Annotated in this window: 60 protein-coding genes, 2 pseudogenes and 1 riboswitch (2 of these 63 cut by a window edge); of the genes and pseudogenes, 23 read left to right on the top strand and 39 right to left on the bottom strand. The window is 62.7% G+C overall.

Features of this window, described 5'->3' with window-relative positions:
• The 4 genes from ACIUM1_RS15285 to ACIUM1_RS15270 all read left to right on the top strand — a co-directional run.
• Positions 1-28 carry the end of a fumarylacetoacetate hydrolase family protein gene (locus ACIUM1_RS15285; RefSeq protein ID WP_406813512.1) on the top strand. 911 nt of this gene lie to the left of the window's left edge, so 28 of the gene's 939 nt are visible here — the last part of the coding sequence; its start codon lies off the left edge, out of view; it ends in the stop codon at positions 26-28.
• Between the two features lie 70 nt (positions 29-98).
• Positions 99-1682, top strand: a complete 1584-nt coding sequence (locus ACIUM1_RS15280; RefSeq protein WP_406813511.1) for a bifunctional 3-(3-hydroxy-phenyl)propionate/3-hydroxycinnamic acid hydroxylase — start codon at positions 99-101, stop codon at positions 1680-1682.
• Between the two features lie 11 nt (positions 1683-1693).
• A complete protein-coding gene (locus ACIUM1_RS15275; RefSeq protein WP_406813510.1) occupies positions 1694-2884 on the top strand; it encodes a cytochrome P450 in 1191 nt (396 codons plus the stop codon).
• A 460-nt stretch (positions 2885-3344) separates the two neighbouring features.
• A complete protein-coding gene (locus ACIUM1_RS15270; protein ID WP_406813509.1) occupies positions 3345-3530 on the top strand; it encodes a hypothetical protein in 186 nt (61 codons plus the stop codon).
• 185 nt (positions 3531-3715) lie between these two features.
• On the opposite strand, the gene ACIUM1_RS15265 is transcribed toward ACIUM1_RS15270, so the two are convergent.
• The 3 genes from ACIUM1_RS15265 to ACIUM1_RS15255 form a co-directional block, all read right to left on the bottom strand.
• Complete coding sequence (locus ACIUM1_RS15265) at positions 3716-4303, bottom strand: TetR/AcrR family transcriptional regulator (RefSeq protein WP_406813508.1); 588 nt, start codon at positions 4301-4303, stop codon at positions 3716-3718.
• Positions 4304-4345: 42 nt separating this feature from the next.
• Complete coding sequence (locus ACIUM1_RS15260; RefSeq protein WP_406813507.1) at positions 4346-5239, bottom strand: SDR family NAD(P)-dependent oxidoreductase; 894 nt, start codon at positions 5237-5239, stop codon at positions 4346-4348.
• Between the two features lie 218 nt (positions 5240-5457).
• On the bottom strand, positions 5458-7023 hold the full coding sequence (locus ACIUM1_RS15255) for an MFS transporter (protein ID WP_406813506.1): 1566 nt from the start codon (positions 7021-7023) through the stop codon (positions 5458-5460).
• A gap of 300 nt (positions 7024-7323) precedes the next feature.
• On the opposite strand from ACIUM1_RS15255, the gene ACIUM1_RS15250 reads away from it, so the two are divergent.
• Both ACIUM1_RS15250 and ACIUM1_RS15245 read left to right on the top strand, forming a co-directional pair.
• A complete protein-coding gene (locus ACIUM1_RS15250; protein ID WP_406813505.1) occupies positions 7324-7968 on the top strand; it encodes a winged helix-turn-helix transcriptional regulator in 645 nt (214 codons plus the stop codon).
• 50 nt (positions 7969-8018) lie between these two features.
• A pseudogene (locus ACIUM1_RS15245) lies at positions 8019-8366 on the top strand (LysR substrate-binding domain-containing protein); the annotation flags it as partial.
• 26 nt (positions 8367-8392) lie between these two features.
• Here ACIUM1_RS15245 and ACIUM1_RS15240 read toward each other — a convergent pair.
• The gene (locus tag ACIUM1_RS15240) at positions 8393-8998 is read right to left on the bottom strand and encodes a TetR/AcrR family transcriptional regulator (RefSeq protein ID WP_406813504.1); all 606 of its coding nucleotides are present in this window, start codon (positions 8996-8998) and stop codon (positions 8393-8395) included.
• Between the two features lie 102 nt (positions 8999-9100).
• Between ACIUM1_RS15240 and ACIUM1_RS15235 the strand changes: the two are divergent.
• The 5 genes and pseudogenes from ACIUM1_RS15235 (at position 9101) to ACIUM1_RS15215 (ending at position 10580) form a co-directional block, all read left to right on the top strand.
• Positions 9101-9579, top strand: a pseudogene (locus ACIUM1_RS15235) (DUF1772 domain-containing protein).
• A gap of 56 nt (positions 9580-9635) precedes the next feature.
• The gene (locus ACIUM1_RS15230) at positions 9636-9758 is read left to right on the top strand and encodes a hypothetical protein (protein WP_406813503.1); all 123 of its coding nucleotides are present in this window, start codon (positions 9636-9638) and stop codon (positions 9756-9758) included.
• 36 nt (positions 9759-9794) lie between these two features.
• Positions 9795-9953 carry a hypothetical protein gene (locus tag ACIUM1_RS15225; RefSeq protein WP_406813502.1) on the top strand — a complete coding sequence of 53 codons (159 nt, stop codon included), beginning with the start codon at positions 9795-9797 and terminating at the stop codon, positions 9951-9953.
• 26 nt (positions 9954-9979) lie between these two features.
• Complete coding sequence (locus ACIUM1_RS15220) at positions 9980-10363, top strand: DUF4267 domain-containing protein (protein WP_406813501.1); 384 nt, start codon at positions 9980-9982, stop codon at positions 10361-10363.
• A gap of 19 nt (positions 10364-10382) precedes the next feature.
• Positions 10383-10580, top strand: a complete 198-nt coding sequence (locus tag ACIUM1_RS15215; RefSeq protein ID WP_406813500.1) for a hypothetical protein — start codon at positions 10383-10385, stop codon at positions 10578-10580.
• Positions 10581-11121: 541 nt separating this feature from the next.
• On the opposite strand, the gene ACIUM1_RS15210 is transcribed toward ACIUM1_RS15215, so the two are convergent.
• From ACIUM1_RS15210 to ACIUM1_RS15175, 8 genes are all read right to left on the bottom strand, one after another.
• Positions 11122-12552: a lipase family protein gene (locus tag ACIUM1_RS15210; protein WP_406813499.1), complete on the bottom strand. Its 1431-nt coding sequence runs from the start codon at positions 12550-12552 to the stop codon at positions 11122-11124.
• 428 nt (positions 12553-12980) lie between these two features.
• A complete protein-coding gene (locus tag ACIUM1_RS15205) occupies positions 12981-13502 on the bottom strand; it encodes a flavin reductase family protein (protein WP_406813498.1) in 522 nt (173 codons plus the stop codon).
• Between the two features lie 8 nt (positions 13503-13510).
• The gene (locus ACIUM1_RS15200; protein WP_406813497.1) at positions 13511-13858 is read right to left on the bottom strand and encodes a cupin domain-containing protein; all 348 of its coding nucleotides are present in this window, start codon (positions 13856-13858) and stop codon (positions 13511-13513) included.
• Positions 13859-13882: 24 nt separating this feature from the next.
• Complete coding sequence (locus ACIUM1_RS15195; protein ID WP_406813496.1) at positions 13883-15337, bottom strand: 4-hydroxyphenylacetate 3-hydroxylase family protein; 1455 nt, start codon at positions 15335-15337, stop codon at positions 13883-13885.
• Between the two features lies 1 nt (position 15338).
• On the bottom strand, positions 15339-16022 hold the full coding sequence (locus ACIUM1_RS15190) for a DUF2848 family protein (protein ID WP_406813495.1): 684 nt from the start codon (positions 16020-16022) through the stop codon (positions 15339-15341).
• The gene (locus tag ACIUM1_RS15185) at positions 16019-16828 is read right to left on the bottom strand and encodes a carbon-nitrogen family hydrolase (RefSeq protein WP_406813494.1); all 810 of its coding nucleotides are present in this window, start codon (positions 16826-16828) and stop codon (positions 16019-16021) included. The genes ACIUM1_RS15190 and ACIUM1_RS15185 overlap by 4 nt, the downstream gene beginning before the upstream one ends.
• A gap of 205 nt (positions 16829-17033) precedes the next feature.
• On the bottom strand, positions 17034-17789 hold the full coding sequence (locus tag ACIUM1_RS15180; RefSeq protein WP_406813493.1) for an alpha/beta fold hydrolase: 756 nt from the start codon (positions 17787-17789) through the stop codon (positions 17034-17036).
• Complete coding sequence (locus tag ACIUM1_RS15175) at positions 17786-18226, bottom strand: nuclear transport factor 2 family protein (RefSeq protein WP_406813492.1); 441 nt, start codon at positions 18224-18226, stop codon at positions 17786-17788. Before ACIUM1_RS15175 ends, ACIUM1_RS15180 begins: the two co-directional genes overlap by 4 nt.
• 137 nt (positions 18227-18363) lie before the next feature.
• Between ACIUM1_RS15175 and ACIUM1_RS15170 the strand changes: the two genes are divergently transcribed.
• Entirely contained in the window at positions 18364-18987 is a 624-nt protein-coding gene (locus tag ACIUM1_RS15170) for a GntR family transcriptional regulator (protein ID WP_406813491.1), read from the top strand.
• 872 nt (positions 18988-19859) lie between these two features.
• Here ACIUM1_RS15170 and istB read toward each other — a convergent pair.
• The 19 genes from istB to ACIUM1_RS15075 form a co-directional block, all read right to left on the bottom strand.
• Positions 19860-20657: an IS21-like element helper ATPase IstB gene (gene istB / locus ACIUM1_RS15165; protein WP_406813490.1), complete on the bottom strand. Its 798-nt coding sequence runs from the start codon at positions 20655-20657 to the stop codon at positions 19860-19862.
• Positions 20654-22171: an IS21 family transposase gene (gene istA, locus ACIUM1_RS15160; RefSeq protein WP_406813489.1), complete on the bottom strand. Its 1518-nt coding sequence runs from the start codon at positions 22169-22171 to the stop codon at positions 20654-20656. The genes istB and istA overlap by 4 nt, the downstream gene beginning before the upstream one ends.
• 547 nt (positions 22172-22718) lie before the next feature.
• Complete coding sequence (locus tag ACIUM1_RS15155; RefSeq protein WP_406817685.1) at positions 22719-22967, bottom strand: DUF732 domain-containing protein; 249 nt, start codon at positions 22965-22967, stop codon at positions 22719-22721.
• Positions 22968-23072: 105 nt separating this feature from the next.
• On the bottom strand, positions 23073-23375 hold the full coding sequence (locus ACIUM1_RS15150; RefSeq protein ID WP_406813488.1) for a hypothetical protein: 303 nt from the start codon (positions 23373-23375) through the stop codon (positions 23073-23075).
• 55 nt (positions 23376-23430) lie between these two features.
• On the bottom strand, positions 23431-23787 hold the full coding sequence (locus ACIUM1_RS15145) for a hypothetical protein (RefSeq protein WP_406813487.1): 357 nt from the start codon (positions 23785-23787) through the stop codon (positions 23431-23433).
• A gap of 170 nt (positions 23788-23957) precedes the next feature.
• The gene (locus tag ACIUM1_RS15140) at positions 23958-24398 is read right to left on the bottom strand and encodes a hypothetical protein (protein ID WP_406813486.1); all 441 of its coding nucleotides are present in this window, start codon (positions 24396-24398) and stop codon (positions 23958-23960) included.
• A 58-nt stretch (positions 24399-24456) separates the two neighbouring features.
• Positions 24457-24846 carry a hypothetical protein gene (locus tag ACIUM1_RS15135; RefSeq protein ID WP_406813485.1) on the bottom strand — a complete coding sequence of 130 codons (390 nt, stop codon included), beginning with the start codon at positions 24844-24846 and terminating at the stop codon, positions 24457-24459.
• 146 nt (positions 24847-24992) lie between these two features.
• Positions 24993-25592 (bottom strand): hypothetical protein, encoded by a 600-nt coding sequence (locus ACIUM1_RS15130; RefSeq protein WP_085293057.1) that lies wholly within the window; start codon positions 25590-25592, stop codon positions 24993-24995.
• 85 nt (positions 25593-25677) lie between these two features.
• Positions 25678-26352 (bottom strand): hypothetical protein, encoded by a 675-nt coding sequence (locus tag ACIUM1_RS15125; RefSeq protein ID WP_406813484.1) that lies wholly within the window; start codon positions 26350-26352, stop codon positions 25678-25680.
• A 55-nt stretch (positions 26353-26407) separates the two neighbouring features.
• A complete protein-coding gene (locus tag ACIUM1_RS15120; RefSeq protein ID WP_406813483.1) occupies positions 26408-27361 on the bottom strand; it encodes an MlaD family protein in 954 nt (317 codons plus the stop codon).
• Positions 27358-28389, bottom strand: coding sequence for an MlaD family protein (locus ACIUM1_RS15115; RefSeq protein ID WP_406813482.1), 1032 nt, complete (start codon positions 28387-28389; stop codon positions 27358-27360). The genes ACIUM1_RS15120 and ACIUM1_RS15115 overlap by 4 nt, the downstream gene beginning before the upstream one ends.
• Positions 28386-29480, bottom strand: coding sequence for an MlaD family protein (locus tag ACIUM1_RS15110; RefSeq protein ID WP_406813481.1), 1095 nt, complete (start codon positions 29478-29480; stop codon positions 28386-28388). The genes ACIUM1_RS15115 and ACIUM1_RS15110 overlap by 4 nt, the downstream gene beginning before the upstream one ends.
• Entirely contained in the window at positions 29480-30460 is a 981-nt protein-coding gene (locus ACIUM1_RS15105) for an MlaD family protein (protein ID WP_406813480.1), read from the bottom strand. The genes ACIUM1_RS15110 and ACIUM1_RS15105 overlap by 1 nt, the downstream gene beginning before the upstream one ends.
• Positions 30448-31452 (bottom strand): MlaD family protein, encoded by a 1005-nt coding sequence (locus tag ACIUM1_RS15100; protein WP_406813479.1) that lies wholly within the window; start codon positions 31450-31452, stop codon positions 30448-30450. The genes ACIUM1_RS15105 and ACIUM1_RS15100 overlap by 13 nt, the downstream gene beginning before the upstream one ends.
• A complete protein-coding gene (locus tag ACIUM1_RS15095) occupies positions 31449-32528 on the bottom strand; it encodes an MlaD family protein (RefSeq protein WP_245843410.1) in 1080 nt (359 codons plus the stop codon). The genes ACIUM1_RS15100 and ACIUM1_RS15095 overlap by 4 nt, the downstream gene beginning before the upstream one ends.
• A gap of 43 nt (positions 32529-32571) precedes the next feature.
• The gene (locus tag ACIUM1_RS15090) at positions 32572-33420 is read right to left on the bottom strand and encodes an ABC transporter permease (protein WP_085293047.1); all 849 of its coding nucleotides are present in this window, start codon (positions 33418-33420) and stop codon (positions 32572-32574) included.
• Complete coding sequence (locus tag ACIUM1_RS15085; RefSeq protein WP_406813478.1) at positions 33420-34238, bottom strand: ABC transporter permease; 819 nt, start codon at positions 34236-34238, stop codon at positions 33420-33422. The genes ACIUM1_RS15090 and ACIUM1_RS15085 overlap by 1 nt, the downstream gene beginning before the upstream one ends.
• Positions 34239-34665: 427 nt before the next feature.
• A complete protein-coding gene (locus tag ACIUM1_RS15080; RefSeq protein ID WP_406813477.1) occupies positions 34666-36189 on the bottom strand; it encodes a flavin-containing monooxygenase in 1524 nt (507 codons plus the stop codon).
• Positions 36190-36442: 253 nt separating this feature from the next.
• Positions 36443-37105, bottom strand: a complete 663-nt coding sequence (locus ACIUM1_RS15075) for a TetR/AcrR family transcriptional regulator (RefSeq protein ID WP_085293049.1) — start codon at positions 37103-37105, stop codon at positions 36443-36445.
• Between the two features lie 393 nt (positions 37106-37498).
• On the opposite strand from ACIUM1_RS15075, the gene ACIUM1_RS15070 reads away from it, so the two are divergent.
• From ACIUM1_RS15070 to ACIUM1_RS15060, 3 genes are all read left to right on the top strand, one after another.
• Positions 37499-38233 (top strand): glucose 1-dehydrogenase, encoded by a 735-nt coding sequence (locus ACIUM1_RS15070; protein WP_406813476.1) that lies wholly within the window; start codon positions 37499-37501, stop codon positions 38231-38233.
• A 64-nt stretch (positions 38234-38297) separates the two neighbouring features.
• Complete coding sequence (locus ACIUM1_RS15065; protein ID WP_085293051.1) at positions 38298-39116, top strand: SDR family oxidoreductase; 819 nt, start codon at positions 38298-38300, stop codon at positions 39114-39116.
• The gene (locus ACIUM1_RS15060; protein ID WP_406813475.1) at positions 39113-39895 is read left to right on the top strand and encodes an enoyl-CoA hydratase/isomerase family protein; all 783 of its coding nucleotides are present in this window, start codon (positions 39113-39115) and stop codon (positions 39893-39895) included. Before ACIUM1_RS15065 ends, ACIUM1_RS15060 begins: the two co-directional genes overlap by 4 nt.
• A gap of 236 nt (positions 39896-40131) precedes the next feature.
• Here ACIUM1_RS15060 and ACIUM1_RS15055 read toward each other — a convergent pair whose 3' ends face one another.
• A complete protein-coding gene (locus ACIUM1_RS15055) occupies positions 40132-40302 on the bottom strand; it encodes a hypothetical protein (RefSeq protein WP_406813474.1) in 171 nt (56 codons plus the stop codon).
• A 58-nt stretch (positions 40303-40360) separates the two neighbouring features.
• Positions 40361-40489 (bottom strand): hypothetical protein, encoded by a 129-nt coding sequence (locus tag ACIUM1_RS15050; RefSeq protein WP_406813473.1) that lies wholly within the window; start codon positions 40487-40489, stop codon positions 40361-40363.
• A gap of 268 nt (positions 40490-40757) precedes the next feature.
• Between ACIUM1_RS15050 and ACIUM1_RS15045 the strand changes: the two genes are divergently transcribed.
• Positions 40758-41735 carry an LLM class flavin-dependent oxidoreductase gene (locus tag ACIUM1_RS15045; protein ID WP_406813472.1) on the top strand — a complete coding sequence of 326 codons (978 nt, stop codon included), beginning with the start codon at positions 40758-40760 and terminating at the stop codon, positions 41733-41735.
• Between the two features lie 783 nt (positions 41736-42518).
• Here the strand turns inward: ACIUM1_RS15045 and ACIUM1_RS15040 are convergent.
• On the bottom strand, positions 42519-43085 hold the full coding sequence (locus ACIUM1_RS15040; RefSeq protein WP_406813471.1) for a TetR/AcrR family transcriptional regulator: 567 nt from the start codon (positions 43083-43085) through the stop codon (positions 42519-42521).
• 251 nt (positions 43086-43336) lie between these two features.
• On the opposite strand from ACIUM1_RS15040, the gene ACIUM1_RS15035 reads away from it, so the two are divergent.
• Genes ACIUM1_RS15035 through ACIUM1_RS15020 form a run of 4 tightly spaced genes read left to right on the top strand, consistent with a single transcriptional unit; the run spans position 43337 to position 48346 of the window.
• On the top strand, positions 43337-45568 hold the full coding sequence (locus ACIUM1_RS15035; RefSeq protein WP_406813470.1) for an acyl-CoA dehydrogenase: 2232 nt from the start codon (positions 43337-43339) through the stop codon (positions 45566-45568).
• Positions 45568-46440, top strand: coding sequence for an SMP-30/gluconolactonase/LRE family protein (locus ACIUM1_RS15030; RefSeq protein ID WP_406813469.1), 873 nt, complete (start codon positions 45568-45570; stop codon positions 46438-46440). The genes ACIUM1_RS15035 and ACIUM1_RS15030 overlap by 1 nt, the downstream gene beginning before the upstream one ends.
• Positions 46437-47528, top strand: coding sequence for a CaiB/BaiF CoA transferase family protein (locus ACIUM1_RS15025; RefSeq protein ID WP_406813468.1), 1092 nt, complete (start codon positions 46437-46439; stop codon positions 47526-47528). Before ACIUM1_RS15030 ends, ACIUM1_RS15025 begins: the two co-directional genes overlap by 4 nt.
• Entirely contained in the window at positions 47525-48346 is an 822-nt protein-coding gene (locus ACIUM1_RS15020) for an SDR family oxidoreductase (RefSeq protein WP_406813467.1), read from the top strand. Before ACIUM1_RS15025 ends, ACIUM1_RS15020 begins: the two co-directional genes overlap by 4 nt.
• 193 nt (positions 48347-48539) lie before the next feature.
• Here the strand turns inward: ACIUM1_RS15020 and ACIUM1_RS15015 are convergent, their stop codons facing one another.
• Positions 48540-49118, bottom strand: a complete 579-nt coding sequence (locus tag ACIUM1_RS15015) for a TetR family transcriptional regulator (protein WP_406813466.1) — start codon at positions 49116-49118, stop codon at positions 48540-48542.
• Positions 49119-49202: 84 nt separating this feature from the next.
• Here ACIUM1_RS15015 and ACIUM1_RS15010 point away from each other — a divergent pair, with 84 nt between their 5' ends.
• Together ACIUM1_RS15010 and ACIUM1_RS15005 are read left to right on the top strand one after the other, a co-directional pair.
• Positions 49203-50096, top strand: a complete 894-nt coding sequence (locus ACIUM1_RS15010) for a lysophospholipid acyltransferase family protein (RefSeq protein WP_065504054.1) — start codon at positions 49203-49205, stop codon at positions 50094-50096.
• 9 nt (positions 50097-50105) lie between these two features.
• A complete protein-coding gene (locus ACIUM1_RS15005; protein ID WP_406813465.1) occupies positions 50106-51002 on the top strand; it encodes a DedA family protein in 897 nt (298 codons plus the stop codon).
• Here ACIUM1_RS15005 and ACIUM1_RS15000 read toward each other — a convergent pair.
• The 4 genes from ACIUM1_RS15000 to ettA all read right to left on the bottom strand — a co-directional run bounded on the left by ACIUM1_RS15000 (position 50919) and on the right by ettA (position 54488).
• Positions 50919-51377 (bottom strand): alpha/beta hydrolase fold domain-containing protein, encoded by a 459-nt coding sequence (locus tag ACIUM1_RS15000; protein ID WP_406817684.1) that lies wholly within the window; start codon positions 51375-51377, stop codon positions 50919-50921. The genes ACIUM1_RS15005 and ACIUM1_RS15000 overlap by 84 nt on opposite strands.
• Before the next feature lie 43 nt (positions 51378-51420).
• Complete coding sequence (locus ACIUM1_RS14995) at positions 51421-51858, bottom strand: alpha/beta hydrolase (RefSeq protein WP_406813464.1); 438 nt, start codon at positions 51856-51858, stop codon at positions 51421-51423.
• A gap of 620 nt (positions 51859-52478) precedes the next feature.
• Entirely contained in the window at positions 52479-52805 is a 327-nt protein-coding gene (locus tag ACIUM1_RS14990; RefSeq protein ID WP_406813463.1) for a hypothetical protein, read from the bottom strand.
• Between the two features lie 9 nt (positions 52806-52814).
• A complete protein-coding gene (gene ettA / locus ACIUM1_RS14985; RefSeq protein WP_406813462.1) occupies positions 52815-54488 on the bottom strand; it encodes an energy-dependent translational throttle protein EttA in 1674 nt (557 codons plus the stop codon).
• 238 nt (positions 54489-54726) lie between these two features.
• Positions 54727-54786: riboswitch (Fluoride riboswitch) on the top strand.
• Between the two features lie 21 nt (positions 54787-54807).
• Between ettA and ACIUM1_RS14980 the strand changes: the two genes are divergently transcribed.
• Positions 54808-55871 carry the 5' portion of a MutS-related protein gene (locus tag ACIUM1_RS14980; protein WP_406813461.1) on the top strand. Its footprint extends 487 nt past the window's final position, so the window shows 1064 of its 1551 coding nt (coding positions 1-1064); it begins with the start codon at positions 54808-54810; its stop codon lies off the right edge, out of view.

The raw sequence follows: 55871 nt of genomic DNA, 5'->3' as shown, positions 1-55871 counted from the left end.
ACAGCGCCTGGCGGTGCGCCACGCATGAGTAACGACCCGCTCTGGCCTGCCTGCCAGTCACCGGCCGAGTTCGCCATCGAGTGCACCATCGAGGCGCGATGACCGAGCCCGTGGCGGACACCGCCAGCGAGCACGTGTCGGTCGCCATGGTGGGCGGTGGTCCGACCGGCATCACCGCGGCCACCCTGCTCGCCCAATACGGCGTCGACACCCTGGTCCTGGACCGTTGGCCGCAGGTGTATCCGCAGCCCCGCGCGGTGCACCTCGACGACGAGGTCCACCGCATCCTGGCTCGGCTTGGCGTCGCCGCCGACTTCGCCGCGATTTCCCGACCGGCCCGCGGGCTGCGCCTGGTCGACCGTGACCTGTCGGTGCTGGCCGAATTCCAGCGCGACACCGCCCTGACCCGCAACGGGTTTCCGGCGGCGAACATGTTCGACCAACCCGAATTTGAAGAGCTGCTGCGCCGCAATCTCGGCCACTACCCGCGTGCCCGATTCCGTGGTGACACCGAAGTCCTCGAGCTCGCCACCGATCCAGCCGGCAGGCTGCGCCTCACCACTTCGGACCGCATTACCGGCCGCAGGTCGCTGATCACCGCCGACTACCTACTGGGCTGCGACGGCGCCAACAGCATGGTGCGCAGCGCGATCGGCGCCACCATGCGCAACCTCAAGTTCGATCAACGCTGGCTGGTCGTGGACATCGCCACCACCGCCGACCTGCGCCAGTGGGATGGGGTGCACCAGGTCTGCGACGGCCAGCGCGCCGGCACATACATGCGGATCGGTGACGCCCGCTACCGCTGGGAATTCCCGCTGCGAGACGACGAGTCCGTCGACGACTACGCCACCCTGGCGGCGCTACGGCCACTGATCGCGCCCTGGACGAGAGATGTCGGCGACGCCGACCTGCAGCTCATGCGGGTTACCGGGTACACCTTCCGCGCCGAGATCGCCGACCGTTGGCGGTCCGGGACGGTGTTCCTGCTCGGCGACGCCGCACATCTGACCCCTCCGTTCATCGGCCAAGGGATGGGCGCGGGGCTGCGTGACGCGGCGAACCTGGCGTGGAAGATCGCCGGGGTACACCACGGAGATCTGCCGCCGAGCGTGCTGGACAGCTACCAGACCGAACGCGCACCCCACGCCCGCTACATGATCTCCCTGGCGCTCAACATGGGGCGCGCCATGACCGCCGGCGGCCGGTTGGGCACCGCGGTTCGGCGCGTCGTGCTGCCCCGGCTACGGCTCGCGCCCGGCCTGCGCGCCAAGATCGTCGACTCCGAAACCCCGCCGCTGCGCTCCTCGAGCATGGTGCAGCGCACGCTGGCCACCCGCCGCATCACCGGAAGCCTGTGCCCCAACCCGATGATCGACAACCAGCATCGTCTCGACGACGAGTTGGGCTGGGGTTTCGGCGTAATCACCACGACGGCGCTGACGCCAGCGCAACAACGCATCGTCGACACACGCGGCGCGCGCACGGTGCACGCCGCCCCGGGCACCGACCTCGCTCGCTGGTTGAGCCGCCACCACGTCACGGCCGCCGTCATCCGGCCCGACCGCACCGTCATGACCGCCGGCCGCGACCTGACCGCACTATGCCTCGCCCTGCCGGTGTTCCTGCTGGACCACCCGCCACAGCCCTCGGCGCCCACTCACACCGCCCACCACCAATAGGAAGCAGACTGTTGTTCCACCATCGGACGGATGTGCCGGTCTACCGGCCCGACATCTACAGCAGATCCGCGATCCTCGACCCATACCCGCATTACCGCGCCCTGCGTCACCTCGGGCCCGTGGTGTGGCTACCGCGCCACCGCCTCTATGCCTTGCCTCGCTACGCCGAATGCAAGGCCACCCTGCGCGACGACAGCCTCTACCTCTCCGGGCACGGGGTCGGCGCCAACCCCTTGACCAACCGAATGTCGCGCGGCACCACCCTCAACAGCGACGGCGACGACCACGACCGCCGCCGCAAACTCGTCGCTCACCGCCTGCTGCCACGCGCGCTGCGCACCCTCACCGACAACGTCGAGTCACAGGCCCGCACCATCGTCGAGACCGCAGTGCGCCGCGACGCTGTGGACGCGGTCACCGACCTGGCCGCCGCGCTACCGCTGGCGGTCGTCCCCGATCTGGTCGGCTGGCCCCACGACCAGCGCGAGAACCTCCTGCCCTGGGGCGCGGCAACCTTCGACATCCTCGGCCCCGCCAACTGGCAGGCCATCAAGGCCCTACCGCGCAGCCTGCAGATGCTGCGCTTCGCGCGCCGTATCGTGCGCCACCGCAACGTGATACCTGGCAGCCTGGACGATGAACTGCTTACCGCCACCGACCAGGGCAAGCTACCCGTCGATGAGGTGCCACCCCTGCTCATCGACTACATCGCACCCTCGCTGGACACCACGATCAGCGCCATCTCCAACGCCATCTACCTGTTCGCCACTCACCCCGACCAATGGGCAGCGCTCAAGGATGACCCCACGCTGGTCCCCAACGCGGTCAACGAAGTCATGCGTTACGAATCCCCGCTGCGCGCCTTCACCCGCAAAGCCCTGCGCGAGAGCACCATCGCCGGGACGCACATTCCCGCCGGCGCCCGCGTGCTGGTGATGTACGCCTCGGCCAACCGCGACGAACACGAATGGGACGCCCCCGACGTCTTCGACATCACCCGCGACGCCGGCCGCCACATCGGATTCGGCAACGGCGCCCACGCCTGCGCCGGCCAAGGGCTGGCGCGGTTGGAGACCGCCGCCATGCTCAAAGCCCTGCTCGACCATGTTGAGTGCATCGAAGCGACCGCGGAGCCCACCTGGGCGGTCAACAACATCATCCACCGCCACCAACACCTACCCATACGGCTCATCGCCGCCTGAGCCGCCGTTCGGACCCACTGATTCGGTTAGCTCCTCGTAACGAAGAACCCAAGGGACAAGGTGTCTCAGACCGCGCGGCGTGATCTCCCGCAACGCAAAGCAACCCGTCGAGGTGGTTGACATCGTCATCCCAGACCCCGGTCCCGGTGAGGTGGTCGAGTCGAGTGTCCGGATGGTCGGTGAGCACGCGCACGCAGCTCCATGGCGTGGCCCGCGCAGGCGAGCGAGGGAAGGAAGTTCACACGAATGACACTCAGCAGGATCAGCCGATTTACACTGATAGGCAAGGATATATCGCATCCGGCAGAACAGCCGACGGATTTGAGAGTGGCGTCGGTACGATCGGCGCAGGCGTTTATTCCGGCAGGACGATGGAGCCCAACCCGAGAGCAGGAATTGATACTCCTGCGCCTCGCCGTCGGAATAGTCACTCCTACTTCATCTTTCGTGAGGATAAGCGATGCGGGATCAACTATTTTCCGGCTTCAGTGATGCCGGGTGGGATGCGGCGCCCTGGAACGTCGAACCGACCTTCACCGATGAAGAGTTGCAGATCCTGTTGAACCCGGCGTTATCGGCCGCTGAGGCCGCCGATCGCGTAGGTTGTGTGGTCCGCGACGTTCTACGGTTGCGTCGAACGGCCTGAAAACCCCGAGCGTTCTGTACAAGCCGTCGGCGGGGCGCGACGACCGCAGCCGAACAGCAACGGATATCGGACTGGTCTCACCCGATAGACGCGAGTTGTCGGGCTGACGATCGGATTCCAGCGCCCGAATCGGCGATCCAAGTCATGAAGCAAAATTCGGGACCCGGCCCTTGCCCGCTAGTCGATCAAGGTTGCCCCAGGCCGGCGATGAGCAGATCGATCACGCCATGAACGTCATACTCGGGATCGGCCTCGACGCCGATGCACAGGTTGCCCACTGCGTGCAAGAGGTCTAGCGGCCGGACGTCGCCGCGCGGAAGACCGCTCGCCGCAGCGGCTTTCAGCAGTCGATCGCATACGGGTAACAGTCGTTCCAGAAATTCGGCATGCAGAGCCTCGAAGCCGGCCTGGTCCGAGCGCAGTGCCCGGGCCAACCCGTGCTTGGTGACCAGGAAGTCGGCGAACCGATGAACCCACGACCGCAACGCTGCGTACGGGTCTTCGTCGAGGGCCGGGACGATCGCGTCCAGCGATGACAGCGCATCGAGTTGATGCCGAAACACCGCCACGACGAGATCGGCGCGGCTGGGAAAGTGCCGGTAGATAGTGCCCATTCCAACACCGGCCTCAGCCGCGATCTCACGCACGGGAGCGTCGACCCCGGCGCGCACGAACACCGCCGCTGCGGCGTCGAGGAGGGCTTGTTCGTTGCGGCGCGCGTCAGCGCGCTTGGCGGGGCGCGCCCGAGCGGCCGGGACCTGAATCCCGGTCACTAGCGGTCGTTTTAAAAAAGGTCGGCCGCAGTCTGGGCGAAGTCAGGCGATGTGGATATGACGTTTCCCTAGGGTGGTGCTGCTGGTGGAGATGCTCTGGTGGTAGGTCTTTCCGCGGCTCAGGCCTATCGCTCGGCCGAACCAGCGGTAGCGGGCCAACCCGTTGATGACGAGGTCGCCGAGGTGAGACGAGATCGCTTCGGTGACGAGCAGCACGGTGACGATCTTCGGTATCACGACGCGGCGCTTGCCGCGGCGCACGGCGCCGACAACGGTACGGGCGACGTCGTCGACCGACAGCGGAGTGAGGTAACGGAAGGCCGGGGGCATTTCGGCCTCGTCGACTTCTGCAAGCAGGGCCGTGGCTGTCAACGCCGGATAAATCACCGAAACCTTGATGTTGGTGCCGGCCAGTTCCTGACGTAACGCGTCGGAGTATCCCGACATCGCGTGCATGACCAATCCGTAGGAGCCGAAGCGAGCGATGGCTTTTCGACCCATGACCGAGGACATGTTGACCACCGTGCCCGAGCCCTGTCGACGCATGATTGGCAGCACCAGCTGAGTGAGGTTGATTGCTCCGAAGAGGCTGGCCTGCATGGTCTTTCGGACGTCATCGGCAAACGTCGGTGATTCGGCCGCACCGACTTTGGCGATGCCGGCGTTGTTGATCAGCACGTCGATCCTGCCGAATCGGTCCATGGTCTTGGTGACCAGCGCGCTGACGGCCTCCGGGGATGACACGTCGGTCGGCACCGCAAGCGCGACCGCGCCGAGCTGGCGGAGCTGTTGTGCGACGTCGTCGAGTGGGCCGGCTGACCGCGCAGCCAGGACCACCGAAGCCCCCTGCCGGCCGAAGGCTAAGGCCATGGCCTTGCCGATTCCCTGGGAAGCGCCGGTGATCACCACCACCTTCTTCGCGAAGGATTGTTTCATGACATTCTCCTTTTGGTGTAGATACAACTTATGGCGGTGGGTGAGTCACCCTGCGGGGTCGTCGATTTAGGGCGCAGCCCTAGACGCCGTTACCGGCTCGCGGGCCGTAGTAGGTGTCGCCGACCTGGCATCGGTGATCGTTGGTACATCGCAGTTCCACGTGTACAAGCTCGTCACAGCCGCGGTGCCGGAAAACGACTGGACCGCCGTCTGGCGGCTCACGACAGGACGTCCGCCGGGTCGGCGGTCGGCTGGGTGGCTGTTGGTTTCTCGGCCCGAGCGGGCAGCAGCCACGCGACGACGAGGGCGGCCCCCACCGCGATCGCGGCGCACACCAGGGTGGCGACTTGGTAACCGTCGAGGAAAGCGCCGTTGACGGCGGACCGTACCTCGACGATGCGTGTGGGCGGCATATGACCAACGACGTTGTGCGCCGCGGCCATTGAGCGGCCGATCGTTGAATGCAGGTCGGCGGGAAGTCCGGCCAGGCTTGTCGCCGAGGCGATGCGGGCGCTGTAGATCGAGGCGAAGACGCTGCCGGCGATGGCCACGCCGAGTGTGCCGCCGAATTCGCGGGTGGTGTCGTTGACCGCGGAGCCGATGCTGGCCTTCTCGGTGGACAGTGAACCCATGATGGCCTCGGTGGCCGGCGCGATAGTCAGGCCCAGGCCACCGCCCAGGAGCAACATTTGCATCACCATTTCGGGATAGTTGGTTGCGGCATTGACCGTCGAGGACCACCCCAGCCCGGCGGCGAATATTGCGAGTCCGCCGGCGGCTAAGGCGGTGGTGCCGATTTTCTCGACGAGCCGGGGTCCCACGATGCTGGTCAGTGCGATCGAGATGGCCACCGGCAACAGGCGGGCGCCGCTTTGAAATGCGGTGTAGTCCTTGACGAATTGGAAATATTGGGTGATCACGAAGATGAAGCCGAACAGCGTGAGGAAACTTGCCGTCACAGCCAGGCTGCCCCCGGAGAAGCGGCGGTTGTAGAACACCGAGACATCCAGCATGGGATGGGTGCTGCGCCGCTCCCAAAAAGCAAAGCCAACGAGGACGACGGCGGCGAGCGTGAATCCGATGACAGTGCGGGTGTTGGTCCAGCCCCAGGTGGGGGCCTGAATGACGCTGTAGACCAGCGTAGTGATGCCGGTCGCGGACAGCAGCAGGCCGGGCACGTCGACGCGGGGCGCGTTCGGGTCGCGCGAGGCGGGCACGAACAGGATGCCGCCGAGAATGGCCAGCAGCGCGATTGGAATGTTCACGATGAAGATCGAGCCGCGCCAAAAGTGTTCGAGCAGCCAGCCGCCGCTGATCGGCCCCACCGCGACCCCGACGCCCACCATGGCCGCCCACAGCCCGATGGCCTTGGCCCGCGGCACCGGTTCGGTGAAGATGTTGGTGATCAGACCCAGTGTGGTCGGAAAGATCACCGCGGCACCGACGCCCATCGCGGCGCGTGCGACGATGAGCTGGTCTGCCGAATGCGCTTGTGCAGCCACAGCTGACGTCAGCGCGAACAACGCGAGCCCGGCGTTGAGCCAACCCAACCGGCCATAGCGGTCACTGAGGCTGCCGACCGAGAGCAGCAGTCCGGCCATCACCAGGGTGTAGGCGTCGACGATCCACTGTAGCTGCGCGGTATCGGCGTGCAATCGGCTCGACAATGTCGGCAGGGCGACGTTGACGATGGTGGCGTCGACGTTAATCACAAAGACGCTCAAACAAATTACGGCCAGGGCGGCGACGGGGTGATCACGGAAAACCGGGCGGCGTGTGCTCATAGAACATGATATTAAAGTGTATAGACAACTAACTCAAGTTTCTGCCCGGGATGGCTCAATGCGTGCGGGGACGACACCCCGGTGGGACAGGGGCGGAAGGTCGACAACGTGACATGTGATCGGTACCCGAGGCCTGACTATCGCGCTGGTCAGCGGCTGGCGATGTCGTTAAAAGGTGGCGCATTCAAACCGATCTAGACTGCCGGCACAACACGAAGCCTAGGCATAACATTAAACTCATCGAACAAACAACTCAACCTACTGATGTATTAACAGTTCGGAGCTTGTTAAAGTGGTGTCGTGAAGACCAGGGTCTACAACCAGAACTGCCCCATTGCGCGTGGTCTGGACATCATCGGCGAACGCTGGACACTGCTCATCGTGCGCGAACTCATCGGCGGCCCCCGCCGCTACAGCGACCTGCGGGCCGAACTGCCCGGCATCGCCACCAACCTGCTCGCACAACGCCTCAAAGAGCTCCAAGACGCCGGGCTGATCGACCGTACCGACCTGCCAGCGCCGATCGGGCGTACCGTGTACACGCTCACCGACACCGCCTGGCAGCGCGTGCTTCCCATCGTGCAGGCCGTCGCCCTCTTCGGCCTGGACAAGCTCGATCCCATGGACAGCAGCGCCGTCACACCGCTCAACGGATTCCTCGCGGGCCTGCTGCTGGCCTTCAATCCGGCCGCCGCAGCCAACATGAACACCACCTACCGCGTCGACATCGACGGCCGCCGCTTCGAATTTGCGGTCACCGACGGACATCTCGCCAGCCCTCGCGGCGAACCCGGCGTTATTGTCACCGCAGCCGCCGCAGACCTCGTCACCATCCGCCTCGGCGACGACGCCGCCACCCGCAAGTCCGCGCTGCGTCGAGTCCGCTTCGACGGCGACAAAGAAGCCGTCGACGCGATGCGTGATGCCTTTTCCCTACGCGGATAACACGCCTCACGCCACCAATCGGCACGGGCCGGCGGTGGTGCCGGAGTCACCGCGAGTCCGTCAGCCTCACCGACCTACGCCACGAGCAGATCATTTTATGGGCGCCACCGAGCACCTCGTTCTACACCGACTTCATCATCAGCACATGCCGGCGGGCCGGCTTCGAACCGCGCTACGTCATCAATCGCATCCAAGGAACGTCACCGGTAACGGCGGTCCTGGACAATGACGGCGTCGCGTTCGTCACCGAGCCAGCCGGCCCAGCACTCGGTGGTGAAGTCAACGTCATCGATCTCAACGAAGCCCTCCAAACTCCGATCCAGGCCCTCTGGCCGCCCCACACCGTCTCACCCTTTCGAGACCTGCTGACCACCACCGCATCCCAGCCGACTTCGTAGCACGCGCTCGCCAGACATGCCGCCCCTCAGCGGTCGTCGTCCTGATGCGCCGACTGCGGCCGCCCGGTGAACTGCTCGACCAACAGGCGCACCCGGTCACCCACCCGATCTCCGGGGAGCCGGCCCGTGGCGCCGAGGGTGACCATGCCGTGCAAGGCCGCCCAGAACACCTCGGTGAGCGCGTCGACGTCGCGACCGCTGGCGACGCGGCCGATCGCCTGACGCAGCGCCGCGAACGCCGCCGACAACTGCGGGGGTGTGCCCTCCTGAGCGAACCGCAGCGCGGTCGCCCTGGTGAACATCGCGTCGTAGACCGCCGGGTTCTCCCGCGCGAAACCCAAATAGGCCCAGGCGATCCCAGTCAGGACCGTCTCGGCGGGCCCGTCAGCGGCGCCGGCGGCAGCGATGGCTTCGGTGATCTCGGCGTAGCCGTCCAGGGCGACCGCGTCGGCGATCTGCTGCAAGCCCGAGAAGTGCTTGTAAAGCACGGGCTGGCTGTATTCGATCTCGGTGGACAGTCGCCGTGTGGTCACCGCTTCCCACCCGTCGGCCTCGGCCAGCGCGCGGGCGGTCGCGACGATCAACTGGCGACGCGCGGTGCGCTCCCGCTCGCGCCGTTCCTCGATACTCATAGCTCCGATGATAGCGCTGCTATCACGAATAGCGGTGCTATTGACGTCGCTGCGACGCGGGGTTAGCGTTGCTAGCACCTCGAACCGAAAGGATTCTGCGTCATGGATCTCGATCTGCTTATCCGGGTCGCCGCGCTGGTCACGGTGCTCGGCGCAGGCGTGGTGTACGGCACCGACGTGTTCTGCGCGATGGTGCTGCGCCCCGCCCTGGCCCGCGTCGATGACCAGACCCTGGTCACCGTGACCGGTCACGTGCATCGCTACGGCGACCGGCGCATGCCGATCCCCGGCGTACTCGGCATCCTGGCCGCCGCGGTGAGCGTGATCGCCGCGGTCGTGGCCGGGCGCGGGGTGCAGGCGGCCGCCGCCGGCACCGCACCGGCTGCGCTGCTGATCTGGCTGCTGATCTACATCACGGTCAGCGCGCCCATCAATCGGCAGCTGACCGCCGCCGTCGAGACCGGCCGAACCTTGCCGAACGCCCGCGCACTGCAGTCCAAATGGGATGCGGTCATTAACGGCCGCGCGCCGCACTGCAAGGCCTGGCCGTGACCGCCTCCTGCGTGGTCCTGCTGACCTGACCCAAGGCACCACTGCTGACCCGCCCCGCTGTCGAACGCGAAGGAGCACACCACCGATGTTTCAACTGCGGATCTACACCCTGCGTTCACCCGAGGCGCTGCGACGCTACGCCGACGTGCACTGGGCCCGCCACGTGCCCACCTGCGCCGCGTTCGGCATCGCCGCCCACGGAGTCTGAACCGAACACGGCGAAGACACTCACCGGCTGATCGCCTTGATCGAATACCCGCCCGACACCGACCCCGACGAGGTCACCCGCCGCATCATGGGCAGCCCCGAATCCGCCGCCGATATGGCCGGCTTCGACGTTGCCGACATCCTCGACGTGCAGACCACACTGCTGGACCCCACCACCTTCTCGCCCACCCGATAGCCCACCACTCACAGCGAGCACCTGACATGACCATCACCACGACCGTCGGCTACATCCTGGCCGGCACCCTCGCCGCCGCGATCATCGTCATCGGCGCCCGATTCCTGCTCGCGCCGCGCACCGCCGCCATCGGCTACGGTGTGCTGCCCGACCTCGACCAACGTGGCGTCCGGGAGTACTTGAGCGTCAAGGGCATCCGCGACATCACCACCGGACTGTTCGTGATCATCCTGATGCTCGCCCACGCCACCCCCCTCGTCGGCTGGGTCGTGCTGGCCGCCACCCTCATCCCGATCGCCGACGCCACCATCGTCTTACGCAGCGGCGGAGCCAGATCCATCGCCTACGGCGTGCACGGCGGTACCGCCGCGGTCATGCTCCTCACCACCGCGCTGCTCCTTGCCTCCTGACCCAGACGCCAGGCGGGGTATGGCCGAACGCATCAGCGCCCCGGCTTGGTCATGGAGCCTGACGATGCCCATATTTTCCGCGTTCAGCCAGAGCACGTACCAAGCTTTGAGGGCACCCAAGACCTTCGCGCGCTTTATTGTCGAGGATGGGCCGAAAACCAATGCCGTCACTGAGGCGTTGCGGCGCAAGGCTTTTGTGAGTGCGGACTGTCGGTGAGGGTGACCGCGAAGCGCGCCGATCGTTTGGGTGCGCCAACCTCTTGACCAGACTTTGCCGTTCCATTCTGTCGATCAGAGTTCGATGAGAACCTACCCCAGGCCAGAGTGTAAGTTCTCAAACTTCGTGGCGGACGCGGGCGTCTGGGACTGCGGCGTTGCAGAATTCTCACCAAATGGCGGATGCCTTTTTCTCATCTTCGTGGCGGATCGGACGACGGCGACCGGGCATGGAACCAGCTTGGACTAAAGACGGGACGACCCGCGCCCTCGCTCACGAGCCCGCCAGCCATGAACTCCCCGGACTGTCAGATAGCGTCGCTTGGGAAGACAGGCGACCGCAGCGTGTCACCGCCCCGAGTGCTGCGATGTCAACCATGCCGGGCTTGGTTGACGCGCCGTCGAGGTTGCGGTGTACATCGCTTTGTCTGCGGCGCAGACAAAGCGCTATCAAGCTGGCCGCACAGGCCGAATCGTGCACCAGCGGGGTTTGCTCGCCACGGGACTGCGTCGCGCCGCAGCCTTACTGTGGCCGGTCCTAGTTAGATTGCTCCACAGTTCGGGGCCGTCGGGGCACCGTTGAATCGATCCGCGATCCACTGCATGCCACGCTCTCCGTCCACGTAGTTGGTCAGGAAGTAGTTGATCGCGAGCTTGTTGAGGAAAGGCGGCTGTTCGTTGGTCCAGAACTCGACGTCAGCGCCCTTGGCGCACCAGTCAAGCGCCAGCTGGTGAGCTCCACCCCATGGGATGAACGGATCGTAACGGTTCGAATCAATGAATACCGGCGCATTGGGCCGTAATTCGCCGATCCGCTGATCTGCCAGTACGGTTTTCAGCGGCTCTGAGTTTATCAGTTCGTTGTAGTCGCTGGTGAAATATGGCTGAACGTGGCGAAAGGCGAATCTCATCACAAGCGCGCCTACGCAATCGTTCTGGGTTTTCTCTAGAAGTTTCATGCCCCTGTCATTGAGCGCGCCGGCAAGGCCGGGCGCGAGTTCGGGGTAGGCGGCGCCGATGCCGTTAAGCAGTAGTCCCAGCCCGCCGGCGAGAAGGCTGCCATCGATAAATGGCGGGATGAGTGCGAGGTCGGCTGGCGGCGCACCCGCGTAGGCTCCGACAACGTGCATCGTGGGGGCATAGCTGGGAGCCAGCTCGACAGCTGCAGCAGAGGCTCCCCCGCCTTGGCCGTATCCCCAAAATGCGACCGGTCCATGGGGATCTAAGGATGTTTGGGGCAGTTGCATCGCCGCTCGAGCGGCGTCGATCAGCGCTTGCGCTTGGGGTAGCCGGATGAAGGGTGTCGCGGGTGCTGGTGTGCCCACTCCTTCGTAATCGGTTACCACGACGGCGAATCCACGCGCCACCATGGTCGCGATGAATCCTTCTTCGTACCCCATAGTTATGTCGATGCCGCTGCTGTAGTGGATGCCTTGGTTAAATAGCCGCGACGGTGCGCATTGATCGCCAATCCCGTACACGTTGGTTGCGAACGCGATGAGCGGCCGAGGGCCGGCCCCCGGCCACGGGTTGTCGGGCTCGAAGTACGTGCCGGTCACCGCGATTGGTCTGCCACGCATATCGTTGCTCCGGTACATGATGCGTGTTCCCGTGGCAACGTATGCACCAAGTTGTCCGGAGGGCTCCAACACCAACCGCGACGGCTCGGAGCGGATAAGATCACCAGCGGCCAAGTCCGGCAGGGGATCCGGCGGTGTGTAGAAGGTCTCGTATTGACTCTCGTCAGCGCTGGCCACAGCGGGCGTGGTTACCGCCGGCCAAACGAGCAATGCGGCCGCGGCTAATAAGGCAACCGCTCTGCGGTGGGCGCGAGTTGCCTTTTCGGCACTGACTACCCCAATGCAACCCGGGCGCACTGAACGTCCATCGTCTGCCGGAATGTCCGAAACACGGGTATTGGGTTCGGTAATCGAAATATTCACCGAGGGTCGGGTCGAGTTGAGGTTATCCATGAGATCGACCGTTGGACAGATGACGAAGCGGTCCGGCTATGGGAGCCGCCTTCCATGGCCGTGTGATGCCAGGGCGCTCGCTACCCCAGCGTTCAGCATCGTGTAAGATGCAAAAGGGTAGTGAGCGTATCGATTTCCGTACTAAGCCGTTGAAGTGGGGCGCGGTCGGCCGTGGTGTTGACGTGCTAATAATGTCCTCCTTGGACCCTTAAGGCGCCCGATAGCCCCCTCGAATCACTCAGGGCCACTGAGGCGTTGGTAATGCCCCCCAGCTCGGCGCAGCGCATCGCACTGAGGACTCGTTATACGAGAGCCTCAGTGATTTCGCATGCTTGATGCAGGGGTGAGAAGAAGTTTGGTCAGGGATTCCTGTTGTTTGTGCTCCTTAAGGGCAGATCCATTGGTTCTTCGAAAATCAACAGTCGTCCTCAATACCACCAGGGCAGTTCGTTGTGCCCGAAGTCGTGGAAGTCGCCGAACCGGCCGCAATTGAAGGTCAATCCTGTGCCGTCGCGGTACCGCAGGTTTTCCACCGCTCCGAAGAACACTCGGTGATCTCCGATGTCATAAGAGCTGTGCATCGAGCATTCGCCCTGAACCAGTGCGCCTTTGATCATCGGCAGGCCATACGAGCCGTACTCGCAATCGATGTTCTCGAAGCGGGCGCCGCCGCGGGTGGCGAAGTGCCGTGCAACAGCTTCCTGCCGGGAGCCGAGAATTGAGATGGCGAAGCGTCCGGTGTTCGTGACGGCGTCGGTTGTTCGGGACCCGTGCGTGAGAGAGATCATCAGAATGGGCGGCTCGAGGCTGATCGACGTCAGCGAGCCGATCGTCATTCCACATATATTGTTCTCGGTGCCGGCGCTGACAACGGCGACACCGGTAGTCAACCGGCCCATTGCGCGCCGCATGTCGGATCCGTGCACGGGGCGGGTTACGGGAACGAGCATTGCACGACCTACTTGCTGTGGTAGCGGACTTCGAAGGTGAGCACGCCCTCGTCGGTGCGCCAGGGTCCGTGTGGCATACCGACTGGGCGGCAAGCGTATTCACCGGCAGTGAACGTTCTGCCCAGCGTGAGGTCGGTGAAGGAGCCTTCTAGGATGTAGACCTCTTCCCAGAAGTCGTGAATCTGCACGCCCATCGACGAGGAATCGGCGCCGGGTGCATAGCGCAAAATTCGGGTCGCGACGCCGGTTTCGGGGTCTTTGGCGAGTATCCGCTCGGTGATCAGCGGATTGCCTCCTGCACAAACGGTGAATCCGGTGTCGGTGACGGGGAAGAACTCGCGTTCGGGTTTTGCCATGGTGGATTCCTTGGTCTTTTATGGTTAGTTGGGTTCGGCTTTGTAGGAGTCCAAGAACTGTTGGACCTTGCTTACCGCGGTGTCGTAGTCATACGCACGGAACGTGTAGGCACTCTTCACCACGAATGGCGCTCCCGCGTAGAACATTTCATATTGCTGATGCCGGCCGCCGAATTCAGAGCCGACGATGTCCCATGCGAGCTTGAACAGCTTCACACGTTCCTCGGCCGCAACCCCGGGAGACTGGATGTAGCGCTCGATGTCGTCCTTGGAGACCGGACTAACGAGATCGACAACGCTGGAGGGTAGTTGCAGGACGCCGCCCCCAACAAGGTCGCGCAGGATAGCGAGTACGCGCGGATAGATCTCGGCCTGCAGCCCCATGTTGCCGTAGAGGGCGGACCGACCGGGTAACCACATGCCGGCCGAATCGGGCTCGGCGGTGTACTCGGCGGCGAGGACTGCCGATTGAACGCCGGACACCAATGCTGCTAGTTCGCCCAGCTTCTCTTGCACGCCAGGGATTTTGTCGATGCCGTTAACTTGGGTTACGCGACGGGCAACCCCTGCGATGAACTCGAGCTTGGTCGCAAACCGGATGTGCGCCTGCCAGTTGCCCAGGACGTGGGCGCCGGTGTCGAAGAACTGGCGACGGACTCCGCCGGTATCGCGGTCGACGAAGACCCGATGCCATGGCACGAGCACATCGTCGAACACCACGAGCGCATCTGGCTCGTCAAAGCGGCTGGTAAGTGGATAGTCGAAGGAGCTGGTCGCGGCCGGACTGTAGGGGCGACGACAGTAGAGCTTCAGGCCTTCGGCGTTCGTCGGCACGACGAAGCCGACGGCGAAATCTTTGTCGTCTGGTCCGAGGGGCTTGATGCACGAGACGAACACCTCGTCGGCAATCGACGCCCCAGTTGCCAGCATCTGCGAACCGCGAATGACCAGGCCTTCAGCGGTCTCTTCGACCACGCCGGCTTGAAGGTACTCGCCCTCCCAACCCGACGCTGTGGTGGCGCGGGAGACTTGCGGTGGGATGATCGCGTACGAGACGTACAGATTCTCGCTGACCAGACGCTGATAGTAGGCGCTTACATTGGCCCCCAACTGGCGCGCGTCGGTGTTGAACAGCTCGGGGTGTGCGGAGAATGCAGCCAAGAATGTGCCCACGTGGTCTGGGCTGCGGCCGACCCAGCCGTGTGTGTGCTCGGACCAGGTCTGGATTGCCTTGCGCCGCTGGACGAGATCGTCACGCGAGCGAGGGACCGAGAACACTCGATTGATCACCTCACCCGTCTCGGGCATGGCGCACTGCATGCCGCTGTTCGGATCAGCGGCCAGGTCGAACAGTTCTGCAATAGTCCGAGCGACGGGGGCGAACGCCGGGTGCTCGGCGACGTTACCGGCGATCTCGCCATTGACGATCACCGTCCGGCCGTCGTCGAGGGATGCCAAATATTCCGCTCCGGTACGCATGTCAGTTGTCCTTCTCGATGAGGTAGATGTGACGGAGCTCGCGCCCGTCGGCCAAAACCAGCTCGAGCTCCCATTGACGTCCGGCGACGAATTCGCCGTCCTTCAGCGGCACCGTGCCGGCAAGGCAGACGAAGTCGCCGACAGCGAAATCAGGGTGCTGCTTATACAGGATGCCGAGCAGCGCCGCGGGTCGGCGCAGCGCCGCGAGCGTTCCGTCCTGATAAAGGTTACCGTCGACCCAGCATCGGGCCCGGCAGTTGTCCCAGTCGAAGCTTGACCAGTCAGCGATCTCGACGACGTCGATACCAATGGGCTTGGGGCATGCGCGTTTCGAATCGCCGACGTCGACCGTCTCGAGCGTGCGGTCGGTGTGGTCGGAGCCGACGCCGAGGTAATTGCGGCCGTCGTGACGGATCAACACCGGCTCGATCTCGCCAGAAGTGTTGTCGCCGTCAACTCGCAGCGAGGAGGCGGTGGTCACCGCCGTGCCGGGGATGCGGTAGAACATCGGCACCTGCGGCGGCGGTGAGACGCCGATTGCGGCGAGTTCCTCGATGTGGTGTCGCACCTGCTGCTCGTCACGCCCGGTATACCCGGCAACTATCGACCGATAGTCGGACAGCACCAGCGGGACGTTCGTGCCGACCGGGTGCAGCACGATTCGGCCGGTTTCGGTTGTAGTCATGCGTTGACTGTCCTTTTGACCAACGGGGCGTAATCCGCGAGACGATCGGCGAGCACCGGAAAAGCGGTGCGAGTTCGACCGACCAGGCCCGGGTCGATGTCGGCGATCAGCACGGCCTCGGTATCGCCGGCCTCGGCCACCACACCGCCCCACGGGTCGACTATTCGGCTGCGACCGGCCAATGTCACGCCGCCGTGAGTGCCGGTGGCGTTGCACGCGATGACGTAGACCTGATTGTCGAGCGCGCGAGCCTCGGTCAGCAGCGTCCAGTGGTCCAGTCGCGCGGCCGGCCAAGCGGCCGGCACCACAACGAGCTGTGCTCCTGCCGCGACCAATTCGGTCCACAGCCCGGGAAACCGTAGGTCATAGCACGTTGTCGCGGCGATGTGACCGAATGCGGTGGCGGTGGCTCCCAGATGCCGACCTGCGGTAAGCAGCTCCGCCTCGCGCGACTGGTACCCGAACACGTGAACTTTGTTGTAGTGGTGCGCGACCTGCCCGGTTTGGTCCAGCAGGATCGCGGTGTTACTCAACTCCTCGTGAGCGCGCCGCACGATGCTGCCGACATGGATGTAGCACCGCCGTTCGGCGGCGATCGTGGCGAAGGTCTGCACGGTCGGGCCATGCATGGACTCCGAGCTGGCTGCGTAGGCGTCGAAGTGGTTATATCCGACCCCCCAAAGCTCGGGCAGCACGACCAAATCGACGTCGGATGCGATGCCGGCGACGAGCTCGCGGACGCGCTCGCGGCGGTGGGCAAGGGGTTCGTCGTCCGGACTGGCGACTTGAACCAGCGCAATTCTCAAAAGGATTCACCTACATAGTTGTGTGTTGTGCATCGGCGACACTCGATGATCAGGGTCTGGAGCTTGTAGGGCGGCTCGGCGGCGCCTGGCTGCGGTACGTGCCGGGCCAGGTCGGGCCGATCGGCGATCTTCGCCGATCCCCAAGGTGGTTGGCGACGACCAGCCGATTCGGTACAGCAGGACAGTCGCCGCACGAGCCGCGTGTTCATCTCGCGAAATCAACAGCCGAGGCGAGAAAGTTCACCAACTCGGCGTTGAACTTCTCTCCGATCCGCTGCACCGCGTGCGGACTGCCCTCGAAGAGGACTCTTTTCGCCTGCAAGCGCTCTGCCAGCACGTCCGCCACGGCCTCGAAACCCGGTGTTCCGCCGCCAGTTACGACGAGCTTGGGAAACTGCGTCGCGGCTAGTTCGTCAAGCGGGGCTCCGGTTTCCCATGGCCGTTCGGTTTTGAGGTTGGCCACCGCTTCGGCGAATGGGGGCGGCAATGGCGATGGCAGGTCCATTGCATAGTTGAGGATTTTCAGGAATCCGTGCACGAACGTGGCGGGGTCTGCGTCGATGTCGCTCGCCCAGTACTTCCGCAGGTCCTCGGCGAGTCTGTCGGCCGCCGGCCGGCCGACGGCGTTGGGTAGCGCAGGCGGTTCGATGACGGTGAGCGACCACACCTTTTGCGGCGCCAAGGCCGCCGCGCGCATCGCCACCACCCCGCCCATCGACGTGCCGACCAAATGTGCGCCGTCGCCAAGCAATTCGACGATGTCCTCTGCGTCACGGCTAGGGTCGACCTTGTCGGTCGGAGGGCTGGGGCTGTAGCCCCGTCGGTACGGCGCGACCAACTGATACCGGTCCGCCAGCACCTTCTGTTCTGCGAATGCGGCGGCAGCAGAGCTAAGGCTGCCGTGCACGAGCACCACCAGGGGGCCGGATTCACCCCAGCGCTCTGCGCTAAGGGTTGTCATCGCGCGGCCGCCTGGGCCTGCTCGGCAGCGGCGAAGGCACCGGGGTCGACGTCGAGCCGACGGGACTCAAACTTCCACCCAGCGGGCGTTCGGACCACGACGTCGTTGTAGACACCCGAAGCGATGATGAACGGCGGCTTCACTACCTGGACCTTGAGGACCAGGCTGGACACCCGGGCACGGTCGTCGCCGTCGCTCTCAATCACATAGTTGGTTAACAGATGGCGCGCACCGTCTTCTTTACCCGCGGCGATGTGGCCACGAATGAATTCTTTGATCGCCTCATGGCCCTCGAAATCGCCGTAGGTGGCGATGAACTTGCCATCGGGGATCCAACAGTCGGCCCAGCTGTCGACGTCGTGCGTGTCGAGGTAGTTGAGCTGGCGGTGAGCAAGCTCCTGTATGGCGATCTTGTCATCTGTGGAGAGGGACACCATGCGGCTCCTTTGCTAGCAGTGTACTGGGAAAACCTGCAGTCGGTACACTAGTATACTAGTGGGTGGGCCACAAGTAGTTGCTATCATTAGCCGTGCGAAAGCCGACGGCACTTCCTCCTGCCCTGCGCCCCCCCACGTTGGCCAAGACGGCATACCTGCTGATACAGCAGGCGATTCGGGATGGATCGTTAAGCCAGGGATCCCTGTACTCCGAAAACGAGGTCGCGGAATCCCTTGGTATGTCACGTACTCCGGTCCGCGAAGCGTTAATTACGCTCGCTCGGGAGGGGATAGTCGAGATCGCGTCACAGCGAGGCTTTCAGATACGTCGGCTCACCGATGCCGAGCGGCAAGAGATCTTCGATCTGCGGCTGCTCGTGGAACCTTATGTCGCCCGTCGCCTGGCGCCAATCGCCACGGAAGACGATGTCCGCCGCCTTTCCGCGGTTATCGATGGGCAGCAGCGATTATCCCAAGCAGGCGAGGAGGCGGCGTTCCTTGCGCTTGACGAAGAATTTCACTTATTAATGCCCCAGATGGTCGGCCTGGAACGCTCCCACGGCGTGATGGCAAGCTTGCGCGGCGCGATGTGGCTGATTGGTTTCGAGGCGCTCGCCATACCGCAACGGCACTCAGCGGTCATTGCGGAGCACCGTGCCATCGTGGACGCGATTGCCAACCATGACCCCGACGCCGCGGCCAACGCCACGCAGGACCACATCGGGAAAACCGCGACATCGAGCTATCTTCACCGGCAATAGCGTCGACGCGCCGACGCGGATCCGTCGAGGCGGACTCGGACTGGATGGTTCTCAAATTGGCGGATGGCGATGTCTCCACCTGCGGCTCCTCAGGATTCTCACCAAGATGGCGGACGGGATTTTCTCTATTCATGGCGGATCCTAGATCTGTACGGTTGCGCGGTACCCGCGCTGACCTCATCTCTCAGCAGGCGGCGGGCTGTCAACACGGGCAACGGGGACAACCGCCGCACGCGTGCGTTTGGGTCAAGTCTGGGGTGCCATCCGAACATCGCGCTGTCGAACACTGCCTTCTCCGGTGGCGGAGGGTCAACTTCCCCCGGTTTAACTTGTACACATCCGAGGAAGCGGTTCGGCAACGAATTCGTACCTGGCCGGCCGCTTCGTTGAATTTGCTTCTGCGGCAGCACTTTGAGTGCGACACATCCCGCGTGCCTTGTTTTGGACGATCAGCTTCGCGAACGCTTCGACGTACTCCAGCAATGTCCGGCGATTTGGCCGCCACCACCAGGTAGGTTGCTCGCGCTTTGACCGGCACGATCAACTCGCCACCTCCCTGTTAACTCAGGTCAGCCAAAACGAAAGCCGCCCCGGCTACTCGTCGGGGCGGCTTTCACCTGCCGCTTGACAAGATCGCCGACATATCAGGTTCTCAAACTTCGTGGCGGACGCGGGCGTCTGGAACTGGGGCGTTGCAGAATTCTCACCAAAATGGTGGACGACGAGTTTTTCTCATCTTCGTGGCGAATCCTAGAACCGTACGGTTGTGCTGGCACAAAGCCATCTGGGGCGGCGTGCTGTCAATGGCCAAGTCTTTGTCGCCACTGGTGGCCGGATAAAAGTCCCCACTCCCGTGCGGTGATTCTTGGTTGTTAGGGCTGCTCCTTCCGGTGTTGGGCGTCTTTCATCCGGTAGGAGTCACCGTCGGTAATGACGACGGTGGCGTGGTGCAGCAGGCGGTCCAGGATGCTGACCGCGGTGGTCTGCTCGGGCAGGAACCGGCCCCATTGCTCGAAGGGCCAGTGCGAGCCGATGGCCAGCGAGCGGCGTTCGTAGGCGCCGGCGACGAGCCGGAACAACAGCTGGGTGCCGGTGTCATCGAGGGGTGCGAAGCCTAGTTCGTCGAGGATGATCAAGTCGACCCGGAGCAAAGATTCGATGATCTTGCCGACTGTGTTGTCGGCCAGTCCGCGGTAGAGGGTTTCGACGAGGTCGGCGGCGGTGAAGTAGCGGACCTTGTGCCCGGCGTGGATCGCGGCGGTCCCGAGTCCTATCAAGGTGTGCGACTTGCCCGTTCCAGCTGGTTCGATTATCGCCAGATTCTGTTGCGCACGAATCCATTCCAGGCTCGATAAGTAGTCGAACACCCTGGGCTGGATCGACGAGGCGGCCACGTCGAACGACTCCAACATCTTGGGAACGGGGAACGCCGCGGCCTTGAGCCGGTTGACGATGTTGGAGGCGTCCCGGGCGGCCAGTTCGGTCTCGACCAGGGTGCGTAGCACTTCCTCGGGAGTCCAGCGTTGCGTTTTGGCGGTCAGCAGGACTTCGGGTGCGGTGCGCCGGATCGCCGCGAGCTTGAGGCGGCGCAACCCCGCATCCAGATCAGCAGCCAATTGTGGGAGCGACGGTGGTGCAACGGGTTTGATCTCTTTGGCCGTTGTTGTCATGACGTCGCCTCGCCGTCGGCGACGGGAGCGATCTTGTAGGCGTCCAGCGAGCGAGTCGGGGCGACCGGCAGGTCGAGGATAAGGGCATCCCCAGCTGGGCGTGGTTGGGGTGTTCCGGTGCCGGCGGCCAGGATCGAACGAACATCGGTGGCCCGGAACCGCCGAAATGCGACGGCCCGGTGCAACGCGGCGACCAAGGCGTCGGTGCCGTGGGCGGCGCCCAGCGCCAGCAGGATCTCCAACTCCGATGCCAGCCGGGTGTTGCCGATCGCGGCGGCCCCGACCAGGAACGCCTCGGCGTCTTCACCGAGGTCGCAGAACTGTTTCTCGACGCTGGTCTTCGGGCGAGGTCCGCGGTCCGGCGCTGGCCGGGGTCCGTCGTAGTGGGTGTCGAGTATCGATGCAGCGCCGGGGGCGACCAGCTCGTGTTCGGCCACGATCATCCCCGTCGAAGGCTCGACCAGACAGACCGCGCCGTGATCGACGACAACTGCCACGGTGGTGCCGATCAGCCGGGTCGGCACCGAGTACCGAGCCGACCCGTAGCGGACACAGGACAGCCGATCGACCTTGCGCAGTACCGACGGTGCCCCGACCCGCAGTCGTAGCGACGGCAATGGTTGGAGCAGTTCCCGTTCGGCGCTTAGCCGCTCGTCGGGGATGGCGCAGATCTCCGCGTGCACCGCGGCGTTGACCTCAGTGCACCAGGCTGCCGCAGCAGTGTTAGCGACTCGCACGTTGACCGCAGTGCCGGCGATGGCGGCCTCTGTCAGCAGCGGAACCGCGAGATCGCGCTGGGCATAGCCGCACAGATGTTCCACGATGCCCTTGGACTGCGGATCATTGGCGTGGCAAAAGTCCGGAGCGAACCCGTAGTGGCTGGCCAGCCGCACGTAGTCCGGCGTCGGGACCACCACGTCGGCGACCACACCACCTTTGAGGCAGGCCATCCGATCAGCCAGCACCCGGGCTGGAACCCCGCCGATCGCAGCCAAGGTTTCGGCGATCAACGCCAGCGTGGTGAACGCCCGCTGATCGGTGGCGAACCGCACGAACCGCCACCGCGAGAACGCCAACACGGCGCAGAACAAAAACAATCCGGGTGCTGCTTGGGCCCAGTCGATGACTAGATACTCACCCGGCGACCACACCGCCGGACGGCGACCCACGTGATTGTTGCTGCGCCACAACGCTTTCGCTTGAGCGACCAGCCGCCGGAAGTTGCGGTCCGAGCCCTCATAACCCGCGGCCGCCGCGATGGGCAGCAACCGTTTGGCCAAGATCCGGCCCTGGGACTTGGCCACGCGTTCGGCGACCAGCCCGGCCACCGCGTCGTAGTTGTGGGCCCGTCCAACCCGCGGTGCAGGCGTATCGCCGGCCTGGTCGGCCTCGAACTTGTCCACGACACGCTTGACGGTCTTGTGGGTGGTGCCGCACTGCTCGGCGGCGGCTCGGTAGGTCCCGAGTTGTTGATAGGCAGAAATGATGTCCATGCGGTCCTTCGCAGACTTCAATGGAACTCCCCGGTGGTGGCGGCGATTGGTTGGCGCCTTCACCGTCACCATCGAGGCCCGCAGTTCCTGGTCGACACGACGAACACGGGGTGGGGACTTTTATCTGGCCACCAGTGGGGACCTCCACTTGGCACCAGTGGGGACTTTTTCATGGCCACGGACACGTGCTGAGGCCGGGCGCGAGGAAGGCATTGCCGAGATAACGGATCGAGCTTCATCTCGGTGGACCGGGATAGTCACAGATGATTGCCAGCCCACTGCGCTGCGGGTCGGCCAAGCGGTTCCGCATGGTTGGGGGGCATTTCGGGCGACCCCGGCCAGGAAACTCGCCGGAGCCCTTTGTCTGACGACAAGTTAGTCCCCGTGTGGGTCCGAACCATTCAGAGCCGTCACTACCTTGTTTTAATCGCCGCACGCTTCCCCCGCAACGCAGAAACTTCACCTCTCGACCTGTATTTCGTGCGCGTTGAGCTGGCCTTCGAACAGGTCGACGATCTTGGTAATGAAATCGTCCAGCGGCATAGCGACACACTGCGCGTGGGTGCAGTCAGGGGCCAACGACTCCTGCGTACTGAGGGCAATACGTGTTGACGGCCAGAACGAAGAATCGGTGGGCCTGGCTCGGTGGGTCGATCCTCGTGTACCGCACGATGCGCGCTTCTACCTCTTGAGGATCCCTATGGCGGAGTAGAAAATAGCATGCAGACTGCGCAGTGCTGATCAGGTTGTCGGAACGCTGAACGAAACCAAGAGTCTTGGCGGCGCGCACGAAGTCGGCGTCATCTGCCTGCGCCATCGGCGATCCCAGCAGCGCGTGGGTCACTCCTATCGCGACGAAGGTAGTCGCCAGCGCACGCATCCTCATTAGGCTTCCGTTCTCTAGGAGTGAAGGGGGTGTTGACTATGGGCAAAGGTAGATGAACGCTAGCTGGCTGAGTACTGGATCCACGAACGTTGCCCCCACCCCGACGTACCCCGCGGCGCGCTTGTCGCAGGCGTACCGGCCATCGATGAGCAGCTCGCCGTCGCTGCGAAGCGCCGTGGGGTTGCGGCTTGCCGCGTAAACCTGGTGGGCGTGGTTCAGGTATTGAACTTCGCCTGGGGTCAACGGTTTTAGCGGCTCGGCATGTGCTGGCGGAGGCAGTGTCACACTGACGGTCACAGCCATTAATGCTCCGACCGTGAAATCCTTGCGATTGGTCAAATGGACCTCCTCGGAGTGTGATCTGACGGGTTGGCCTCGTACAGCGGAATACTCATCACGGCGGACTTAGCCATGTCTTGGTCGGCGTGACGAAGAATCGGTAGGGACCATGCGCGCATAAGGTGCTCGTATCGGCCATGGTGGCGCATCGGGTCCCGTTGTATTCAATGAAGCTGCGCGGGGGTAGATCTCGCTCGGCTTTTCCTGGGGGGAACTGAACGCCCAACAGCCAGTCGTAGCGTGTGACGATGTTTCCGTTCACCCACCCGATGTTGGTCGTACCCGACGGTGCACCGCGGATATCGCCCGTGCAACCAAAGCTGCCCCGGTCCCAGATGCCGCAGTTGAGTCCAAGTGGGGTCGAAAACCACACGCCACCAGCACTATTGGTAAAGTAGTCATCGTACTTCACCTTGTCATAGTAATTGAGGATGAGGTAGGTCGACGGGTAGGGACTCGTCGGGGCACCGTCGTTTGGCTCTGCGCGCGCCGCGGGCGGAGTGACGAGTATTAGTCCGCTTACGCACGCCGGCACCGCCAGCAAGTGGCCAAGTTGTCGGGCTGCAGTTCCAGGCCGCGCGGTCACGGCAAGTTGCCCGGCGACGATTCGTTTTCCGCTGTGTGCGGCACATTCCCGTAGCATGTCGCGTTTCCGAGATCGAGGATGCTCTCGCAGAGCACGCGGTTTTCCCTTGTGATCCGAACAGTCACGAAATGGCCTTGCAAGACCCGGGCGACGGTTGCCGCCGTCCGAAAGTTGGGTCGCCAATCGGCTCGCAGTTCGGCGCCGTCACCCGTGGGGCTCGTTGCATTGACCACCGGGACGGTCAAAGTCCAGGGCAACGGCACGTCCTGCAGCAAGTGCTTACCCGACGTGTCGCGGTATTCGACGCCTGCCAACTGTGCGACCGAGTCCGAGAAGACGTCGTAGGTGACGGTGTCCTCGGCGCACGCGACCGGTGGGTACACCAAGGCGATGAGGACAACGATCATCGGTACCGCCGTTGTTTGAATTCGCTTCACGTGGTTCCTTTCAGCGACAGACCGTGAGGTGTGGGCGACGAGTTGGCACTAGGCGCGCTTACGCAGCCAGCACAACTGTTGTCAGGATCATGTCCTTCTTGGCGTTGTACAGCGCGTTCACACCGAAATCTGTCCATGAGCAGTCCGGTATCTTGGCGAAACCTTGCAATATGGTTGCCTTTATCGCGTCGCTGTCGGTCGTCGCGGCGCCCGACAGGATCGTTGCTTTGCGGCCGCTGTAGCCGAGGTCCTTCAGTGGAGATAACGCATCGGTTTCGGGCTCGGCGCGTGATGCGTTGTTGATCCACCTATCGGTAGTCTCGTTGATCTCTGCGGCAGCGTGGTCGATCACTGGGTCGGACCGCAACGGCCCGCATGCTCTTCCCCGCGCCGCTGCCACGGCGGCCCGAAGGCTGTCGGTGGAATCCGCCATCGCCGTGGGCGCCATGGCAGTGCTCAGGATTGTCAGAGTTGTTGTGATCAAGCATATTCCGAGTCGGGCGTGGCGGCGCGATAGGGCGTATCGCCGACTGTGGCGGCGGGCCAACGAGTTGGGTGGCCGAGTCGGCGTCTCCTTCACTTCGCACACGCGCTTCATCCTTCGCACACATGCGAGCGGTGGATGTCACTGCCCCAACGCTTCGCTTTTTGCACCGACGGCCCGGTGAACCAATCGGGTTGATGCGCCAAGATCCCGTTGTTGACGTTGGACAGCTGCTCCCACAGTTTGAAAAAGGCCTCGCCTTCGTAAATGGGGAAGTAGCGGTCGCCGAACGTGTTCTGTGACTGGGTGAGGGACTGAACACGCGGTGTCAAGAAGTCGACGGCCTGGCCGATGTTTCCCGAAACGATGTCGACCTGCTGTTGGATGTTGTCCCGGGTGTAATCGAAATCCTTGCCGTAGTCATCGATTCGGTTGGTCTGCAGTCTGTCGATTTGAAAGCGGAGCGTGGCGTATTGAGCGTTGTACCACTGACACATCTCCCGCATCGCCGTGATGTCGGCGTCTGTGACCCTGTCCCTCGTTTGATCGTAGGGGAACGGAAACTTAGGGGTCCACGTCGACGCCGTTGGTGTCACGACGGGCAACGGCGTGATCAGGTCACTGTCTGAGGGCGGGTCGGGAAGGGGGACCTCGGCGTTGGGATCGGCGCTAGCCGGTGGCCCCGTCAGGATGCCGATGGCCCCGACCATCACCGTGCAGCCCACGGCGCAGGCACCGCGTCGAATTCTGTCTCTCCTGGCCGTCATGGCCCATTCCTCCTGACGTGTGCAGCTGCTACTTCTGCCCCATCGCTGAACCAATTCCGCCGACGTCGGTGATCAGCCAATTGCGGTTGCTGTCGATCGTTGTGCTGTACGTCGCCGTCGATTGCAGCGCCTCTGGTGCTTGTACGGTCTTTGTCCGAACGCTGACAAAACTGTCCACGATGTAGACGCCGCCGGTTGCCGACCTCACCTTGGCTACCAGAGGTTGCGCACTCGAACTCCACTGCAGCGGCACCAGAACCTGTTCCATGGAGGTGCCCGCGTCGGAGAGCTTCTTGCTGAGTTCCGGGCTCGTCCCGGCCACGAGTTTGACCTTCCAACCCTGAAGATCCTTGAAGTCCATCGTGGCGGCGTTGACGGCATAGTCGAGCGCAATGCGCTCTGCGTGCGCATTATCGGTCGTTTGCGCGGCTTGAGCGTCGAGCTGGCGGCGCGCGTCGGCGTACAGCCAACCCAACGTGACGGACCCTGCTACCAGTGCCAGAATCACCGCACCCAGGATGAGGTCCCGCAGGCTGACGGAGACCGACCGTTGTCGGCGTGTGGACTTCACACCTTCGGAGGACGCGTCCACATCCACCTCTTCGGATGGCTTCCGCTTCGCTTTGGTCGCATCCGGCTCGTGGGTAGCGGCGCCGTCGTCGGATTGGCGCTTCTCACGGACTTCGGTTCCGTTGATGGTCATTGTTTAACCTCTCTCGTAATAAATTTCGGGCCAGGCAAGCTAGCGCCCGTTCGGGTCATGGCCTGACGCGGAGCGTGATCATCCCGTCAGCTGGCACCTGCTGAAGGAAGTGCTCGAGAATCTGTCCGCTGTCGAAGTTCATTAGGGTCGCGGCGATGGTGTTGAGCTTCGGTTGGAACGCTTCGCCCAGTACCTTCAAGTCGCCACCGCTGTTATCCAGGAGGGTCTGAACGCGGTCGACGAGGTGCTTGAGATTGTAGAGGCCCTCGGGCTGGTCGCGACTGAACAGAATCGGCAGGTGCTTGAAATAGTCCTGCGAGTGTCCACCAAAGTCTTTCGCCTCGGGGGTGATGGCGGTGAGATCCGGGTTGACCCATCCGGAGTTGCGGATCAGTACCTGAAAGTTGCTCAGCAGTTCTCGCCCCTGGCCGTTCAATCCTTTGAGCATGTTGTTGAGCAGGGTGCTCGCACGTGCCAGGTTGGGTAGCACTGCGACAGGATCTGGCAATGCGGCGTCGGACTCGCCGATGATGCGTTTCAGTGCATCAGGGTCCATCTGGTGGAGTATTCGCACGACGCTCGTCGCCAATTCGGAGATGGACGGCGGCTGGACAACCGCATCCGTGGAGATGCGCTGATGATCCTTGAGCATGGGTCCGCCATCGCTGCGAGGCAACAACTCGATGTACGATTCGCCAAGCGCTGATAGGTTCTGCAACTGCACTTCGGTGTTGACCGGGATTTGGAATTGAGCGTCGACGTAGAAGTCGATGGATGCTGCGTTGGTGGCCGTCTTGGTATGGGTCACCTTGCCCACGGGCACGCCGCGCAGCAGCACATTCGAGTCGGCGACCAGACCGTTGACATCGGGGACCTCCATGGACAGATTGGTTCGGTTGGAGGGCGGCTTGATGCGGACTCCCAGCGACGCGAAATAAACTAGGACGATCGCGATGAGGACTGCGAAGACCAAATACGACAGGACGTCCTTCTTCGTGATGGCGATCATGGTGTAGCCCCCAGAATCCGAAGCACTTCTTGCACGTTGCCGGATAATTCGCGACCGTCAGGCCCGATGATCGAGGTGATGTTGATGGCCGGATACTTGTCGACCGGGAGGAACAAGTCGGTGAATATCCGCCGATATTTCGGTATCTCCGCTTCACCGGCCACCTTTGACTGCTGCAGCGCACCAATGGAATTGGCCAGCGAGTTCAGGAACGGAACCAGCCAGTATCCGCCGAGAGTGATGCTTCCGATACCGGGGAAGATGGTGGCTATGTAGTTCGAGCAACCTACGAGGTGCTCGAAGCCGCGTTGGCCCGTCGGCGAGAACAAATACTGCAATTCCGGGATGTGATTGTTCACTACAGCAGCCGACCTCGCCACACCGTCGAGCAGGACGTCGACCTTGTCGATGTTGTCCGCAAGGGCCGTCAGATCGGTCTTGACCCGACCTGTCAGAATTCGTACCTCGTCGCTGGCCGGCACCACGCGGTTGAGGCGGATGATAGTGTTTTGCGCCCGCTGAATCGACCCACTGGAGACAAAGTTCGCGAGGCTGGCAACAGTGTCTTCTAGCTGTGGTGGGGAGGTGGTCTGAGCGAGGGGAATGGCCGCGCCCGGCGTCAGCGCAGGTGCGGGCACGGACCTCGGTGTCGGGGACTGGGTCGTACCGGCGGTGGGTCGCTCAAGCGCAACGTAGATGTCGCCTAGCACCGTCGCCTGCTGCAACACCGCATGGATGTCGGACGGGACGACGACACCGCGCCTCATGCGCGCGGTGACCTCCACGTCACGGTCGGTGAGGGTCACCTTGGTCACGACTCCGACAGTCACGCCGTCAAGCACTACCTTCGCCCTTCCGGGCAGGTTGAGCACGCTTTGGAACTGCATCACAAGGTCGTACCCGTCGTGATAGGACGGGCCCGGCTGTGGTAGCGCGTCGACGCTGATCGCTGCGCAGGACGAGACCGAGACGGCCGTGGCCGTGGCCGCGGCCATGGCTCCGGCGACGAGTCGGGACCAAAGTGTCATTTGTGGGCCGCCATCGTCAGGACGTACTGCAGGAGAGCCACGTCCACCGCGTAGGGTGTCCCCTTGACGTTCGCGCAGCTACCCGGCACGGACGCATTCATGATGTTGCACTGGAGGACGCCGTCGGGCGTACGGATCCGATACAACGGCGGCCGGTAGTGAAGAGTGAAGTCATGGTTGTTGGCGAGGTTTATCAGGCCGTTGATCACGCGGGGCGCCACGTTGAGCAGGCTCGCGTAGAAGGGAGCGCGCGGACTGGCCTTCCTGACCACCACTGAAATCGCGTCGAGTAACTGTTGAATCTGCGGACCGAGCTCCTTTTCAATGGCCGCTGCAGCTTCCACGACTGGGATGATCCCGTCGAACAGGTCCGTCGCGCCCTTTAAACCGTCGTCAACTTCTCGCGCGACGGAGAGCGCTCCATCGTCGAACACGCCCTTCAGTGTCGGATTGACGTCGACAAGCATGGTGGACAGCTGCCTGAGGTTGCGGGTGATGGAGCCTAGGTCACCGATCGCCTGGTCGGGCGACTCCACCACCGACGAGGTGGTGGTCAGCAGCTTGTTGGCGTTTGGCCCTTGGGAGCGAGACGCCTCGTCGACACCCCGTACGAGGTCACCGATGTTTTGCGATCCCGCCGGGTTGATTGAGTTGAGGAAGGTGGTCGACGATCCGATGACTTCGGACAAACTCTTCGGAGTCAATGATCGACCGAGTGGAATGCAACCCCCCGGTGGCAGGTGTTGGCCTTCCTGATAATCGCCGACCAGTTCCAGTGCCCTGTCCGCAAGGATCGAGGTCGACCTGGTGACCGCCTTTGCGTCCGCTGGGATCGGGCGTCCGCCGTCGATCGTGAAGTCGACGCGGACGGACTGCGCGGATGGTGTGATGGCGGCGATCTTTCCGATCGGATAGCCCAGGTGGGTGACCGGGTTGTCCACGTATAGCCCGACGCTGTCGGGCATGACCGCACAGTAGTCGACGGCCTGCGATTTGGGGGGCGACGTACACGATGCGTTTGAGAGCGCGGCCACCACGGCGACGAACGCCGGCAGCGTTCGCCGGAATCGACGCGAAAGCGGTGCAAGCATCAGCACGCGCTTCCCGGGACCGGCACGCAGAGGTCCGTCGCCAGTAATCCCGGATCGGCGTTCTGCGCGTTCAACACACGGTCCAACAGATTCTGTGTCCGCTTGAGGACGCGAATCGTCACCCCGTTACGCTCGACGAACAACCGACCTCTTTTCAGGAAATCTCGCACCCGTTGGATGAATTCGACACGGTGCCCTTCATAGAAATCACCAAGGGGCTTCAAAGCCTGGAGGACGTCAGCCAGTCCTTGGACCGTCTGGGAAAGCCCTTTGTCGTAGATGACCATTGTCTGAGTCAAGATCGAGACCTTTCTGACGAGTTGCTCGAATTTGTCCCGATAATTTGACAGTGACCTTATGTATTCATCCGACAAGTTCAGGATCTTGGTCACTTGGCCTCGCTGCCGTTCAACCGTCGACATCAGTGCGTTGCCGGCGTCGATGGTGGACGAGATGACCTGGATATTCGTTCCGGTCAAGCCCTGAGAGATTTGATTGAGCGATTCGTTGACCGGCGCCGTATTGACCTTCTGGGTGATCTTGGTGGTGTCAGTCAGTGTGCGGATGAGGCTGTACGGCATCGTCACGCGTGACAGCGGAATGGGTTCTGGCCCCAGTGGAGCGTTACCCATCGACACAAGATTGACGTAGTATCCCCCGACGACAGTGAGCATTCGAACGTCTACTTGCGACTGATCGCCGACGAAGGCGTGATCATCGATGCGTGCCTTGACCAATACCTGATGTGGCTCCAGCGATAGGCCCCTTACCGTTCCCACTTTGATGCCGGCCATCCGCACCTCGTCTCCGACGCGGATCGACGCCGCATCGTCGGTGTAAAAGGACACGATCTGATCCTTGCCCGGGGGGTTGTAGTAGACGTAGGTCAGCACCAGTCCTACGACGACGGCGAACACCATCGCCGTGACCCCCCAGGCGAGCGGGCTGTGTGCCACCCTGTTCCACTTCAGCGATTGCATAGGACCACCCGTTGTCCGTTCAGCAATACGTCCATCGTCTCCGGCAGTTGAAAGTTGCCGCGCGAACACGGCTCCACCGCGGTTCCGTCGCCGCCTGGTGGCGGGATGTTTTCGTTGATCACGGGCACCAACTTGAATGCGTCGAAGAAGTTGTCGAGATTGCTGAATGCACGGTCCAATGCGGTGTCCACGTTGATTCCATTTCTGAAGCCGGCATTGTGGAGCAGGCGTGTAACGGGATCGAGAAAGTCCTTGCTATAAATGACATCCTTGCGAAATTCGTCCAAAATTCCGTTGATGGCGTCGACCGGCTGGTTTACCAGGTCGATGAGGTGAATGAATTTCTCGGACGTGCCCCCGATGGCCTCGGCCAGGCCGGACAGGTTGTTCATCAACGTTGCTATCACCTGTTGGCGGTCCGTCACGAATTCAGTCAGCCTGCGAATGCTGTCCAGAAGGGGCGCCAATCCGCTTCCGTCACCGGTCAAGAACGATGCCGCGTTGGCGGTGAAGGTGTTGATCTCGTCTGGACTCAACGTGGCGAGCACGGGCTGCAGACCGTTGAAAAGTGCAGTCACGTCGAAGGAGGGCTGGGTCATCGCGGTGGGTATCTGCGTCACCAAGTCAGCGCCGCGATATCCCTCAGCGGGGTTCGTGACATCCATGTAGCGGACGCCGGTCAGGGCTTGAAACTTGATGGCGAGCCTTGTAGCTCTTACGATGCCGTATTTGTTATCCAGAGTGAACCTGACCCGGGCGAGGTTCTGTCCATTGATTCGGGCGAGGTCGACTGACTCGATCTTTCCCACCCGAACGCCCCGGACGCGCACGTCGCCGTCGGGATGAAGCCCGGATGCGTCCGTGTAATCGGCGAGGTATGTCCGCGTATTCACATCCACGGGATTGACGATGGTGTTCGACAGCAAGATGAACAGCACGACGGAGACGATGATGGTTACACCGATCCGCCACATCGCGGCTTTGAGACTCATCGGGTTCCCTCCGTAACGAGTCCGATCGGTGCAGCCACGCCGGGCAGGCTGTCCAGGAGGACCCGGACCGATATCGCATGCTGATCGCCATTGCCGGCATAGAGCCGCTCGAATCGGGAACGCAATTCCGCGAGTTTTTCGGCTACGTCCCCCGGTCGCAACAACACGGGTCCGGTGTCCGTAATTACCTTAATTCCGGAAATCAAGGGAAGCAGGTCATCGACATGGCTGCTGAGGACTTTACCCACGACGGCGAAGAGTCCCTTTTGCGCTGCGTCCAAGCTGTCAAGAAAATGCGCTTTGAAGTAATCCTCTGAAAAGTCACCCAAGCTTGGGGTAATCGCATTCTGCAGGAATGGATACTCGTACCTTGGGCCGGCGGACGCCGCTGGTTCTCGGATCTGTCCGGGGTAATAGCTGTAATCGATGATTCGCCTGCCGGCAATGATCGCCTCGTCCGCGAACGGCGGAACGGCTGCGATAGCCGACGACAGTTTGGTCACCTGGTCTTCGGTGGAGTCCGTCTGCACGGCTTCGACCGCTCGGGAAATCGTCACCGCCGTTTCGAACAACGGGTTGAGTCCGTCGGTGTAGCGGGTTACGCGATCGATGACCTGAATCAGCTGTGGTGTAAGAGCGGCTTCCGTGACGTTGCCCAACTGGTTGAGCAGTTCGGACAGGGTGAAGTTTCCTGTCGGCATCAGGGTGATCTTGCTTCCATCGCGGAGGGCTTGGCCGCCGGGTTTCGGGACGAGGTTGACGCCTGGCACGCCGAAGTAGTTGATGGGCCGAAAATCTATGTGCACTGTGTTCGTCAGGCCCCGGGTGGGTTCAGTCTCCAGGTCCGTGTCGAGCTGCACTTCACCGCTGGCCGTGGTCTTGACGCTGGTGACCTGGCCGACCTTGACGCCGTGCAGGACGACCGCTGTTCCCGCCTCTACACCTTGTCCGACGTACGGCGTCGTGATGGAAATCGAGAACAGCCCCTTGGCCCGTCCACCGAATGGGTCCAGGACGGCAAAGCCAACGGCCAGGGCAATGCACAGCACCACGGCGCCGCCGATGGCCAATAGCACTTGCTCCTGGTGTTTGGACGATCCTCTTAGCACGAAATGATCCCTATCCCTTGAAGATGAATTCGGGCCGGAGACCCCACAGCAGCACGGTGGTCGTGAAGTCCAGCACGACGATCACCACCAGACTCGCGCGTACGGCCCGACCTGACGCCATACCGACGCCGACGGGGCCACCCGAGGCGAAATAGCCGTAATAGCAATGGATCAACGTCGCCGCGACGCAGTACGTGCTCAACTTGACCGTCGAGTAGAGGAGGTCGACCGGGTTGAGGAACATGACGAAGTAGTGGTTGTAGGTGCCTCCGTGTTCACCACTGAAGACGACCACCACCAGGTCGATCGTGTAGAACACCCCCATGAGGGTCAGCAGATAGCCGGGTATCACACACGTCAAGGCGCCGATCAGGCGAGTGCCCACGACGAATGGAATTGGCCGCAAACCGATGGCTTCGACGGCGTCGATCTCCTCCGAGATGCGCATGGCCCCGATTTCGGCTGTCATTCGTGTGCCCGCCTGCGCCATGAACGCGATTCCGGCGACAATGGGTCCGAGAATGCGAACGGCACCGATGCCGCCAATGATGCCCGCCAGCGGCCCGAAGCCCAGGATGTTCAATACGGCGAGCGCCTCGATGCCCAAAGAGGCGCCGGTCGCAATACCAAGAAGGAGCAGGACGCTGATCGTGCCGCCGTCGACGATCAGCGATCCTCTGCCCCACGCCATGCTGATCGTCGCGGCAAGCGTCTGCCGGGAGTACTTACGGACTGTCAGCGGCAGGTAGAACAGCACTTCAGCAATAAACAGGGTCCACTGCCCTAATCCGCGCAGCGGCACTTGAACCGTCTGCACGGCGACCGTACCCGCGCGGCTGAAGGTGGAAGGAGCCGCCATCACGCCACCGCCGTCGGGAAGAACATCGTCGATATCTGCGTGATTGTGAGGTTCGCGAAAAGGATGAGAATGACGTTGATTACGACGGCCGCGTTCACGGCGTCGGCCACTCCTCGCGGACCGCCCTTTGCTTCCATTCCTCGCATGGACGAGACGACCGCCACGATCGCGGCGAAGATGAGCCCCTTGCCCATCGCGAAGTAAACGTCAATCATCTTGGCGAACGTTCCGAACGAGTTCCAAAAGCTTCCTGGTGCCACGCCACTGACCAGCACAGAGAGAAGGAATGCAGACGCCGTGCCCGACACGATGATGACCAAGGTCAGGATGGGGGCAATTAGCAGCAACGCCAGGAATCGCGGCACCACCAGACGTCGGACCGGGTCTACGCCAAGCACCCGCATGGCGTCGAGTTCTTCGCGGATGGCGCGCGCCCCAAAGTCGGACGCGATGGCCGAGGCCGCGGCACCACCCATCAGCAAACCCGCGGTGACGGGCGCCCCCTGCCGTAGTACGCCCACCCCGCTCGCCGCGCCTAGTAGTGCCGTCGCACCCACCTGGGCTACCAGCCCGGAAACCACGACCGTGACAATGCCGCCAATCGGTATCGCCATCAGCACTGCCGGCGTCGCGGTCACCTTGAGCAGTGCCCAGGCCTGCCAGAAGAATTCCTCGATCGGCAGTCGAAGGGTGAAGGTGTCAACGACGGCATAACGAAGCACGTTGACAGCGAGGCCGACGCCGCGGCCGGTGGTACCCGCGGCCGCGACTGGCACCTTGGCGAGCTCCGACGCCTTCCGCCCTGCCGTGGCCAGCAAGGACGGAGACTTCCGCGGTTGCTTGTGACCGCCGGGCTGACTCAACGTGGCGGGACGGCTTGCGACTTCTACCATCCGGAGACCACGAACGTGCTTGGTGCCGATAGGAGAGAAACGTGACGGCCCGCCGCTCGGTCGAAACCCCCCCAATTTTGCGCCTGGGTCATTGGCAGCCCGTCACAGCCGGCGGGCATCCAGAGGCAGGTCTGCGTCACGACGACCTCCGCACCACCGAACTCAGCCGCCTCCTGTGCGTCTTACTCGGCGCGGTGGACGGAAACAGGACGGCGAGGTAGGTACCGGTGAAGAGCAGGATGACACCCAAGGCGCCAATCCAGGCGAAGAATCTATTGATGGCGCGGTGCATGTGCTCTCTTTCCGTCTACAGCGATTCCATTGACCCTTGAATCAGTTCGAGGAGCGACCCTCAACCCATGGTCTCGGCGGCGGCGACCGGGTACTTGCTGGAGGGGTCGTATTGCACGGTGAACATGTCGACCTCAACTTTTCGGCTTCGTCTCAAAAAGCCATACATGTCGCCGCCGTATATCGCGTGGATTTCTCCAGCGTCGTCTTGGTACCAGCTCCGGCAGCCGCCACGGCTCCAGGTGGAGCCCGACATTCTGTCGTTCATCTCGGCCTTCCAGCGAGTGACGACACTTGCCTTGATGTCCAAGCTGGAGGCCTTCGCGTGACGCATGGCCTGGATAGCTCCAATGACGTAATTGAGTTGTGCTTCCACCATCACGAAGTTGCAGCCAGTGCCACTGTTTGGGCCCCACATCATGAATGCGTTAGGGAAGCCATTTATGCTCGCGCCCATGTAAGCCCTTGGGTTGCCCTGCCAGACTTCGGCTAGCGACCGCCCGTCGCGGCCATAGAGGTGATCGATGAAGGGTGGGTCCACGGCGTGAAATCCCGTCGACCAGATGATCGTGTCAACCTCGTGTTCGTTTCCATCGGCGGTAACAACGGAGTGCGCTCGAACCTCCCGAAGCCCGTGCGGAACCACTTCGACGTTGTCCTTGGCGACCGCCGGAAGATAGTCATTGGCAATCATGATGCGCTTACAACCCGTGTCATGCGTGGGCGTAAGGATTCTGCGTAAATTGCGGTCTCGCACGACGACGAGAAGATGCAGACAGCCTATTAAATTGAGCAGTCGAGCGATTCGCACATTGAGGTAGGCCCTGATGAGCGAGTCGGCAAAGAGGAATTGGCCGGCGCGAAGCAGACGCTGAGTCACCGGAAAGCGCCTGTAGATTGCGCGCTCGAGCTTGGTAGTGCGCCAGTCCGGTTTGGGCCACACCCAGCCCGCGGTTCGCTGAAGGTAGACCAACTTCTTCACGCGCGGCTGAATGGCCGGGACCAATTGAATGGAGGACGCTCCCGAGCCTACGACTGCGACTCGTTCTCCGGTGAGGTCGTGATCGTGATCCCAACGGGCCGAGTGGAATTGCGTGCCTTCGAACTTCTCAGTACCGGAAACCTGGGGGATCAGCGGCTCGTTGAGCGCTCCTACTCCGAACACGAATATTGGCGTAGAGAAATCGCCAGCGGTCGTGTCGACCAGCCATCGTTGGGACGATTCGTCCCAACGAGCCTGCGTCACTTCCGTACCGAGCATGGCTCGGTCGTAAACACCGAATCGCATTGCTACGTCCTGGATGTAGTCGAGAATCTCACCTTGCTTCGCGAACACCCGGGACCAATTGGGATTGGGTGCGAACTCGAACGAGTAGAGCGACGACGGTATGTCACATGCGGCCCCCGGGTACGTGTTGAAATACCACGTTCCGCCGAGCTGCTGGGCACGCTCGATCAGCACCACGTCCGTCAGTCCAACCTCCTTGCGGAGCCGAATGACGGCGGCAATCCCGGATATGCCACCACCGAGCACGACCGCGTCGACCTCTCGGCGCTGGCCGTGCTCGGCTTGCTGAAACACCATGTTGGATCCCTTTCGGACGCAGGACGTGTGCTCTAGCGCGTGCGGGACGCCGCTAAGTCAGCGTGAGATGACTAGTTAAGTCAGGCAATGATGACTTCTGGGTGTACAGCGTGTCAAGCCTCACACTTTGCTGCCCACGTGACCGAGACGATGAGCTGTGCTGAGCACCATCGATGCACCGATGCACTGTTCGTGAACCGGCGCGCACGGTGGACAGGCCCGCGTCTAGCCCGAAAAGTGGTTCGACCTGGGTTTAATCGTGATCTTCGCGCTTAACCATCCCGTGCAACATCAGGCTCGTTAATTCCGCAGCCGTCCGTTCGCAGTCCAGCGGCGATCCACTGACCTCGCCCTCCACCGAAATCCAAAAGCAGGTCGACACCAGCATGCGGACGCTCAGAGATTCCGAGAAAGCACGATGCTCCCAGTGCGGCAGCTCCTTCACCACTATCGCTTCGAACGCGCTAAAGGTAGGTTGCAACGTGCTCTTGTAGAATTCTGCGGCGTCTGAGGTTTTGCCGAAGAACAGCATCGCGACGGTTCGGACCACGTCGGGGGGAAGCGAGCACATCGCAAACACGACGTCGCGGGTTAACGTGGTGATGCGCTCAATGCGCTCACTCTCAGATTCACTAAGAGCCGCCTTCTCGGCGTTCTCGACTAGGCCATTGACTACTTCCTGGATGGGCGCCAAAACCGCCTCTCGGTAGAGGCCTTCTTTGGTCTTGAAATGGCGAAAGACCAGCGCCTGATCCACCCCGCACCGCTGGGCGATCGCGCGGACGGAGACGCCTTTTAAATCTCCGCCGGTTTCGAGAAACGCGGCACGGGCCTCAGCCAAGATCCGCTTGCGACGCTCAGCGGCGGGCAATCTACGACGAGGGGACATCGGCTGGTTGTCGTCGGCTGCGCTCACGCCTGCTCCTCCGCCGATCGGACGCACCGACGACACGCCGGATAATGGTCGTCGCCAGCAACAAGATCACCGTACATCCGCGAGTGCACAAGTCCCCCTCGTCCTGGGGTCTCGGTGATGCCGAGCGCGAAGCGGACCGTCGGGGTGACCAGTTGATCGGTGCCGACAGGCACGTACGTCGTTCACTCTCGTCCCCTCTTGACACACCGCCACAGTCTAAGTCATCCTAAGCTGACTTGAGAGCCGGTATGACTTGGCAACGACTGCGAGACCGCGGATCGCCGCAGTACGATCCACTTCTTCTTGATCGATCTCGATGGTTTCACGGCCGTCGATTGCAGATTCGGCCCTTTTCTCAGCAGTTCCGTTGGCACAAAGAGATAGGACGTTCTGATGGGTCGCGCCGATAACAAGGTGGTTCTGATCTCCGGCGGTGGTGGTGGCATCGGCGGAGAATCAGCGAGGCTCCTGGCCAAGGAAGGCGCCAGAGTAGCTATCGCCGATGTCCGGCTCGAGGACGCGAAGGCAGTCGCAGACCAGAACGGCAACAACGCTATAGCCCTCAACCTCGATGTAACTAGCGAGGAACAATGGGAGGCCGCAGTGTTACGCATCGAGGATGCCTTCGGCCCGATCAACGCCTTGGTGAACAGCGCGGGCATCGCATCGTACGGCCCGACGGAACATGTACCCCAGCAGGAGTTTCGCCGGCTCCTTGACGTCAACTTATTGGGCACCTTCCTTGGCTTTAAAGCAGCCTTGCCCTCCATGCGACGCGCAGGTGGCGGGTCGGTTGTAAACGTCTCCTCGTTGGCAGGCATGGTCGGCATGGCAGGGGCCGCCGGGTACACGGCGTCCAAGTGGGCCGTTCGCGGCTTCACCAAGGCGGTGGCCGCGGAATTCGGTCATGAAGGCATTCGAGTCAACTCAGTTCACCCTGGCGTGATCGACACACCTCTTGCTGCTGCCCAGAAGGCCATTATCGACCAGCTAATGCCGAATCTCCCACTGGGTCGCATTGGGAATCCCATAGAAGTGGCTCAATTGGTACTTCACCTCGTTTCCGACGAGTCGAGTTATTCAACTGGGACCGAGTTCACTGTCGACGGAGGCTGGAGCGCAACGTGAGCATGCAATTCGCCGCTACTCGACTGGAACCATGCGGCGGCGACTCAGTCGACGGTGGTCCGCGATGACGTCTTCCACGTGTCTCACGCCCCAAATGTTCGCCGGGAAAAGCGTTTTTGTGACCGGCGGCAGTAGCGGAATCAATTTGGCCATCGCCCGAAGTTTCGCCGAACATGGTGCTGCAGTCGCGATCTGTGCGCGGGATGCAGACAAGTTGCGTTCGGCTATCGCGGAACTGTCCCAAGCGGGTGACGGCCAAGCCCTTGGATTCGTCGCCGATGTCCGCAATGACGGCGCGGTCCGCGCGGCACTCGAAAGCGCCGCACATCAGCATGGTCCAGCAGACGTCGTCGTGTGCGGTGCAGCCGGAAACTTCATGGTGCGTGCAGAAGATCTGACGCCAAACGGGTTCCGTACCGTGGTCGACATTGACCTCATCGGCACGTTCAACGCGGCGAACGGAGCATTCGAACAGCTTCGAGCGACCCGCGGAAGTTTGCTCTTCGTCTCCGCTGGTCAGGCCTTCGTCCCATTTAGCCATCAAGCGCATGCCGGCGCCGCGAAGGCGGGTGTCGAGAATCTCATGCGCAATCTGGCGCTTGAGTGGGGGCGTTATGGGATTCGGTGCAACTCAATCGTGCCGGGGCCCATTGCCGGAACCGAGGGTGTCCGTCGTTTAGCGGCGGACGTCGGTGAGGAGGCGTGGGCGGACATGGTGCCGTTGGGCCGCTTTGGTACGACCGACGAGATCGCGAGCATGGCACTCGTCCTCTGCTCCCCCCTCGCCTCCTTCGTGACTGGGACGACTTTGGTGGCCGACGGAGGACTCGCATTGACCGGATCCGGCCGCTTCAATCAAGCGCTTGAGCGAGCGTGCTCGTGACAGGCCTAGCGGACGCGCCGATCGCCGTCCGACAACAAGGCGAGGTGCTTGCCATCGAGCTTCGGCGTCCTGACGCATTGAACGCCCTAACGGTGCAGCTGGGTAATGAATTGGTCGCGGCACTTGATCACGCTAATGACCCCGGCATCGATTGTGTGCTACTTACCGGAGCTGGGCGCGCTTTCAGCGCAGGAGCCGATCTTAAAGACCTCGAGGGGCCTAAACTCAATTCTGGAGCGCCCGACCTCGAAAGGGCATTGCGGGAATGTTTCAATCGACCTGTGCGGCAGATTAGGGACCTGCCTAAGCCGGTCGTCGCCGCCTTAAACGGTCCGGCAGTCGGAATTGCGGTGTCCTATGCGCTCGCTTGCGACGTGGTCCTCGCCGCGGAATCGAGCTACCTGCTGACGCCCTTCACCACTGTCGGGCTCGTTCCCGACGGCGGTGCCTCTTGCCTAGTGCCGGCTCGCGCTGGCTTCGGCAGATACAACCGCCTCATGTTCGGCGCCGAGCGACTTCCCGCACGGCTCGCGATGGACTGGGGCCTGGTTGATTCGGTACTTCCCGACGCGACGTTCCTCCAAGAAGCCCACGCCCTGTGCGACCGGCTCTCTCGCGGAGCAACCCAGGCGTACGCCTCGATCAAACGAACCGTAAACGAAGGTGTGTTGGCCGGGCTGGATGCCGCTCTGGAACTGGAAGCCCACCTACAAGGGTGTCGGGCGGAGTCTGCCGAGTTCGCGGCCGCAATCGCTCATTTCGCCGCGCGGCCACGCTGAGGTGCCGTCTCTCAGGTGGAGACGTTCTATAGACCAGCCCCGAACAGCTGGCGGCACCTGGTGGAAGGTTCACCCGCATTTCGTCACAGTGACGGTAGGTGGCCCACCTATGGCAGATTGCGCAAGTACGCCTTCCGCGAATCATGTGAGCTCCACCCCCAATAAACTCGCCGCTCGTTTCAGTATGTCCTTGGAGCGCTTAGGTTCTCGGTTTCCTGCTCAAGTTCTTTGATCCGCTAAGACTCCGCGATGCACACTACCGGCGCATACCCATGGTCGATGTCGGCCCCTCGCACCCAATAGCTCACCGACTCCACGCCCAGCGGGCGGTAGATATCGACCGGGACGACTGGATCGGACAGGGCGTTCCTGGCCCATTTGAGCGGCTGCGGGTTCAGGTTTGCCACGCGGTGGGCATATGGCTTCGTGCGGTGAACCTGGCGCGGTTTCTCGACCAACAAAACCTCACACTTGGGCCTGGTTGATGTGTCTCTGATCTTCGAGTGGGTCGGCGGCCAGGGTGTCGACGGTGAATCGTCGGGTGGCGGCGGCGCAAGCCTTGGTCGCGTACTTGGTGATCACCGGGAAGGGCACTGCCAATCCGGTACCGCCGCAGCGGCACGGGCGCGGGCAACCATCGCCCATCCCCTGTGTGCCCAAATGGCAAACACTGCATCAACGTCGCTGGCCGACAGCGACTACGGGGCCCTTGACACGTTACATCGTGCTAAGTCATCCTTAACTGACTTATTCCTGATGCGAGGCGCGTGCGTACGATCCGGCGGCTACGAGAGGTAAAGGTTTCATGCACTTGGGCGTCACTATTCCTATGAGCACTCAGCCGGTTTGGAAGTATCCCGAAATGGCTCGCGCAGCCGAGGATGCGGGCTTCGACACCGTATGGGACTTTGAACTTTACGAGAATCCATTGGTCGTTTTGGCAGCGGCCGCCATGTGCACGCAGCACATTCAATTGGGCACCGCGGTGGCGACTGCATTCAGTCGGACGCCGTTCGAGTTGGCCAACGCTGCGGCCGATGTCGACGATTTGTCCGGTGGCAGAATGGTTTTGGGCCTTGGAGCAGGCATACCCGGTCTGATGACAACCCTGCACGGCGCTCCGATCGATCGCCCGGTGAGCCGGATGCGGGAGTACGTCCAAGCGTTGAAATTGTGTTGGAACTACATGGCCGACGAATCGCCAGCGGCCTTCGACGGTGAGTTCTACCGATTCAATACTCCCCCTCTCAACCCTCTAGGCAGCCGGGGGTTGAAGCGTCGCATACCGCTGCTACTAGGCGGGATGAATCCGAGGATGATCCAATTGGCCGGCGAACTCGGCGACGGCCTCGTTGGTGGCGGATACTCGCGTAATTACGTTTCCGAAGTGGTGTTGCCGAACCTTGCCGAAGGCGCGGCACGCTCAGGCCGCGACGTCAAGGAACTCACTACGGCCACACAGGTCATCTGCTCGGTATCAACCGATCGCGATGAGGCAATCCGCCGGGCGCGGATCCACGTCGGTCAACTCGTCGCCAACCCGGTACAGGACGGCATCGTCGCGGCGCACGGTCTGCAAAAGGAAGTCCACGACGTGCGCCAGGCCCTCGCTCGGGGCGGGCCGGCCGCACTCGGCGATGTGACCGATGACAAGTTGGTTGAGACGTTCGCGATCGCCGGGTCGCCGGAAGAAGGCCGGGCGCAGCTGCAGCAGTGGGAAGGCCTTATCGGACATGTCATGTTGCACACGCCCTATGTCCCACCGCTGTCCTCAGACGAAACCGAAGACGCCTATCGCCAACTACTGGCAGCGTTCACGCGGTCGGCAGCGAACACATGACCCGCCCGATGCACCGCGGCATTGACCGTGAACTGAACCGGTCCGCGAGATCAACCGATCAGGTTCAGGCCAATGGACGACGTCGGACGGTTCCGGGTCTGGCCTTCGTTATCCACCAGAGAATCGCAAGAAGCGCTCCTGGATAACTGCTGGTATCCGTAGGCTTTGCCGTGCTGATGTGACGCTACCGCCAGTCCCAGTTGAAACCACAAATAGCGTTGATGGACAACGCACTTCGCATGCAAGCTGGGCACAACAGAGATTCGAGTGGGAAACGTCCAAAGCGAGCTAACGCTCAGGCGCGCTAACCAGATTCCCATCTTTATGGCGGATCCGCCATTTTCCCGTCACAAAGATCGGAATTCCGCCACCTTGGATGAGAACCTACAGTAGCTGCTGCTGCTGTTGTTGTTGTATGTCGAGATGCAACGAAGATTGACAAGACACGCCTGCCTACTTTGACAAAACTTCGGCGTGTCGCTAGAGCTTATCAATCTACGTTGCAAACGCGCAGGTAAACGCTGCCAGCTATTGGTCTGGAAGCGCTGGAGCGTTGCCGCGTACAACGGCCGTCTTTGGCGACGAGGGGCTGCTGACCATCGCCAACGATTACGCCGAGCCTGGTTGCCTTCCAGCAGCTTTATCACCTTGCGGCTATTGCTGAGGATGTGATCGCTGAGCGGCAGCGGGAAGCCGCGATGATGAAAGGAAACAGACGCGGCACTTCGCCGTTAGTTCGCGAGTAGGGATGGCCAGCGGGCTGTTTTCGCCACTGTCCAATGTCTATCTCCTTCGCGGTTTCGGCTCAGGGGTCATGTACAGCGTGATTGCCTCGCGAAGCCCGGCGAGGGCGTCATCGATATCGACGCGGGAGCCGAAACCGCGCTCGGCGTGTAGGCCCTGCAGCGCCGCAGGAAGCAACGCGCTGACTTGGCGGGCGTGGCGAGGGTCGACTGTGATTCCATCGAAGAATTCCCGAAACTGCTTGAGCCAGTTGTTTTCCAGCGCATCGAGCGCCTCGGCGGTACGGGGATAGTTCCGTTCGAGCTCGGCGCGGTCTTTGGCCAAGGCGGTGCGCAGATTCGCGACGGCCGCGTTGTACGGCGAGCCATAGGCATTCCAGAGCAGATCGATGATCTCGGCGACTCGCCTGTCGACTGATCCGGCAGAGGGCCGAGCCCAGATCTGCGGTCCTGCGGTGTCGAGAATGTGCAGGATCGTGGCGGCCCACAATCCGTCGGCGTCACCGAACTGGTACTGAACAGTTCCCCACGTGGCGTCTGCTTCTTTGGCGATCAATTTGACGCTGACCGCATCAGGCCCGCCCGTGGCCAGCAGCCGCAGCGCCACGTCGAGGACATGCTTACGCGACGACTCCCCGCGCCGGTTGGGACGCCGGCCAGCCCTGAGCTTGCTCTGAGGTGCAGTCATCGCCTCATCATAGGCGCCTTGTATTTTTCATCAAGACCTTTATTATACATCTGGAAGACTCAAGCTTCCGCAGCCTGATGCGCTTATTTTCAAGGTATCTGACTACGGATATCTAGCAAAAATAGCGACCCTAATCAAGGAGCCCTCAATGATCAGTTACAGAAGTTCCGATGCCTGTCGCCCTCAATGATGACCAGGCCACCCTGGCACAGACGGTCGCTGCTTTTGCCGAGCGCCACGGGTCACGGGAATTCACCCGCAAGGACAGGGACAAACACCAGGCCGGTGAGCGCCCGGACCACTGGCTGGAGTTGGCCAGCCTCGGGCTGCACGCGGTGCATCTGCCCGAGGAGGTGGGTGGTCAAGGCGGCTCGATCGAGGACCTCGCGGTCGTCGTCGGGGAAGCCAGCCGGGCCCTGCTCCCGGGCCCCCTTTTGCCGACGGTATGTGCCAGTGCGGTCGTGTCGAGCGCCGGCGTCGACGGCACCACTACCGACATCCTCAAGCGCCTCGCCGCCGGCGCTACGGCCACGCTGCTTGTCCCGCAGTCGTCCCTGACGGTCACTGAACGTGCGGGCCGGATGCGACTGGACGGCCGAAGCGTGGCGACACTGGGGGCCGCATCGGCCGAGCTGTTGGTCGCCGCGGCTCAGCCCGGTGCTCCTGACGCTGAGCCGCTGTGGTTCGTGGTGGATCGCCGAAGCCCCGGTATCGACGTCGACACCGTCGATGGTGTTGATCTGGGCCGCGATCTGGCAGTCGTACGGTTCGGTGACGTCGATGTCACCGACGCGGTTCGACTGAACGACATCGACTCCAGCCAGGCTGCTGACCTCATGGTGGCAATGATGGCCGTTGAGGCCGCCGGCATCATCGCGTGGTGCTCTGACGCGGCGACCGCATTCGTCAGATCACGCAACCAATTCGGGCGGCCCGTCGGTGCTTTTCAAGCCGTGCAGCATCGTGCGGCCCAGCTGCGTATCACCAGCGAGCTGTCAACCGCGTCAGCGTGGGACGGCATACGCGGGCTCGCTGACGCTCCCGAGCAGCGCAGGCACGCCGTGGCGGGCGCGGCGATCATGGCGCTGGGCCGAGTCGTGCACGCGACGGTGGAATGTCTTGCGCTACACGGGGCCATCGGCTTCACCTGGGAGCATGATGTGCACCTGTACTGGCGGCGAGCCATCACGCTGGCAGGGCTGGCCGGACCGGTGGAGTCATGGGAGACGCGCCTCGGCGAGGTCGCCGCCGACGGGCCGCGAGATTTCACCCTGACCCTGCCCGACGAGGAGTCAGAGTTCCAGAAGTTGGTGGCGGAGATCCTCGATCAGGCTGCCGCGCTGTCAAATCCGCACCCGTCGCCAATGGGGGACAACGACGCGGTGGCCACCGGTCCGCGCCGCACCCTGCTCGCGCAGCACGGTTTGGTGGCCCCATCCTGGCCGCGTCCCTGGGGGCTTGACGCCAGCCCGCTGCAGCAGCTGATCGTGCAGGAGGAGTTCGACCGCCGCGGCCTCGAGCAGCCGTCCATGGCCATCGGCCAGTGGGTATTGCCGGTGGTGCTCAAACACGGCACACCGGAGCAAATTCAGGCGTTGGCCGCCCCGACCCTGCGTGGGGAGCTGATCTGGTGTCAGCTGTTCAGTGAACCCGAGGCCGGCTCCGATGTCGCCTCGCTGAAATTGCGCGCCACCAAAACCGATGGCGGGTGGCTGCTAAGCGGTCAGAAAATCTGGACCACCCAAGCCCACCTGGCCGACTGGGGGTTATGCCTGGCGCGCACCGGAACCGAGGATTCCAAGCACCGCGGCCTGAGCATGTTCCTGATCGACATGACCAATCCACAGTTGGACGTGCGGCCGATCAAACAAGCCAACGGCCAGGCTGAGTTCAACGAAGTCTTCTTCAACGACGCTTTCGTACCCGACGCGATGCTGCTCGGAGAACCCGGCCAGGGCTGGGCGCTGACACTGGACACCCTTGCCCAGGAACGGTTGTTCATCGGCACCTACCGCGACACCGGCAACGAGCAACGCATCCGCCGCATCATCAACGACGAGCGCTACGCCGGGTCACGCGGCGATGCGTTGCGCACGCTGGGCCGCCTCAGCGCCCGCGGTGCCGCAATCGCGGCCATGAACCTGCGCGAAACCCTGCGGCGACTGCAAGGTCACAGCCCGGGTCCGGCTACCAGCATCGGCAAGGCGGCGGCCTCGATGCTGCATGTCGACGCCGCCGCGGCCGCGTTGAATCTCATCGGCCCGGCCAGCGCGCTCAGCGAAACACAATGTGAGCCAGTCTTTCACGAGCTCGACATTCCGACCTGGGTGATCGGCGGCGGCACCCTGGAAATCCAGCTCAACACGATCGCCACCTTCGTCCTAGACCTGCCACGACGCTGATGAGTTCACTCAACCCCAACATCGACATTGTCGCCGACGGGCTACACATGCCCGAATGTCCCCGCTGGCACAAGGAACGCCTGTGGTTCTCCGACATCCGCGGCGACACTGTCTACCGCATCGACGACGGTGGCCACGTCTCCCCCGTCCACCGGTTTCCCGACGGTGAGGAACCCGCCGGCCTGGGCTGGCTGCCCAACGGCGACCTGTTGGTCGCCGGCATGGCCAACCGCGTCATCTACCGGGTCGCTAACGGGCGCGCCACCGTGCATGCTGACGTGAAACCGCTTGCACCGCACCAGATCAACGACATGATTGTCAGCACAGCCGGCACCGCCTTCGTCACCCAGCTTGGCTTTGACCTCGACGCGCCCCAACCCAACCCGCAGCCCACCGTCGTGATCCGGGTGGACCCCGACGGCACCATTGGCACGGCGGCCGACGACCTGATCGTGCCCAATGGCATCGCCGTCGACGACAGCGAAACCACCCTCGTGATCGCCGAATCCGGGGCCGCGCGGCTGTCGCGGTTCGCCCTTCGCGGCGGTGTGCTGTCCGACCGCGCCCACGAGCCACTGCCGGCCACCGCGGCCGTCCCGTTCTGCGCGCCCGACGGGATCTGCCTCGACGAACAGGGCGGCCGCTGGGTCGCCGACTCCATCAACAAACGAGTATTTCGGGTTCGGGATGGTGCCATTACCGACGAGCACCTCTTCGATCAGTACGTGCTGGCCTGTGTGTTGGGCGGGTACGACCGCCGCAGCCTCTACGTCTGCGTCACCGACGCCTGGCACAAGTCCGACACCGCTGAGCAACCGACCGGCCGCATTCTGCGGATACCGGTCGACGTTCCCGGCGCCGGCCGCCCATGAGCGGCCCGTTGGCCGGTGTGCGCGTCGTCGAACTCGCAGGCATAGGACCTACACCGCATGCGGCAATGCTGTTGGCCGACTGGGGCGCTGACGTCATCCGGTTGGTCCGCCCCACGGCCGCGGGTTCGCCCGCCGACGCGTTCAACGACACCCAACTCCGCAACCGCACCCTGATCGCGGCCAACCTCAAAGACCCCGCTCAGGTCGCCGTGACGCTTGACCTGATCGAGCGCGCCGACGTGCTGATTGAGGGGTTCCGGCCCGGGGTGACCGAACGCCTTGGGCTGGGGCCCGCAGAATGTCTGGCGCGCAACCCCAAACTGATTTATGCCCGCATGACGGGCTGGGGTCAGCAGGGGCCTTGGGCGCGCTCTGCCGGCCACGACTTGAACTACCTCGCCGTAACCGGAGTCCTCTCGACCATCGGCACCGCCGAGGATCCCGTCGTACCATTAAATCTGCTCGGCGACTTTGGCGGTGGATCGATGTTCCTGGTGGCGGGCATATTGGCCGCGCTGCACGAACGATACACTTCTGGGCGGGGGCAGGTCATCGACGCCGCCATCGTCGACGGCATCAGCCAACTGGCCCACACCATTTGGTCGTTTCGACACCAGGGTATGTGGGACGAGCAGCGCAGCAGCAACATCGTCGACGGCGGCACTCCCTGGTATGCCGTGTATCGCTGCGCCGACGGCCGTCACGTCGCCGTCGCCGCTCTCGAAGACCCGTTCTATACCGCACTTCTCGACGGGCTCGGCCTGGATGCCGATCAGATACCTCACCGCGCCGACCGGGCGTCGTGGCCGAGGCTGCGGAGCGTTTTCGCCGATACTTTCGCTACCAAACCGCGCGACCACTGGGCCGAACGCTTCGACGGCTCCGATGCCTGCGTCACACCGGTGTTGACCCTCACCGAAGCGCTGGCCCATCCGCATCTTCAGGACCGTGGTGTACTGAAGCGCTACCACGACGCCGTCCAACCTGCGCCCGCGCCGCGTTTCGGCCGCTCGGGCTGTGCATCACACCGACCGCCGGGATCGGTGATCGGTGACCTCACCGACCAGCTCCAGGCGTGGTCCGTATGACACGCGACGTGCTGGTCGTCATTGGCGTGGGCGGTATGGGTCAAGCGATCGCCCGTCGCCTCGGACCTGGCAAAACCGTTGTTCTTGGGGATAACGATGCCGCGACGCTGCAACGTGCGGCCGCCTGCCTGACCGCAGAAGGACACCTCGTCGAACTGCGCAACGTCGATGTCACGTCGGCGGCTTCGGTACGGGATTTGGCTAGCACTGCAAGGGAACTCGGCGCAGTGTCCCAAGTCGCCCACACGGCGGGACTCTCGCCCGCCCAAGCACCCACCGCCGCCATCCTGGCCGTCGATCTCCTGGGCGTCGCCCACGTGCTCGACGAGTTTGCCACGGTGATCGCCCCCGGCGGCGCAGGCGTCGTCATCGCATCGATGGCCGGACATCTCTACCCGCCACTGCCTGCCGACCAACAACACGTGCTGGCACACACCCCGGCGGGCGAGTTGTTGTCGCTTCCGTTTCTCAGTCCTGAGCGGCTCACCGATCCGGGCTTGGCGTACGCAATCGCCAAACAGGCCAATCACCTTCGCGTAGTGGCCGCCCACTCCGAATGGGGTAGTCGGGGCGCGCGGATCAACTCGATCAGTCCCGGAATCATCTCGACGCCGATGGGACAACGGGAACTGAACTCCCCGCTGGGTGATGGGATGCGCGCAATGGTCGACTCGTCCTCCGCCAGTCGCTTGGGCACGCCCGACGACATCGCGGCGGCCGCCGCGTTCCTGCTCGGGCCAGAGTCGTCCTTCGTTACAGGAACCGACCTTCTGATCGATGGTGGCGTGACCGCAGCGTTGCGCTCGGCCGCGTCGTAGTGGCCCACTGTCGCTCTCTGCTGTCGCTGCTAGCCCGGGACCGGAATCGACTCGGGCACAGGACCGTTGGCGTGTCCGAGCTGCTACCAAAACCTGATGATTGGTCTAGAAGAACTGCAGCAACAACCATCCAAGCTGGCCCATGTTGGCCCCGGAAATGCTGGACGCCGAACTCACCACAGACACGCGGTGACTATCGAGGACCACCACGGGGTGCGACGACTCTCGCGGCCGCCTCGATGGCCGCTGCCCGACGCGCCGCGACGACGGCGGTGTCGTCGCTGAGGTCAGCCTGACGCGGCCAATGCGCCCAGGCCATGCCAATCCCGAACAGCATCACCAGCAACTCCATCGGTTCCCACCGCGCATCAACGTAACCGGCGGCCTGGGCCTCCTCGATTGCGCGCAGTTCGCGCCCGGGAATTTCGGGCCCGCTGGGCGGCGGCTCATCGAGTAGCAAGCCCTCCAGGCGGGCCCACGTCATCATGCGCAAATGCTCGGGGCGCCGGCGAGCGAGATCGAAGACGTCGCCGACGAACTCCGGAACCGCGTCGGGCCGCAGCGTCAGCGCTTGGAAGAACTCGGCTCCGTCGGCTGCCACCACCAGATGAAACAGCGCCTCTTTGTCGCCGAAATGGGCGTAAAGACGCTCCTTGCTGGCGTTGGCGGCCTTCGCGATCCGGTCGATCCGGGCGCCGGCCAAGCCGTACTGCGCGAACTCGGCACGAGCAGCGGCCAAAATCTCACCACGCAGCTCGGTTGCATTTCTCACAGCACAATCATAAACAAACGAACTAATTCGTTCGGTAGGGTGTGGGCAAAGCAGCGTCGTCGAACGTCAGGAGGCCCGCCAGCCATGACCATCCCCGTAAAGCCCGAACAGATCGTCAATCAGCCCGCGCGTGTGCAGACCTTGCGACGGGTTCTCGAGTCGGTCAATGACCGGGGTGCGCCCGCCGTCGATTTCTGCCGCCCGTATGTCGAGGGCACCGAAGAGTTGCCGCGTGACGGCCGATTCCTGTTGGTGGGCAACCACACCCAGGGTGGGATGGAGGTTTTCCTGATATCCCACTTCATCCGGCGAGCCATCGGAACCCGGGTGCGACCGCTGGCCGAACGTGGAATGGGCAATATGCGTGGCCCGTTCGGTGACTTAGCGGCCGCCTACGGTGCTGTCATCGGCTCACCAGAAAACGCTGGAGAACTGATGCGGCACAACGAAACCATCCTCGTCTTTCCCGGCGGCGGGCGTGAAATCGCCAAGTTCAAGGGCGAGGAGCACACCCTGAATTGGCAGGGACGAGCCGGGTTCGCCCGGGTGGCCATTGCCAACGATTACCCGATCGTGCCCGTGGGTCTGGTCGGCAGCGACGACATGTATCAGAGCTTCTGCTCCCGCGACAGCACATGGGGACGGCTCAGCCTGGCGCTGAGCGAAAAGATCACCGGGCGCAAAGACATGCCAATGCCGCTCATGCATGGGATTGGCCCTACCCTGATCCCCCTCCCACAACGGATGTATCTGCGCTTCGGCACGCCCATCGACACCACCACACCGGCCGGAGTGTCACACGATGACTGGGTCGCCAGCATCAAGCAGACCACTCAAACCTCGTTGGAAACCGCGCTCGCCGAGTTGCTCCAGATCCGCGCGAACGACCCCTACCGCACGCTGAACCCGTTGGCGCGGCGCCGCGCCACACACCCACTTCGCAACGGAGGCAACCGAACCCATGCCGTCGCCGATTGAGCGGCACCCATGCTTCCGCTGAACCATCTGCCCGATCTGCCAACCGGTCCCTGGCTGTATGTCGTACTGGCGGCGATCGTCGTCGCATCCGGTATTCCGGTACTCGGCTTGGTGATCGCGGCCGAACCGATCCTGATGACAGTGATCGTGCTCGCCGGCAGCGGCCGCTTGTCGATCGTGACGCTCCTGGCGGTCACGGTGGCCGGGTCGGTGTTGGGTGACGCGCTCAGCTACGGGCTCGGCCGGTACTTGGGCCCGAAGATCCTGCGCGCACGTATCTTTCGGCGCTCACGCCACCGCCTCGTCGGCGCACAACGCCGCGTCAAACGCCAAGGCACGATGAGTGCACTCTTCATTCAGCGCTGGATCCCCCCGACACGAGGATTGGTGCCCGCGGTATTAGGCGCCGCGGAAAAGCCTTTCGGCGAGGTCGTGATTTTTTCGGCCATAGCCGCTGCCGGATGGGGATCCGTCATCGTGTTCGGCAGCTATGTCGGCGGTCCGGCATTAATGCTCGCGATGCCCGCGCTGATTCTCCTCGTGCCCGCCGTCGACGCGGCCCGTCGCAGGCTGGCACCCCAGCCCACAGGATTTCCGCGCGCACTGCCAGGCGCCGCAAAGCCGTCCGCTCTCTTCTTTCCACTCGTAGCCGTCGCGATGGCCGGATTCGTCATGATGACGGGCAGCCATGTCGGCGGCCCCGCACTGATGCTCGCAATGCCGGCAATGCTGCTCATTGCGCCGGCCCTCCGCGCGGCACGCCGCCTGTTGAAACGAAGACGCGATCGACAAAGCCAGCCACACGGCGCCAAACCACCAGCGTCACACGGTCAGGGCTTGCTTGAGCACCGCGATTGTCTCGGCTTGCTCGCGCTGCGAAATCACCGCATGCTGGATGAGCACTGAGCCATGGAAAGTTCTAGGGAATAAATGCAATTCGACGTTGACTTGAGCTGCGACCAGTCCCAGGGCGTAAGCGATGCCTTCGTCACGAAGGGGGTCGAAATGCATGACCGAGACGTACGCGGGTGGTAGACCGGTCAGGTCCGTCGTCCGGGCTGGCGCGGCGTAGATCGAGACGTCGTCCGTGCCGGCACGGCCGGGGCCAAGGTAGCAGTCCCAGCTGACCACCGCCCTTGGGCGGTTCCAGAGCGGCGTGTCGATGTACTCCTTCATGCTCGTGCTGGTGAGCCGGTCATCGAGCTCGGGCACCGACAGGAACTGAAAGGCGATATGCGGCCCGCCGCGGTCACGGGCCAGCAGCGCTAGCGCTGCGCACAGCCCGCCGCCCGCGCTGGTGCCCTGGACGGCGATGCGTTGTGGGTCAATCGGCTAGCTCGTCAGCGTGCTCCGCCGTCCAGACAAGACCGGCATAAACATCCTCCAGCGGCCCGGGAAACGGTGTTTCGGGCGCAAGTCGATAGTCCACGGCGACCACGACGACGCCCAGTTCCTGGGCGAGCCTGACGTTGAGCGCATGTTCGGTCTCGAGATCACCGGCGATGAACCCGCCACCATGGACGCTGTAAACCGCGCCAGGGCCGCTGCGCTGGTCCGGCCAGTAGATACGCACGGGCACCGCGGGATCACCTTCGCAGCCGGGGATTTGACGGTCTTCGATCTGCAGGCCAGTGGTGTCCGGTTGCGACAACTGGGCAATCGCCTCTGACAAAAATGCGCGCATAGTCGCCGGATCGTCACCGTCGATCTCGGGAAGGAGCGGAACAACGGCGGCGATTTCAGGATCGAACGTGTAGGTCATAAAGCACTCCCGGGTCAGCTTAGCTTGACCAGCCTGAAAGGCAGTTCGATATCAAGGCACTTGTTTTGGCCGCAGGCGCTTTCGTTTAACCAGCGATGCATCAGAATATTCGTCGGACCCGAAGGCCCCCGGCGGCCAGCTAGATGGGGCGTCTCAAGTTCGTGTCATGTATGACATCCGTATGACATCTCAACTGAGAGTATGACACTCAATCTGGAACCTACACTCAGTGTAGGTTCTCATGCCTGATGTCATATCGCGCTCCCCCGGCATGCGGCGATGCCGGCCGTCTCACATCGTGTCATCTGCGTTTTGTCTCATATTTGGGTCATTTCTGCAGGGGCTGCATTCGGGTCGCGTCGGCGAGCTTTCGTCATCTATCGGCGCGACCGTCAGCATGTACTCCGTTGCCCACGTGACACCGACCAGTGGGGTGGGCACTTCGGCGCAAATCTGGTCGGATGTTACTTGCATTGCAGTACGGAAGTTGAACACGTTGTCCGAGAATAGGGTCAGCGCTCTTGCTGACGGGTAATCGACCGTATCCATGCTTGTTGTCCTCTTTGCCTTGTCTCAACTGGCGCTTACCCACCAGGGGCAGGAACCTGCGGTGATCACCGTCATTCGGGGCGATCTACGCCTGGCCGTCGACGCCGCGCGTTCAAGTACGACATCAGAACGTCTTCGGCGCGGTGATATTGCAGCGAGTCGACCCACAAGCGGTGAATCACTCGCCCTGTTCGTGACGCGCCGCCGGGGGCGGCGATGTAGCCGCCGACATCCGCCTCAGTCAGCAGGTGCAACACTGCTGCGATATCGCTTGGTTCGAGATCGGCCAATTCCGCCCATGCGCTGGCCCATACCCCGTTGTCGACGCCACCGGGCGGCAGCCAAAACATGATGTCACGGCCGGCTAGGTTCGGGATCCGACGTATCGGTGAACTCATGTAACTCTCCTAGTCCCGGCTAAGGCGACGAAATTTCACTCGATGCGGTCGAGCTCTTTCCGCGCCGAGCCTGGTGAGCTTGTTCTCTTCGTACGCGGCGAAGTTGCCTTCGAACCAATACCATTGCGCGGGAGCGGTTTCTGTGCCCTCCCAGGCGAGGATGTGGGTGGCAACGCGGTCGAGGAACCAGCGGTCGTGGGCGGTGATGAACACGCAGCCGGGAAATTCGGTGATCGCGTTCTCGAGGGATGACAGTGTTTCGGTGTCGAGGTCGTTCGTTGGCTCGTCGAGTAGCAAGGCGTTTCCGCCTTGCTTAAGAGTCAGTGCGAGGTTGAGTCGGTTGCGTTCGCCGCCCGAGAATAGACGGGCTGGTTTCTGCTGCTCTGGGCCCTTGAAGCCGAAAGCCGCGACATAGGCACGTGACGGCACTTCCACCGGCCCGATGTGGAGCACGTCGTCGCCGCCGGAGACAACTTCCCACGCGGTGCGGTTGGGGTCGACGTTCGCCCGATTCTGATCGACGTAGGCAATCCGCACGGTGTCGCCGATTCTGATGGTGCCCGCGTCGGGTTCCTCGTTGCCGGCCAGCATCTGGAACAGCGTGGTCTTGCCGACCCCGTTGGGGCCGATGACGCCGACGATTCCGTTGCGCGGCAGAGAGAAAGAGAGCTCGCGGAATAGGTCTCGATCGCCGAAGCTTTTGCTCACGTGGTCGGCCTCGATAACCAGACTTCCCAGCCGAGGGCCCGGCGGAATCCGGATCTCGTCGAAGTCGAGGTGGCGAGTTTTCGCCGCGTCTGCCGCCATCTGTTCGTAGCGGCGCAGCCGCGCACCGCCTTTCGCCTGCCGGGCCTTCGCCCCGGCGCGTACCCAATCGAGTTCGCATTGCAGCTGACGCAGCCGCTTGGCGTCCTTGCGCCCCTCTAGCTGCAACCGCGCGGCTTTGGTATCCAGGTAGGTGGTGTAGTTGCCCTGATATGGGTAGGCGCGGCCGCGGTCGAGTTCGAGGATCCATTGCGCGACGTTGTCCAAGAAGTAGCGGTCGTGGGTGACCGCGACGATTGTGCCGCGGTATCCGGCGAGATGTTGTTCAAGCCAAGCTATGCTTTCGGCGTCGAGATGGTTGGTGGGCTCGTCGAGCAGCAGCAGGTCTGGCCGCTGTAACAGTAGGCGGCACAACGCAATCCGGCGCCGTTCCCCGCCTGAGAGCTCGCGGACGTCGGTTTCGGCGGCTGGGCACCGAAGCGCGTCCATCGCCTGTTCGAGTCGGGCATCGAGATCCCAAGCATCGCGCTGGTCCAATTGCTCTTGCAGCGAACCCATTTCGCCCATGAGGTCGTCGCTGTCGTCCTCGGCGAGACGCGCAGAAATCTCGGTGTAACGGGCCAGCAGCTCCGCGGTGTGGGCCAGGCCGTCGCGCACATTTTCAAGCACAGTCTTGCTGTCGTCGAGAACTGGCTCCTGAGGCAACAGTCCCACGGTGACGTCCGGCGCCAGGTGCGCCTCGCCGTCCGATGGCCGCTCGCAGCCTCCCATCATCCGCAACAGGGCCGACTTCCCCGCGCCGTTGGGGCCGACGACGCCGATCTTGGCCCCGGGCAGGAACGACAGTGTGACGTCGTCAAAGATGACTTTTTCGCCACGCACAACCCGAGCGCGCTTTAGCTGATAGATCCACACCACGCCGACCGCCTCCCATGGATCGCTCTTCGTCCAGGGACCATCGGCGGGCCCAATCATGCGGGCCGCAATTGGTGGCGAGTCCCACCGCCAGCGCTCTTCCCAGGTTAGCTCGTCGATGCGGCCCCCTGCTAGCGCGGATTCGCCCCGATGGGAAGGTAGGGGTCAACCCGGACCCAGCCAGAGGCTGGGCGATCAGGACGGGCGTCGACGTTGGCGGCTAGAGGCTGGCGACGCTAGCATCGTGAAAGGCGATGAAGCTCGCCTCGACCGCCGCCCGGCTGATGGCTTCTACCCGTTGAACCGTGCACGGTAGAGGCAGGTGAGCGGCAAAATGGCCTCATTTAAGAGCATCCTGTTCATGCACCCGGATGCTGGCGCGGGCATCGATGATCTCACTGCGCCAGAGTGTTTCTCGGATCTGTATCTGGACCAGATTGTCAACGATGTCGTCCGGGGCAACGCTGACGAACATCTCGATCGCTACTTCTGCCTCCCGCTGCACGACAGTTCGGCTGTTATCTACCGCCATGACGTCTTCCGGGACGTGGAGCGTGACGACGTACGCGCGCCGATCGAAGCGTTCGTCCAGGGCATGCGTACCATGCGGCAACGGCTCGACCGGGCCGGGCGGCTCTGGCATCCATTGCAACGGCAGGGCTGGTTCGTGGATGCAGTCGAGGCATTTTGCGACGCGGTGGCCAGGCTGCGCGACGAATTAGAGGGCACCGCCCTGTCGTCGCAAGGTCTACGTGAGTTCGCCGATTATGTCGCGTCTTACGTGGATGGTGGTCGATTTCGGATGCTGGTCGCCGAAATCGGCGACATGCAAGCCGAATTGCGCAAGATCCGCTATGTGGTGCATATCGATGGGTTGAAGGTCCACGTCGATCGCTATGACGGCCAACCCGATTACAGCCTCGACATCGCCGCGACGTTCGAGCGGTTCGCCTCCGAAACGGTCAAGGATTATCACGTGCGGATGAAGGATTTCCCCGACATGAACCACGTGGAAGAGCAGGTCCTGCAGTGCGTTGCCAAGCTGTATCCCGAGCAGTTCAAGCAACTCGACGCATTCTGCACTCAGCATCGGACCTACTTGGATGCCACCATCGCACGATTCGACCGCGAGGTGAACTTCTACCTTTCCTACCTCGCATTCATTCGCCGCTTCACTGATGCCGGGTTGAGGTTCAGCTATCCAAGTATCACCGATGATCCGGGTTCGATATATGCCGAGGATGCCTTCGATCTCGCACTAGCGGCGAAGGCAGTAAAGAACGGTAACACTTTGGTGTGCAATGACTTTCGCCTCGAAGGATCCGAGCGGGTCTTTGTGATTACCGGACCCAATCAGGGCGGCAAGACCACATTGGCACGCACGAT

This window comes from Mycobacterium sp. M23085 (assembly GCF_045343915.1).
GTDB lineage: Bacteria > Actinomycetota > Actinomycetes > Mycobacteriales > Mycobacteriaceae > Mycobacterium.
This window is presented reverse-complemented; position numbering and strand designations above follow the sequence as displayed.

Excerpts from the sequence above, each read along its gene's own strand:
- ACIUM1_RS15215 (WP_406813500.1), top strand. The coding sequence starts at position 10,383 with ATGGCCGAACGCATCAGCGCCCCGGCTTGGTCATGGAGCCTGACGATG.
- ACIUM1_RS15155 (WP_406817685.1), bottom strand. The coding sequence starts at position 22,967 with ATGGCGCAGGCAGATGACGCCGACTTCGTGCGCGCCGCCAAGACTCTT.
- ACIUM1_RS15270 (WP_406813509.1), top strand. The coding sequence starts at position 3,345 with ATGCGGGATCAACTATTTTCCGGCTTCAGTGATGCCGGGTGGGATGCG.
- ACIUM1_RS15120 (WP_406813483.1), bottom strand. The coding sequence starts at position 27,361 with ATGATCGCCATCACGAAGAAGGACGTCCTGTCGTATTTGGTCTTCGCA.
- ACIUM1_RS15135 (WP_406813485.1), bottom strand. The coding sequence starts at position 24,846 with ATGGCGCCCACGGCGATGGCGGATTCCACCGACAGCCTTCGGGCCGCC.
- ACIUM1_RS15010 (WP_065504054.1), top strand. The coding sequence starts at position 49,203 with ATGACCATCCCCGTAAAGCCCGAACAGATCGTCAATCAGCCCGCGCGT.
- ACIUM1_RS15255 (WP_406813506.1), bottom strand. The coding sequence starts at position 7,023 with ATGAGCACACGCCGCCCGGTTTTCCGTGATCACCCCGTCGCCGCCCTG.
- ACIUM1_RS15180 (WP_406813493.1), bottom strand. The coding sequence starts at position 17,789 with ATGACAACCCTTAGCGCAGAGCGCTGGGGTGAATCCGGCCCCCTGGTG.
- ACIUM1_RS15045 (WP_406813472.1), top strand. The coding sequence starts at position 40,758 with ATGGCTCGCGCAGCCGAGGATGCGGGCTTCGACACCGTATGGGACTTT.
- ACIUM1_RS15200 (WP_406813497.1), bottom strand. The coding sequence starts at position 13,858 with ATGGCAAAACCCGAACGCGAGTTCTTCCCCGTCACCGACACCGGATTC.
- ACIUM1_RS15065 (WP_085293051.1), top strand. The coding sequence starts at position 38,298 with ATGACGTCTTCCACGTGTCTCACGCCCCAAATGTTCGCCGGGAAAAGC.
- ACIUM1_RS15090 (WP_085293047.1), bottom strand. The coding sequence starts at position 33,420 with ATGGCGGCTCCTTCCACCTTCAGCCGCGCGGGTACGGTCGCCGTGCAG.
- ACIUM1_RS15005 (WP_406813465.1), top strand. The coding sequence starts at position 50,106 with ATGCTTCCGCTGAACCATCTGCCCGATCTGCCAACCGGTCCCTGGCTG.
- ACIUM1_RS15025 (WP_406813468.1), top strand. The coding sequence starts at position 46,437 with ATGAGCGGCCCGTTGGCCGGTGTGCGCGTCGTCGAACTCGCAGGCATA.
- ACIUM1_RS15195 (WP_406813496.1), bottom strand. The coding sequence starts at position 15,337 with ATGCGTACCGGAGCGGAATATTTGGCATCCCTCGACGACGGCCGGACG.
- ACIUM1_RS15260 (WP_406813507.1), bottom strand. The coding sequence starts at position 5,239 with ATGAAACAATCCTTCGCGAAGAAGGTGGTGGTGATCACCGGCGCTTCC.
- ACIUM1_RS15130 (WP_085293057.1), bottom strand. The coding sequence starts at position 25,592 with ATGGTCGGGGCCATCGGCATCCTGACGGGGCCACCGGCTAGCGCCGAT.
- ACIUM1_RS15070 (WP_406813476.1), top strand. The coding sequence starts at position 37,499 with ATGGGTCGCGCCGATAACAAGGTGGTTCTGATCTCCGGCGGTGGTGGT.
- ACIUM1_RS15100 (WP_406813479.1), bottom strand. The coding sequence starts at position 31,452 with ATGAGTCTCAAAGCCGCGATGTGGCGGATCGGTGTAACCATCATCGTC.
- ACIUM1_RS15125 (WP_406813484.1), bottom strand. The coding sequence starts at position 26,352 with ATGACCATCAACGGAACCGAAGTCCGTGAGAAGCGCCAATCCGACGAC.
- ACIUM1_RS15240 (WP_406813504.1), bottom strand. The coding sequence starts at position 8,998 with ATGAGTATCGAGGAACGGCGCGAGCGGGAGCGCACCGCGCGTCGCCAG.
- ACIUM1_RS15035 (WP_406813470.1), top strand. The coding sequence starts at position 43,337 with ATGCCTGTCGCCCTCAATGATGACCAGGCCACCCTGGCACAGACGGTC.
- ACIUM1_RS15020 (WP_406813467.1), top strand. The coding sequence starts at position 47,525 with ATGACACGCGACGTGCTGGTCGTCATTGGCGTGGGCGGTATGGGTCAA.
- ACIUM1_RS15105 (WP_406813480.1), bottom strand. The coding sequence starts at position 30,460 with ATGCAATCGCTGAAGTGGAACAGGGTGGCACACAGCCCGCTCGCCTGG.
- ACIUM1_RS15205 (WP_406813498.1), bottom strand. The coding sequence starts at position 13,502 with ATGCTCGTTCCCGTAACCCGCCCCGTGCACGGATCCGACATGCGGCGC.
- ACIUM1_RS15115 (WP_406813482.1), bottom strand. The coding sequence starts at position 28,389 with ATGACACTTTGGTCCCGACTCGTCGCCGGAGCCATGGCCGCGGCCACG.
- ACIUM1_RS15280 (WP_406813511.1), top strand. The coding sequence starts at position 99 with ATGACCGAGCCCGTGGCGGACACCGCCAGCGAGCACGTGTCGGTCGCC.
- ACIUM1_RS15230 (WP_406813503.1), top strand. The coding sequence starts at position 9,636 with ATGTTTCAACTGCGGATCTACACCCTGCGTTCACCCGAGGCGCTGCGA.
- ACIUM1_RS15190 (WP_406813495.1), bottom strand. The coding sequence starts at position 16,022 with ATGACTACAACCGAAACCGGCCGAATCGTGCTGCACCCGGTCGGCACG.
- ACIUM1_RS15220 (WP_406813501.1), top strand. The coding sequence starts at position 9,980 with ATGACCATCACCACGACCGTCGGCTACATCCTGGCCGGCACCCTCGCC.
- ACIUM1_RS15175 (WP_406813492.1), bottom strand. The coding sequence starts at position 18,226 with ATGGTGTCCCTCTCCACAGATGACAAGATCGCCATACAGGAGCTTGCT.
- istB (WP_406813490.1), bottom strand. The coding sequence starts at position 20,657 with ATGACAACAACGGCCAAAGAGATCAAACCCGTTGCACCACCGTCGCTC.
- ACIUM1_RS14995 (WP_406813464.1), bottom strand. The coding sequence starts at position 51,858 with ATGACCTACACGTTCGATCCTGAAATCGCCGCCGTTGTTCCGCTCCTT.
- ACIUM1_RS14990 (WP_406813463.1), bottom strand. The coding sequence starts at position 52,805 with ATGAGTTCACCGATACGTCGGATCCCGAACCTAGCCGGCCGTGACATC.
- ACIUM1_RS15110 (WP_406813481.1), bottom strand. The coding sequence starts at position 29,480 with ATGCTTGCACCGCTTTCGCGTCGATTCCGGCGAACGCTGCCGGCGTTC.
- ACIUM1_RS15030 (WP_406813469.1), top strand. The coding sequence starts at position 45,568 with ATGAGTTCACTCAACCCCAACATCGACATTGTCGCCGACGGGCTACAC.
- ACIUM1_RS15210 (WP_406813499.1), bottom strand. The coding sequence starts at position 12,552 with ATGGATAACCTCAACTCGACCCGACCCTCGGTGAATATTTCGATTACC.
- ACIUM1_RS15080 (WP_406813477.1), bottom strand. The coding sequence starts at position 36,189 with ATGGTGTTTCAGCAAGCCGAGCACGGCCAGCGCCGAGAGGTCGACGCG.